The organism is Dorea sp., from assembly GCF_977044405.1.
Map to the genome: position 1 here is coordinate 57,672 of NZ_CDRRQK010000005.1, position 57,671 is coordinate 115,342.

Sequence of the window (57,671 nt, forward strand, 5' to 3'; positions counted from 1 at the left end):
ATTGAAGATAAGAGAAAGGAAGAAAATATATGTGGAGAATACGATATGCATTACAGGTATTAAAAGACGACAAAGGAATCGGTGTGGTAGAAGTGATACTGATTCTGGTGGTACTGATCGGTCTGGTCATCATATTCAAAGACCAGCTGACTTCACTGGTGAATTCCATATTCGAAAAGATCACAAGCGAAAGCTCCGGTATCTAAAAGGTGAAGTGACGGTATATCTGACACTGGTATTTGCGCTGATCATGTCACTTGTGACAGCATTGACGGAGAGTGCTTCGATACAGATGGCGAAGAATTACAGGCGGGCAGATATGAACCGGGCGATGGAATGTGTATTCGCAGAATATCAGAAAGAATTACTGGAGCAGTATGACTTATTCGGTCTGGAAGCAGGATATGAAACCGGCTCTTACAGTGAAGAGAATATTAAGAACCGGCTGGCCTATTATGGCGCAGACATGGATAACCAGATCAAACGGATCGAGCTTTTTACAGACAATCACGGACAGGCATTCATCCGGGAAGTAGGAAAATACATGAAGCACAGATATGGTGTGTCATGGGCAGACCAGTATCTGGGAAATACATCATTGTGGAAACACCAGGAAGAACAGGCGGGGACATTTGGCCGGGAAGAAACCCTTCAAAAAGAGACTTTGGAGTCATTATTAAAAGACCAGGAAGCGGAACTTCCCACAGAAGAAAACCCGATGGCACATGTCGGTGTATTAAAGAGCACACCGATATTAAACCTTGTCTTACCAAAAGACAAGCAGGTATCTGAAAAGAGAATCGCACTATCAGACATGCCGGAAAAGAGACAGAACCAGACCGGATATGGTTCATTCGAAGATGTGGAAAATGATGGGAATACTCTGTCATCTGTCCTGATGGGAGAATATGTGCTGGAACACTTTGGCGCATTTACTGAAGCAGCAACAGGCGGGGCACTTGACTATGAACTGGAATATATCCTGGGCGGAAAAGAAAGCGACCGGGAGAATCTGGAAGCGGTGGCGAACCGGCTGGTTATGCTGCGGTTTGTGCCAAATTACCTGTATCTGCAGTCAAGCAGTGCGAAGCAGGCAGAAGCAAGAGCGCTGGCCGGGACATTGTGTACGCTGCTGGCAGTTCCGGCGATTACGGAAGCTGCTGCGCAAGGGATCCTTCTGGCGTGGGCATATGGGGAATCCGTGATGGATGTACGCACACTCTTTAGCGGGAAAAAAGTGACAGCGACTAAGAATGATGCCAACTGGCAGTTGTCATTGGCAGGCTTTATGAAGCTTGGAACCGAAGAAGACGGTGGGGCATCGTCCGATATGGAAGGCGGCAATGGATATAAAGAATATCTCCGGATACTTTTATTCCTGGAAGGAAAAGAGACAATGGCGGTCCGGTCAATGGGAATGATTGAAAAAAATATGCAGACCCTGTACGGACAGCCGGGATTCCGGATGGATTACTGCGTAAGCAGGATGGAAGTGGAGACGGTATGCAGATTAAGAAGAAATGTACAGTATCAGTTTCAGACTTATTATGGATACCAGTAAGAAGAACAGAAAAAGAAAGGGATAATGCTGATGGAACAGCGTATTTTCTCAAAGATATAAGAGAAACATGTAACAGAAAAATTAATGGATCTGAGGTGGATACGGATGCCCTTTCAGGCATCAAAGTAATTCCCTGAGAAGTACTAAATATTAAGAAAGGAGAAGGATTCGCAAAGCATTATGAAAAAATCGATACTACCACCCTCACAACCTATCTACAAGTATCATCCAGAGTCTGGAAGGGTATCCTTATCCGCCTCAGAAAAGAAGTGTATTAAAGGCAGTATAACGGTAGAAGCATCCATTGCCGTACCGGTTTTCTTTCTGGCAGTGGTGACGGTGCTGTATCTGCTGGAGATGATGGCAGTACATACCGCGGTCAAAAACGGGCTTCAGTATGCAGGAAAAAAAGCAGCAACCGAAAGCTGTATGACCCAGATCCTTCTGCCGTCAAAGATTGAGCAGGATGTCACCGAAGCAATCGGGGCAGGACGGCTGAACCGGAGCATTATAGAAGGCGGAAGCGGAGGTATCCATTGTCACAAATCCAGAATGTCGGTCCGTACCGGGATTGGACAGCTTACCGCAGAATACCAGGTCCGGATTCCGGTACCGATGTTCGGAATCGCACCTGTGAAATGCAATGAGACGATGAAGATCAAGACGTGGAGCGGTTATGAAAAAGAAGGACTCACCGATCAAGGCGAGGAGACGGTATATATTACCGAGACCGGAACTGTATATCATAAGAATCTGAAGTGTCCGTATCTGGATCTGTCGGTCCGGATGGTAAGCGGAAGTTCAGTAACCGGACTTCGCAATGAAAGCGGTGGGAAATATTATCCATGTGAGCGGTGCGGAAAAAAGAACAGCACAGGAGTCTTCATAACCGGGTATGGAGACCGCTATCACAGTGAAAGAAACTGCAGTGGATTAAAAAGAACCGTACAGGCGGTACCATTGTCAGAAGCAGCCGGAAAGGGGGCATGTTCCAAATGTGGACAATAAGTAAATGTGTAGTCATGATTATCTTAAGTGTGTTATCGCTTATGGATTATAAGATACGGAAGGTACCAAGAGATGTGCTGGTTAGCTGTCTGGCAGGTGCTGTGATCTACCGGATTGTATTTGTAAGGATAGACTGGCGGCTGGCCCTTGCGGGGGCGCTGGTGGGCGGCATCTTTGTAGGGATCAGTAAGCTTACAAGAGAAGCAATCGGATATGGGGACAGTTTTGCTATTGTAATTCTTGGAATCTATCTTGGTCTATGGGGACTTCTGGAAGTGCTGGCAAGTGCATTTATTGTGCTTGGGATTGCCGGGCTATTTACGTTTGTAGTACAGAAGAAAAGAGGAAACTGGTCATTGCCATTTTTCCCGTTCCTTACGGCCGGGTATCTATTGAGTGTAGTAATTGGAAGATGGTAAATATATGCAAAAAACATATGACAGAAAAGTATATCTGAAAGGAAGTTTTACAGTAGAGATGTCTTTCCTGATGCCAATGATCTTATTCCTGATTATGGGCTGTATTCTGGCTGCTTTTTATTATCATGATAAGAATGTCATTGCTTCAGCAGCGTACGAAACAGCAGTAGTAGGAAGTACCAAAGCAAGGGAAAAAGATGGTGTCAGTGAAAGTGAATTAAACCGGCTATTCTCCGAAAGAGTCGGACGCAAATGCATCCTGTTTTCCGGGGCGAAGGCATCCTGTACCGTAACGGATGAGAAGATACAGATAGAGGCCACTGCGAGAAAAAAGCGAATGTCATTATCGGTAAAAAGCGAGGCTGCCATTACAAAGCCTGAGAAACATATCCGGGATATGAGAAGAATAAAAAAATTAGGGAAGAAAGTGAATGGAAGGGGCAGAGAAGATATGAAAAAGTTGGGGATTAAGACGAGAGGCGGAATATAATGGAACGGAAAATTACGATTGAAGAACACGTATTATATAAAGAGGATTATCAGATGAAGATGCTGAAAGCAAATTCACTGGAAAGATTCTTAAAAGTTGGCGGACGGGGCATGAATGGAAGTAGTTATTATGACTATGACGTCAGTGGAAAGCTGTCGTTAAAGGCGATGTATGCAAGAGCAAAGCTTCAGACGGAAGACATACGGCTTCTGCTGGCACAGCTTGGCAATGCAATCCGGGAGACGGAAAAATATCTGCTGGATAAAGACTGCATTCTGTTAGAACCGGAGTATATCTTTTTCGAAGAAGGAAGCTTTTATTTCTGTTATTATCCACCGGCACAGCAGGATATATGGGAAGCGTTTCATGTGCTGACAGAGTATCTGGTAAAGGTGGCAGATTATCAGGATCAGGAATGTGTACGTCTTGTATTCCTCCTGCATAAAGAAACGATGGAAGAAAACTACAGCCTGGAAAAACTGATCGAAGTATGTCAGGAAGAAGCAGAAGAAGAGGACAAAGGTAATCCGAAAAACAGACAAAAGAATATGTTTCCGGATATGCCTGTAGATAAGCAGGAAGATCTATTTGATGACAAAAAAGAAGAATCTACCGGCTTCCGCTACGATACAAAAGAGCATGACTGGATCTCAGAACAGGAGATGGGAAGCTCCATCATGCGGGAAACCGATAATCTGTGGTCGCCTGTAAAACGGTTCTTAAATAAACACAAAAAAGCAAAATGGGGCGAATGGGATGGCCTGCATATAGAGGAAGAGGAACTGTGATGAGGTATAGCAGGAATGTAGAAAATGCTACAACAAAATGTTGACAGAAACTATAAAATGGAATGGAAAACCGGGAAGAAATGTTGTGAGAAGTTCATTAACTTATGATATACTGAAAGAGACAGAAAAAAAGACAAAAAGAATATCTGGAAAGGTGACGACGCGCGTAATGAATAAGAATACGATCAAGGCACCATGTACCGTGATTCTGGCTGCAGCGAATATCATCGTGTTTCTGGGACTTTCGTTCTTTGGAATGACAGAGAATACCGGATTCATGCTGGAACATGGTGCAATGTATGTCCCATATATTGTGGGACGTGGGGAATATTACCGGTTATTCACCAGTATGTTCTTACACTTTGGTTACGATCACCTGTTCAATAATATGATTGTGCTTGGGACAATGGGATGGGTTCTGGAAAGCGAGATAGGAAAGATAAAATTCCTGATCATATATTTCGTAAGTGGATTAGCAGGGAACCTGTTATCCTTATGGATGCAGATACAAACCGGAGATCTGGCGGTATCTGCAGGTGCATCCGGAGCAATCTTTGGCGTGATCGGAGCACTTCTGTATGTGGCAATCCGTAACCGCGGACACATCGGAGATGTATCCGGGCGTGGACTGGTCTTCATGATCATATTGACGCTGTACTATGGATTCACAAGTGGAGGCGTCGATAACATGGCGCATATCGGTGGACTGGTGGCAGGATTCTTCTTAGGTATTCTCCTGTATTGGAAGCGTAATCGAAAACGTTGTACCGGTACCGGGAGTGGAATCTAACGTAATCGTACCATGATGGGCAAGGATGATACGTCTGGTGACAGCCAGACCAAGTCCTGTTCCGTCAGCCTTATGTGTAATAAAAGGTTCAAAGACAGAAGCCTGATCTTCCGGTTTGATACCACAACCGTTATCTGTGACCGTGATACACAGCATGGATGAATCCTGTGGATCCGGGGAGACAGATAAGGTGATCGCTGGTTTGGTGACAGCAATACATGCATCATGCGCATTACGCAGCAGATTCAGAAGAGCCTGACGCATCTTCAGTGAATCAACGGATATAGATGGCAGATCTTCTGTAATCAAAGAAGTGAATTCAATGTCTGTATCCACAATCGAAGAAGCAAAAGACAGAGCAATCCGGCGGAAGAAAAGACTAGTGTCAATTAAGTCCAGTTCTAATCGTTCGCTGTTATTGTAAGAAGATAATTCTTCTAATAATTGCTTCATGTATTCAATATCCTGATGGAGTTCCTGCCAGTGGGTAAATGTATGGACTTCCGGGTGTGTGGATTCAATGAGTTGAAGTGTGCTGTAGACAAGCGTCAAAGGATTCCGGATTTCATGACTGATTGCACTGACTTCCATACGGTGAGACTGTAAAAGTCTTGAAATCAGCGCTTCGTGCTCCGGACTTTCCTGCATGATCTGTTGTAATTTGTCATAGTCTGTCGAAGTTAACATAATAGATACCGCCCCTTTCTGAGGTATCAGTTTAGCATCGGCGGTTCAAATAATCAATCAAAAAATATATAGAAAGAAGGACAATTTTATGAAGGATGATAATTGTATTTTTTGCAAACTTGCAAATGGAGAAATCCCAACTGCGACATTGTATGAGGACGATGACTTCCGTGTCATTCTGGATGCAAATCCGGCAGCAAAAGGACATGCATTGATTCTTCCAAAAGAACACTATGCGAACCTGTATGAACTGGATGATGAGATCGCAGGAAAGTCTATGATCCTTGCTAAAAAGATGATCACAAAGATGACAAAGGTTCTGGATTGTGACGGTTATAACATCGTTCAGAATAACGGGGAAGCTGCAGGTCAGACAGTATTCCATTATCATGTACACATGATCCCAAGACACAAAGATGACAAAGTAGGTCTTGGATGGACGATGAATGAATTAACAGAAGAAGATAAAAATGATATTTTGTCAAAGATCTAATTGGCAGAAGACTGGAGAGTAAAGTGGGAAAAGAGTTCATAAATGATGCTGCCTTCATAGAAGCATATGAAGAATACTTCGAAGTAGTCTATGAGGAAGCTTATGATTACTCTGGAAACCATCACGTAGCAGAAGAAATTGCGCAAGAAGTATTTTTCATAATACTGACGCATACCAGAAGTGCAGACAAAAAGTATGTGCTTAAGTGGATGCTGATGACAGCAAGATGCAGGGCACTGAATTATTTAAGGGATAATGGCCGTCTGGTTCCGATGGAGCTTCTTTCGGTGGAAGACGATAAGTATCCGATAGAATTCTTAGAAGAAAGTTCAGAAGATACAACACTCGAAAAGATAAGAAATGAACGTTATCAGGAATTAGAGGCGCGTATCTTCCATGAGCTTAATGAGAAGAACCGGAGATGGTACGATGCAGTTACTATGACTTATTATCTGGGAATACCGCAGAAAGAAGTTGCGGAAGAGATGGGCATTACCCTGTATGCACTGGAAGGTATGTTAAAAAGAGCAAGAAAATGGCTGGTGAAAAATTATAAAGCCCAGTATGACCACTTACATGATCTGTAAAAAAACAGGTGGCTGTAATAATACCACCTGTTTTCTATACCAAAGTATGCAAGAGAAGCTGCCGGCGGCAGGTTCTTTGCAGCATTTATTTTCTGGCAACGGATTCAATCAGATCAATGATCGTATCGATGGAATTCTGCTGAGGAGAATTCTTCATTGCTGTAATGTATGTTTCGCGGTTCTCGTAGAGATCTGTGATTGCATTAAGAAGAACATCATGATTCAGTTCCTCTTCTTCAAGGACAACACTGTAGCCCTGACGCTCAAAAGAACGGGCATTTAAGATCTGGTCGCCACGGCTTGCATTAGCTGACAGCGGAATCAGAAGATTTGGCTTATGCAGAGCAAGGAGCTCGCAGATTGCATTGGCACCGGCTCTTGAGATTACAAGATCAGTCAGAGCAAACAGATCCTTCAATTCATCTTTGATGTATTCAAACTGTGCGTAACCTTTCAGATCTTTCAAAGATTCATCAATCTTGCCTTTACCGCAGAGATGAACAACCTGGAAAGACTGCAGAAGTTCCGGAAGCACACTTCGAACTGCATCATTGACAGCAACAGAACCAAGACTTCCGCCGACAACCATAATAACCGGTTTGTCGGAAGTAAAGTGCAGAAATTCCAAAGCTTTATACTTATCACCGGATAACAGCTCCTGACGAATCGGAGAGCCTGTCAGAACAGCTTTTCCGTCAGGAAGATGCTTCATGGTTTCCGGGAAGTTACAACAGATTTTCACTGCTGAAGGCATGGAAATCTTATTCGCAAGACCGGGTGTCATGTCGGATTCATGGATAATGGTTGGTACATGACGACTCTTACCGGCAAGGACAACAGGGACAGATACGAAGCCACCTTTTGAGAAGATAACGTCCGGATCAAGGACCTTAACAAGCTTCTTTGCTTCGCCAAGTCCTTTTAATACACGGAATGGATCGGTAAAGTTCTGAACGCTGAAGTAGCGGCGTAATTTACCAGATGAGATTCCGTGATACGGAATACCGAACTGTTCGATCAGTTCTTTCTCAATTCCGTTATAAGAACCTATATAATGAATATCATAGTTTAATTCTTTCAGGCGCGGCAAAAGAGCAATGTTAGGAGTAACATGACCGGCAGTGCCGCCACCGGTTAAGATAATACGTTTCATAATTACCTCCAAGACTTAAGTCGCATTGACAGTTCAATGCGTGTAGTTAGTTGTGATGCGATAGCGGTACTTACAGGGTATCCAAGCAGCGCATACTGACATCATGTTATACCTATATTATACTTTGTTGAAAAAATAGGTCAAGAGTTAACTGTTAATAGCAAAGCAGGTGAGAAAACGTAAGGTTATTATTTACGGACAGGAATTTTTCAAATCGAAAATTCCATACAATACGGTAATAACATAAGAAAAATGGTATAAAATCTCCGGGGAAGAATTGAGGGAAATAGAAATGAATGAAAAGAAAGACGAATTTAAAGAATGGGTAGTCAGTACGTTCGATAAAGAGGCCGAACAGGAACTCCGTCGTCTGCAGGAAAAAGAAGAAAAATTTGAAGTGCCCGAAGGCGTCAAAGAAGCCGTATTCGAAAGACTGCAGGAACAGTTAAGAGAACGTAATGAACGCAATGCCAGTCGTCAGGAAGTGGAAGAAGACGGGAATATCATCAGTCGTCAGCATACGGAAGAAAATGATGATAATGTCAATCGTTGGAATGCAGAAGAAGCTGATGATAGCATTAACCGTCAGAATGCAGAAAAAGCGGATGACATCATCAATTGCCAAGATGCGGAAGAAGCCGATGATATTATCAGCAAGTTGTCACCAGAAGACCGTGAAGCACTGGAGCTTGGTCGGAAGATGATGAAGGCAGAGATTGGCGCAACTGCGAATGATCGTAAGAAGTCCCGCGGCCGCAAGAGACCATTGAAAATCTATATGGCACTGGCAGCGGTCATCATATGCGTACTGGCAATGGGAATCACCAGCATCGGTGGCCCAGAGCGTGTTGTAAGGATGGTACGGCAGGTTGTTGGGGATAGAGATGTGGAACAGGTGGATTCTAGTGATGAGAATAAGATAATTGAGGGTGAAAAGGAGGAAAAAGCATATCAAGAAATTAAGGATACATTTGATATAGAAGCTGTAAAAATTTTATGGAAACCAGATAAAATGAAATTTACATATATGACCATTGATGATGAAAATCAAGTTGCAGAACTATATTATAAATATAAGAAAAAAATAATGGTATATTTCATTAACTTGTCATATAGTGATAACTCGTGGGGAGTAGACATAGAAGATGAAGTTTTAGAAGAATATGAAAAGCAAGTTAATGGGTGTTCTATTGATATTAAAGAATATAAAATAAAGGATAATAATGTAAATAAATATACAGCGAAATTTAGATACAAGAAGGTAGAATATTTTTTGGTAGCTACAATGGAAAAAGAAGAATTTGAAAAAATTTTAAATAATTTATTTTTTTCTTAAAAAAAGCGACAGTTTTTTGAAGGTTATGTGTTTATATATATGAGGGACAAAATAAATCAATGAATTGGAGGTGAAATATGAAGAAGAGAATAGTGTCGGTGTGTTTGGCTGCTTTATTAATAGGAGGTTTGTCTATGACAGCTACTAAAGAAGTTAGAGCCTCAGATGAAAAGATTATTGATGGTTCAAAGTTGACACACGATAGTGAAGCGGAAGGGTATGATACCAAAATGACTAGAGGCGTGGATTTATTAACTGGATACTCCAAAGTTACGAAACTAGGAAAAGGGAAAATCTATGCTGGAGGAACGACAGTAGCATCTCAGACAGTGGATAGCGTAAAAATAGCTGTAATTGTTGAAAGAGCGAAAGAGGAAGATGATGCATGGTATGTATATGATGTTTGGCAGAAAGAAAATTTGAATGCTGATAGAGTATCATCCAATAGAACCCTTTATGTTGAAGGTGATTATTACTATAGAGTTCGTTGTACTCATGCAGCAAATAGCGATGTAAGCAGTTCATTTACCAATGGCGTTTATGTTGAATAACCAACCCTCACAAGTATAAGAGAACACTATCACAGAAAAAAGAAGAACAAAAAGAATTACGAACAGAAAAAAGAGATCACATTTCTAAGATAAAGAGAAGAGTTTAGAAAACAACAAGAAAACAAAAAAACAAGAACAAACCAGAAAAATTAGGCGAAAGCCTTAATTGTTTGGGCAAACGAAGGACGTATACGGTGTATTAAAATTATAGAGATACAGATAGGAGATTTTCGTTAGGAAAATTTATAAATTTTTTAAGGCAATGTCAGAAAATTTTTGAGAAATTAATTAAATTAAAGAAACGTATATTAAATATCAAATTCCAAAATAAATGTAAGTGCATCAATTCCAGTAGACGTAATAAAATAATTAAATATGGAACTTATCAACAAGAAGATTAAAATTATTTAGTAACTACGTAAACTTGGAAAACATATTATCGAATGCTCAGACGCAGAGAGAAAGAAAATATAAAAAATTACCTAAAATTACCTAAATTACCAAAAAGGATGCGGTTCTCCATCAGGGGGACCGCATCCTTTCGTTTCAGCAATATTACAATTGTGATTATGCATTTCTAAGAAGCTGCCGATGGCAGGTTCTCTGCACTATTATTCTCCAAGTGCCTGTTTTAAAGCTTTGGATAACTGGTCTGGGCAGGATGTCGGTCTTGCGCCACATGTTGTGCCTTCCAGACGTTTGATTACTTCGTGAGCGTCCATTCCTTTTACAAGGCTGCTGATTCCAGATGTGTTACCTGCACATCCGCCTACGAATTCTACATTTGCAATTTTATCTCCGTCAAGTTCTACGTGGATAAGACGTGAACAGACTCCAGTTGGTTTATAATCCATGTTAAGTTCCTCCTGTTAATATTTCCGATTGTTTCCGATGGCTGCCGGAAACCGGAGCCATATGACTCTGATTATAGCAGAGAATCGGGGGATTTTCCACCTATTTCGCTGGTTGAAAAGCAATTTTCTATAAGATATAATGTAGTTATCGCTTACAGATGGAAGTTGTTAAGTGTCTGTAAGGAGATGGGATGACGTGTTTTCGATATGTGGAACATGAGGTGAATATTAACAGGCAGGAGGAAACGACGATGATAGGTATTATCGGAGCAATGGAAGAAGAAGTTGCAGAGCTTAAGAAAGATATGCAGATAGAAGAAACTACAGAACAGGCAGGTATGGTATTCTGCAAGGGAACACTTGGCGGAAAGGATGTTGTGATCGTAAGAAGTGGTATCGGTAAGGTCAATGCAGGAATCTGTGCACAGATCCTGGTGAATAAGTTTGACGTGGATACACTGATCAACACTGGTATCGCAGGTTCTCTGGATGCCCAGATCGACATCGGAGATATGGTAATCTCTACTGATGCAGTGCATCACGATATGGATGCAACTGTTTTTGGTGATCCGGCGGGACAGATTCCAAGAATGGACACACTGGCATTCCCGGCAGACGAAGAACTGGTGAAAAAAGCAGTGGCAGCAAATGAGAAAGCAAACCCGGATATCCACACATTTACGGGAAGAATCGCAAGTGGCGATCAGTTCATTTCCGATCAGAGTGTGAAAGAAAGAATTGTGTCATTATTCCATCCAATGTGTTGTGAGATGGAAGGTGCAGGTATCGCACAGGCTGCGTATCTGAACAAAGTTTCGTATGTCATCATCCGAGCTATTTCGGACAAAGCTGACAATAGTGCGACGATGGATTATCCAACCTTCGAAAAGAAGGCAATCGCCCACAGCGTAAGGCTTATGAGAGAATTACTTCCGATGATTTAGGAAATGCCGGAAGATTACAGGTTTTATAAGTTGACAGAATGTGCAGAAAACTGACAGGAACCGTCAGCGGCTGTGCGAAATATGGAGAACGAATATAGGAGCCCTCTCTTTTGATTTACAGTATAATGCAAATCAAAAGGAGGGCTTTTATTATGCTGGAAATGATAATGGACAAGAAGTTGTTGTTCGTGCTGATGGGAATCTTTGCGGGAATTGGAGTTGCGGACAAGTGCGTGGTAGGTATGACAATGAAACGGCTGGTGCAGGCGGCGGGAAATATGAATAAAAGTACGCATCCGCTGATGCGGCTGGTGCGGGCGAAGTTCGAGCATGCATGTATGATAAGTGACACGGTGGAAAATGTAGGAGTATTTGTGGATAAGTATCTGTATGAATATAAAATATGTGGATTACCATTACATACGGTGCGCCGGCTGGAAAAGATTTGTGCCGGACTCTGTGCATTGACGGGACTTGCAGGAGCATTCTTCTCTTACCAGCTGTATGGAATGGGGGATTCGGTGCTAAGAACAGGAGCCTGTGGCGTGGGCCTTGGAATTCTGGTATGGCTGTTCCATCTGACGACGGACGAAGAGTATTGCCTGCAGATGGCGAAGAATTATATGGTGGATTATCTGGAAAATGTATGCCTTCACAAGTATGAAAAGAATAACGGAAAAGAGCGCACCGGACGTCAGAGAATGGGAGCAAATGTGAGCGAAAACCGGATGAGAAATCAGGAAAGCGATTCAGAAATGGAAGAAGCATATGAGGATATTGAAAATATAGAAAACACAGAAAAACAACCAGTGTCGGAAAAGCCTGTAACCGGAAATGTAACTGCAATCGAAGCAATGACACCGGCATCTACGGAGAAACGGGGAAGCAGATCAAGACGCGGAAAAAGAAAGAATGAACCAACCAGGGAAACCGCCAGAAATCTTGAAAGAGCGACAGCAAAACTTGCCGAAGCAACCAAAAGTGGGAGGCAGTATGAGGAGGAATATGAGGCGGCAGAAAGTAGAAGAAGGGATGCAGAATATAACGCGGAAGAGGTTGCAGAAAGAGAAAAAAAATATGCAGAATATGAGAAGACTACAGACACTGGAAAAACTGGGAAGAATCATGCAGGATACACTGTGGCGGAAGCATTTGGAGATTCTGGTGAAAATACAGGACAATCAACTGTCAACAGTGATAACCAGTCCTCGGAGATCCCGCCAAGTATCGAAAAAGAATTACCAAAAGAAGAGATGATCCGGCAGATATTGCAGGAGTTTATGGCATAAATAATGATGATTTTGAAAATTGCGTAGAAATAGCAATTCCAAAAATCATAGTATCCAAAAAAGCTGTAATGCACATAAGATGCGTACAGCTTTTTTGTTTGCCGTGCGTTCGGAAGAAGCTGCCAGTGGCAGTTTAGAGGATACTCAGATAGGAGTTAAAAGCAGCAGTTTTTCTGTATCCCAGATATGTAAGAAAAGCTATAGACAGTAGTACTTTGGTATACTCAAATATACACCCCACGATTCCTGTTCAGACTTGATAATAGAAACTATATTTGTTAGAATAGAACATAATATTTTTTAGAAATGAGAGTAGCTTTAGATTGAAAGAAACGAAGAGAAAAAACACGAGTTTATTTGCAAAACTAAAGAATTACAGCGAGTCTGATTATTACGCATTTCACATGCCCGGACATAAGAGAAATCTGGATCTGATGCAGGGAACTTCGCCGTACCGGATCGACATTACAGAGATCGATGGATTTGATGATCTGCACCATGCGGAAGGAATTTTGAAGGATGCGCAGGAGAGGGCGGCCAGGGTCTATCATGCGGATGAGACGCATTTTCTTGTAAATGGAAGTACTGTGGGGATCTTAAGCGCGATCATGGGAACGACGAGAAAGGGAGATTCCATACTGGTTGCAAGGAACTGTCATAAGTCGGTGTATCATGCGATCTATCTGAATGAGCTGGATCCGGTCTATCTCTTCCCGAAGTTCGATACAGAGCTTGGGCTTAGTACGGAGATTGATGTGGAGGATGTTAAAGAGGCGCTGAGAGCGAATCCGAAGATCCGTGCGGTGATGATCGTGTCGCCGACGTATGATGGCGTGGTGTCGGATATAGAGACGATTGCTGCGGTTTGTCATGAAGCGGGGTGCCCGCTGATCGTGGATGAGGCGCACGGGGCACATTTTGGATTCCATCCGTATTTTCCAAAGAGTGCGAATCAGTACGGGGCGGATCTTGTGATCAACAGTCTTCATAAGACGCTGCCGGCACTGACGCAGACCGCACTGCTTCATGTGAATGGAAATCTGGTGAACAGGCGTAAGGTGAAGCGGTATCTGGATATGCTGCAGACGAGCAGTCCGTCGTATATATTGATGGCTAGTATTGATGCGTGTATCCATGCAGTGGAAAAGACACTGGAAAAACAGGAGACGGCAGGAATCGAAGAAAAGATACTGGAAAAACAGAAGACGTCAGGAATCGAAGAAAAATGTAACGATAGAGAATTCGAAAGACAGACATCAGGAATGGAAGATGGCAATTCTGGAAATGAATTGGCAGATACTCTCCTGTTTGAAACATATGTTAATCGTATTGACGCATTAAGAAATGATCTAAAGCAGCTACAACATTTAAAGATTATACAGACGGATAACATAGATCACTATGACCGTTCCAAGTTTGTAATCTCAGTAAAGGACGCACCGTTATCCAGCCATGAATTGTATGAGATTCTTCTAAAAAAATATCACTTGCAGATGGAGATGCTGGCAGGGACTTATGTGCTTGCGATGACGACGGTGGGGGATACCGAAGAAGGACTGAAGAGATTAAAAGAGGCGTTGTTTGAGATTGATACATTTATCTCAGAGAGTGACAGAGAAAGCAATAAGAACAACGCTTCCATGCCGGACTTCGTAGGAAAGCAGCCCGCGCTTAAAAAAGTCTGGACAATTGCAGAAGCTGTTAATATAAGAGATGAATATGAATTTGAAGATAACAGTGAAGAGATGTCACTTGCGAAAGGACATAAAGCTAAGGTCAGTTTCAGAAAATCCATAGGACACATTTCCCTGGAATATGCGTATCTGTATCCGCCGGGAAGTCCGCTGATCGTTCCGGGGGAGCGGATCTCGGAAGAAGCGGTTGAGATTCTTCAATGGTATCAGGAACATGATTTTTCGATTGAGGGGCTTCAGTCGGAAGATGGCATAGAGGTGTGGATCGATGGGTAAGATATATTACATGATGGGGAAAAGCTCATCTGGAAAAGATACAATATATAAAGAGATAAGGAAAGACCTTCCGAATCTGAAGACGCTGACATTGTACACGACCCGGCCCATGCGCGAGGGGGAGAAAAACGGAGTGGAATATTATTTTGTAACGGATGATGTCCTTGAGAAATACGACAAATCTGGAAAAATGATTGAACTTCGTACATATCAGACCGTGTACGGTGACTGGAAATATGCTACAATAGATGATGGTCAGATAAATCTGGCAAAAGACGACTATCTGATGATCGGAACATTGGAGTCTTATAAAAAGACCAGGAAATATTACGGAGAGGAGAACCTGATTCCGCTGTACATCGAAGTGGAAGATGGGGAACGCCTGAAGCGGGCGATCGCAAGAGAGCAGCAGCAGGAGCATCCGGGATACGAAGAGGTCTGTAGAAGATTTCTGGCGGATCAGAAGGATTTCTCAGAGGAGAATCTTTTGGAAGCCGGGATCACAAGAAGGTACCACAATGACGACAAAGTACGATGTAAGGAAGAAATAATAGAGGTAATACAAGATGGGAAGCTTTAAAGATGTGGTTGGCCACAAAGACATATTAAAATATATCAGCAACGCAGTGGAAAATAACAGAGTGTCTCATGCATACATTCTGAATGGAGAGAGAGGTTCTGGCAAGAGAATGCTGGCGAACTTATTCGCCATGACGCTTCTGTGTGAGAGCGGTGAGAATGAGCCATGTGGAAAGTGCCATTCCTGCAAGCAGGCAGAGAGTGGGAACCACCCGGACATCATCCGTGTTACTCATGAGAAGCCGAACAGCATCAGTGTAGAAGATATCCGTACACAGGTTAATAATACCGTAGATATCAAACCTTACCAGGGACCATATAAAGTATATATCATTCCACAGGCAGACCTGATGACACCGCAGGCGCAGAACGCAATTCTTAAGACGATCGAGGAACCACCGTCATATGCAGTATTCTTACTGTTGACAGAGAATGCGGAGACATTACTGCCAACAATTAATTCAAGATGTGTCATGTTAAAACTACGTAACATCAAAGACACACTGATCAAAAAATATCTGATGGAGAATCTGGAGATTCCGGATTATAAGGCAGATATGTGTACAGCATTTGCACAGGGCAATATGGGACGTGCGATCATGCTGGCGAATTCAGAGCATTTTAATGAGATCCGTGAAGAGGCGGTACAGCTTCTGAAGCACATCCATGAGATGGAGTTAAGTGAGATTGTTGCAGCGATAAAGAACATTTCCGTATATAAGTTAGAAATTACAGATTATCTGGATATCATTATGATCTGGTATCGTGATGTGTTGTTATACAAAGCAACAAAAGAGATTGACAAGGTCGTATTCAAAGACCAGTTACAGTATATTAAAGAACAGGCAAGAAAGAGCTCTTATGAAGGTATCGAGCTGATCCTTGAGAGCCTTGAGAAAGCGAAAGCCAGACTGAAAGCGAATGTTAACTTCGATCTGGTTATGGAGCTTTTGTTCCTGACCATAAAGGAGAACTAATCATATGACGAAGGTAATAGGCGTTAGATTCAGAACCGCGGGAAAGATTTATTTTTTCTCACCGGGAAAGCTGGATATTAAGACGGGTGATAAAGTAATCGTTGAGACTGCAAGAGGTGTGGAGTTTGGTTCTGTCGTGACAGGACCAAAGGAGGTTGAAGATGACAAGATCACACAGCCTTTAAAATCCGTAATCCGTCTTGCAACAGAGGACGATAAGAAAAAAGAAGAAAAGAATAAAGAAAAAGAAAAGGAAGCATTCAAGATCTGCCTTGATAAGATCCATAAGCATGGACTTGAGATGAAGCTGATTGATGCGGAGTATACATTTGACAATAATAAAGTGCTGTTCTATTTTACGGCGGATGGACGAATTGATTTCCGTGAGCTGGTAAAGGATCTGGCGAGTGTGTTCCGTACCAGAATTGAGCTTAGACAGATCGGTGTCCGTGACGAGACGAAGATCCGCGGCGGTATCGGTATCTGTGGAAGACCACTGTGCTGTCACACATATCTGTCAGAGTTCGCACCGGTGTCCATTAAGATGGCAAAGGAGCAGAACCTGTCACTGAATCCGACTAAGATCTCAGGTGTCTGCGGAAGACTGATGTGCTGTCTTACGAATGAAGAAGAGACATACGAAGAACTGAACAGTCATCTTCCGGGAACTGGTGATCATGTAACGACACCGGAAGGATTAAGAGGTGACGTACAGTCTGTCAATGTGCTGCGTCAGCTGGTCAAAGTTGTGGTAACTCTGGACAATGATGAAAAAGAGATCCGTGAGTACCCGGCGGCAGAACTGAAGTTCAAGCCAAGACGCAGGAAGAAAGACATGAAGATCTCAAAAGAAGAGATGAGGGAACTGAAGGCGCTAGAAGAAAAGAACGGAGCATCGAAATTAAATGATGACTAATTTACTTCCGAATGAACGACTGGATGATCTGCAGATCAAAGGATATGAGATCATCCAGAGTCCGGGGCGGTTCTGCTTTGGAATGGATGCAGTGTTATTGTCCGCATTTGCAAATGTTAAGAAACACGAAAAAGCACTGGATCTTGGAACCGGCACCGGAATCCTGCCAATCCTTCTTGAGGCAAAGTATCCGGGCCTTCATTATACAGGGCTTGAGATACAGGAGGAAAGTGCAGACATGGCAAGGCGCAGCGTCCGGCATAACGGACTGGATGAGCGGATTGACATCGTAACGGGAGATATCAAGGAGGCAGCTTCTATATTCGGAGCCGCCTCTTTTGGAGTTATAACCACTAATCCACCGTATATGATCGGAGATCACGGGCTTAAGAACCAGAACGAAGCGCTGTATATTGCAAGACATGAAGCACTGTGTACGCTGGATGATATCCTGCGGGAGAGTGCGAAGATATTGAAGGTAAAGGGACGGTTCTATATGGTACACCGTCCGTTCCGTCTGCCGGAGATCATGACGAAGATGTGTGCATACGGGATCGAGCCGAAGAGAATGCGGCTGGTCTATCCGCATATCGACAAAGAACCGAACATGGTGCTGATCGAAGGAATGAAGGGCGGCAATCCAAGGATGCAGGTGGAGCCGCCGCTGATTGTGTATAATAAGGATGGAAGCTATACGGAAGAGCTGCTAGCGCTGTACGGGATGCATGACGGGGAGAAAAAGTAAGCAACAGATGACAGACAGGGAAAGCATGAATACTAAATGTTTGTGTAGCGGAGAATGGATATATGGAGGAAATAAGATGGCAGGAACATTGTACTTATGTGCAACACCGATAGGAAATCTGGAAGACATGACCTTCCGGGCAGTGCGGATTTTAAAAGAAGTAGATCTGATCGCAGCAGAAGATACCAGAAACAGTATCAAGCTTCTGAATCATTTTGAAATTAAGACACCGATGACCAGCTATCATGAATACAATAAGATAGAAAAAGGACAGAAGCTGGTAGAACGTCTGCAGGGCGGCGAAGATATCGCGGTCATTACAGATGCCGGGATGCCGGGAATCTCTGATCCGGGAGAAGAGCTGGTGAAAATGTGTCAGGAAGCCGGAATTACGGTAACTGCGGTTCCGGGAGCCTGTGCATGTGTAACGGCACTTACGATATCCGGGCTTGGAACGAGAAGATTCGCTTTTGAAGCATTTCTCCCATCGGACAAAAAGGAGAGACAGGCGATTCTTGAAGAGTTAAAAGATGAGACCAGAACGATGGTAATCTATGAAGCACCGCACAGACTGGTGCGTACGCTTAAGACGCTTCAGGAGACACTTGGCAACAGACGGATCAGCATCTGCCGTGAGCTTACGAAGAAGCATGAGACGGTATTTGCCACGACGATAGAGGATGCGCTTGCTTACTATGACGTGCAGGAACCAAAGGGAGAATGCGTCATGGTGATTGAGGGTAAGAGCCGCGAAGAGATCCGTAATGAAGAGAAGGCCAGATGGGAAGAGATGAGTATCGAGGAGCATATGGATTATTATCTGAACCAGGGCATCGATAAGAAGACTGCAATGAAACAGGTGGCAAAAGACAGAGGAGTCGGGAAAAGAGAGATTTATCAGGCGCTTTTGTAGGCATTGGTCAAAAGGGGACGGGGGATTTTAAAAAAAACCCCGTCCCTAATTGCATTTACCCCCGTCCCCTTTAAAAAAAACTCCGTCCCCATCGGTCACATTGGTCAACTTGTATAGAAAAAGCCAAAAAGATTGTTCAACTTGGGCATTACCCAGGTTGAACTTTTTTTATATACTTTTTAACAGAACGACACAGGAATAAAACAGACAAAATAAAAATCAAATGTATATAAATCAGGAGGATTAAACCAATGGCAAGTTTATCATTAAAGCACATTAACAAAACATATCCAAACGGATTCGAAGCAGTTAAAGACTTCAACCTTGAAATCGAAGACAAAGAATTCATTATCTTCGTAGGACCATCTGGATGTGGAAAATCTACAACACTTCGTATGGTTGCAGGTCTGGAAGACATCACTTCCGGAGAACTGAAGATCGGAGATAAAGTTGTAAATGACGTAGAACCAAAAGACAGAGATATCGCAATGGTATTCCAGAACTACGCTCTGTATCCACATATGACAGTATACGATAACATGGCATTTGGTCTGAAATTAAGAAAAGTACCAAAAGACCAGATCGACAAGATGGTTCGTGAAGCAGCTAAGATCCTTGACCTGGAAGCTTTGCTTGACCGTAAACCAAAGGCTCTTTCAGGTGGACAGAGACAGCGTGTTGCTATGGGACGTGCGATCGTTCGTAATCCTAAGGTATTCCTTATGGATGAGCCTCTTTCAAACCTGGATGCAAAACTCCGTGGACAGATGCGTATCGAGATCTCTAAATTACACCAGAGATTAGGTACAACTATCATCTACGTAACACATGACCAGACAGAAGCTATGACATTGGGAACCAGAATCGTAGTTATGAACGCAGGTGTTGTTCAGCAGGTAGATACACCACAGACACTGTATGATTATCCATGCAACCAGTTCGTAGCTGGATTCATCGGATCACCACAGATGAACTTTGTAGATGCTACATGTAAAGTAGTTGGAGACAACGTATATCTGGTAGCCGGACCTTCAGAGATCGAGCTTCCACCATCAAAAGCTAAGAAGCTGATCGACGGCGGATACGCTGGAAAGACAGTTGTTCTTGGAATCCGTCCAGAAGATGTACATGATGAGCAGATGTTCATCGAAGCTTCTCCAAACACAGTTATCGAAGCTAAGATCCGTGTATACGAGATGCTCGGTGCAGAAGTATTCTTATACTTCGATTATGAAGGATCAAGCATGACAGCAAGAGTTGATCCTAGAACAACAGCTAGAACAGGTGACACTGTTAAATTTGCTCTGGATGCTGAGAAGATCCACGTATTTGACAAAGAGACACAGGTTACAATCACAAACTAGTATAGAGTGTTTTAAAATAACCAGTATGCAATCCGCAGGAGCTTGCGGAAAAGATATAAAGGAAGAGGACCGGGCGGTAAAAATTTCGTCAGGTCCTTTTTCATGTCAGAGTGAGTCTTGAAAATGCTTTCTACAAGATATATGTCATGATTTGTGGGAAATGTAGATTGTAGGAATGATTTTTTAGCCCCCTTTTTGTTGACAGAATTTTAAAAATATAAAAAAATGGAACTATAAAAAAAGGAAAGTTGCATGGAATTACATATATTTTTGAAAAATATACTTGCTGTAGCGGAATTATCTGCTATAATGAATTCGTAATGCAACTCATTAGCGTACTAAATTGTATACAAGTATGCAAAGAGACAAAACCGAAATGGAGGATACCCAGTGTTATCGAATCAGATATTACATAAGACAGTACAGGATATTGCTGAGATTACAGGATTCGACTGTGCGATATGGGATATGCAGGGACTCTGCATGGTAAGAACCAGTGAGAATCTGACAGAATACGAAAGTCAGATTCAGGATTTCCGCGAAGACACTTCAGAGCCGGAAGAGATGATCGAAGATGGGATCGGAATGTTCCGTGTCTATGAAGACGGAGACCAGGTCTATATATTAATGTTAAAAGGCGATACCGAAGGGATGCAGATGGCGGGCCGTATGGGAGCAAGCCAGATCCGTAACCTGCTCTATGCCTACAAAGAACGGATGGATAAGAACCGCTTCGTTCAGAATCTTCTGTTAGACAATCTGCTGTTAGTAGATATTTATAACCAGGCGAAGAAGATGAAGATCCCGGCGGAGCTAAGAAGAGTTGTATTCGTAATTGAACCAAAGAATGAAGGAGATATCCTCGTTCAGGAGACTTTGAAAGGACTATATGCAACGGGCACGAAAGATTTCGTAACTGCAATAGATGAAAAACATATCATCCTGGTGAAATCCCTACAGTCGACCGACGACTATCCGCAGGTAGAACAGATTGCAAAGGAATTGGTTACCACGCTGAATATGGAAGCAATGGTCAGTGTAAGAGCAGCATACGGAACGATCGTGGAAGAATTAAAGGATGTGTCCAAATCTTACAAAGAAGCGGACATGGCTCTGGAAGTAGGAAGGGTGTTCTATACAGAGCGTAAGATCCTGGCATATAATGAACTTGGAATCGGACGGCTGATCCATCAGCTTCCGGTATCTCTGTGTGAGATGTTCTTACATGAAGTCTTTAAAGACGGGGCGGTTGATGTATTTGAAGAAGAAGAACTGACAACCGTGTATACATTCTTTGATAACAATCTGAATATCTCGGAGACGGCGAGACGTCTGTATGTACACCGTAATACACTGGTGTACCGCTTAGAGAAGATTCAGAAGAAGACGGGACTGGATGTCCGTGTATTCGAAGATGCACTGACATTTAAGATTGCCATGATGGTGGCAGATCATATGAAATACATGAAGGTATAATCCTGTTCAAACAATTTATAACACGATAGTAGGAGGATCAGAACATGCTGAAATTATATGACAAGGGAGTCTATTTACTGAATGGAACAGAAATTGTAGAAGAAAAAGAAGCAGTTGCTGCAAAGACAGGAAAAGAAGTAACTCCACAGGAAGCTGCAAAGAATACGATGGCTTATAACATTCTTGCAGCACACAATACATCTGGAAATATGGAACGTCTGCAGATCAAGTTTGATAAGCTGACATCCCATGATATTACATTTGTCGGAATCATTCAGACGGCCAGAGCTTCAGGCCTTGAAAAATTCCCGATTCCATACGTACTGACAAACTGTCATAACTCACTTTGTGCGGTTGGAGGAACCATCAACGAAGATGACCACATGTTTGGTCTTACCTGTGCAAAAAAATACGGTGGAGTCTATGTACCGCCTCATCAGGCAGTTATCCATCAGTTCGCCCGTGAGATGTTAGCAGGCGGCGGCAAGATGATCTTAGGATCAGACAGCCATACACGTTACGGAGCACTTGGAACCATGGCTATGGGAGAAGGTGGACCGGAGCTTGTAAAACAGCTTTTAAATAAGACTTACGATATCAAGATGCCGGGCGTAGTCGGAATCTACTTAGATGGCGAGCCAATGAAAGGTGTCGGACCACAGGACGTAGCACTTGCGATCATTGGAGCTACATTTGGCAATGGCTATGTCAACAATAAGGTTATGGAATTCGTGGGACCTGGTGTCAGCAAGTTAAGCGCAGACTTCCGTATCGGTATCGATGTTATGACAACAGAGACAACCTGTCTTTCTTCCATCTGGAAGACAGATGATAAGATCAAAGAATTCTACGACATCCACGGAAGAAGCGAAGATTATAAAGAGCTGAATCCTGGAGATGTTGCTTACTATGACGGTATGGTATATGTGAACTTAAGCGAGATCAAGCCAATGATCGCAATGCCGTTCCATCCGTCTAATGTATACACGATCGATGAAGTAAGAACGAATTTAAAAGACATCCTTCACGATGTAGAGCAGAAAGCGCTCGTAAGCCTTGATGGAGCAGTGAACTACTCATTACAGGATAAGATCGTGAACGGACAGTTATACGTAGATCAGGGAATCATCGCAGGATGTGCCGGTGGTGGATTTGAAAATATCTGTGCTGCAGCAGACATCATCAAAGGACACTATATCGGTTCCGATGAATTTACATTCAGCGTATATCCTGCAAGTACACCGATCTATATGGAACTTGTTAAGAACGGTGCGGTTGCTGACCTTATGGAAGCAGGAACGATCGTTAAGACAGCATTCTGCGGACCATGCTTTGGTGCCGGAGATACACCTGCGAACAACGCATTCTCTATCCGCCACTCAACCAGAAACTTCCCGAACCGTGAAGGTTCCAAGCTTCAGAGTGGACAGATCGCATCTGTTGCACTTATGGATGCACGTTCCATCGCAGCAACAGCAGCCAATAAGGGATTCCTTACACCTGCAACTGATATGGATGTGGAATATAAAGGACAGACTTATCACTTTGACAAGAACATTTACGCAAACCGTGTATTTGACAGCCACGGCGTAGCTGACCCATCTGTAGAGATCAAATTCGGACCAAACATCAAAGACTGGCCTGCAATGGCAGCACTTCCGGAGAACTTACTCCTGAAAGTGGTATCTGAGATCCACGATCCGGTAACAACAACAGATGAGCTGATCCCATCCGGAGAGACATCTTCTTACAGATCAAATCCTCTGGGACTTGCAGAATTTGCTTTATCAAGAAAAGATCCTGCATATGTAGGCCGTGCAAAAGAAGTACAGAAAGCTGAGAAAGCAATTGAAGCAGGACAGTGTCCGTTAGAAGTATTAGACGAACTGAAACCTGTTATGGATAAGATCCACGAGACATATCCGGAGACAGGAAAAGGTAATCTCGGAATCGGAAGTACGATCTTTGCAGTAAAACCGGGAGATGGTTCTGCAAGAGAGCAGGCAGCATCCTGTCAGAAGGTACTCGGCGGCTGGGCAAATATTGCGAACGAATATGCAACCAAGAGATATCGTTCGAACCTGATCAACTGGGGTATGCTTCCATTTATCACAGAGGAAGATCATGAGAACTTAAGCTTCAAGAACGGCGACTACATCTTCGTACCGGAGATCAGAAAAGCGGTAGAAGATAAGAACGCTGAGATCAAGGCTTATGTAGTTGGAGATACTTTGAAAGAGATCACTCTGAAGCTTGGCGATATGACCGATGCAGAAAGAGAGATTATCCTGAAGGGATGCCTGATCAACTACTATAGAGGATAGTGGCTGCGTGCCATGGGGGACGTGAAAAGATGGATTTTTTAGTGTCCCGGGTGGCTGCCCTGGTGAGTTAAATCAGGGAAAATCATATAGAGATATTAAGATTTATAGAAGTAAATAAATCATAAATAGAGAAAACACTCCGGGATGGCTGACTGGCCTGAAGGAGTGTTTTTTGTTATCACCATACATTTGGAAGAAACTGTTGATGTAAGTTCTGTAGATATAGTTAAATGTATAAGAGAACCTGTCAGACACACTTTGATATCTGCATATAATAAAATTAAATTTACTATATACAATTTCTGCGCTTTATGCTAGAATATATCCAAGCATTATATTTCGAGATTTCTAAAACAGAAAAAACTGTTTCTATATTCAAGGTAAATACATATCAGAAATTTTCAATGCTTAAGATCCACGACACATCAAAACAGGCGGAGGGTTTCTGAAGAGTATAGATCCTCCGAAAATAGAATTGGAGGATATTGGATGAAAGAAAACAAAAGAAAGAGATGGGAAAAAGCCGTATTGCCAGAGGGAGAAGCGAAGATGGGATTTTATCTTAACAGCAGAGCACCATATGTTTTGTATGAAGGAGAGACAAAGTCGAGGTATTTTGTTGATAAGACTTTGATGTTAGAAAAGATATTTGGATTTATCCATACGAAGAATACGCATGTGTGTATAACCAGACCGCGAAGATTTGGAAAAACCGTTATGGCAAATATGTTGGGCGCATTTCTGGGTAAAAGATCGGATGCGAAAGAACTGTTTGATGGTCTGAAGATTGCCGGAACGGAAGAATATCTGGAGCACCTGAACCGGTATAATGTTATTTTCATTGATTTTAGTAAGATGGATGTGTTTTGCAAAAACTATGAAGAATATATAGAATCGATCCGGGAATTGTTCGAAGAGGATATGCAGGAATATTACCCACAGATCCAGTTCAGGGAAAATGAATCTATACAGGGAATGTTGTTACGTGTATTCCAAAAGACAGGAGAGCGTTTCGTATTTATTATGGACGAATGGGACAGTATATTCCATAAGAGTTTCATGTCTGAAGATGATCAGAAAAAGCATATCTGGTTCTTAAGTAATCTGCTAAAGGATCAGCCGTATGTGATTTTGTCGTATATGACTGGAATTTTGCCGATTTCAAAATATTCGGAAGGCTCGGAACTAAATATGTTCAGGGAATATACATTGGTTACAGAAGAGACATTTAGCGAAGAGTTTGGATTTGTAGAAGATGAAGTTGACAGGGTGTATGCGAAGTATCTTACGAGTACTGTGAATCCGAAAATTACCAGAGATGATCTGAGACGATGGTATGACGGATATTACACAAAATCCGGCGAACGTATCTACAATCCACGTTCGGTAGTGCTGGCATTATCGAATAATAATCTTGGAAATTATTGGACGAATTCAGGACCGTATGATGAGATCTATTATTATGTAAAACATGATATAGACGGAGTGCGGGATGATCTGGCTTTAATGGCAGCGGGAGAGTCAGTTCCGGCAAATGTGCAGGAATATTCTGCGACATCTATGAATCTGACGAATAAAGATGAGATATTTTCCGCTATGGTTGTGTATGGACTGCTGAGTTATTATGAGGGAGAAGTATGCATCCCCAATAAAGAATTGTTAGATAAATATAATATCATGCTGGCAAAAGAGCCGGGAATGGGATATGTGTACCGCCTGGCAAAGGAATCAAGAAAAATGTTGAATGCTACTTTACATGGAGATACAAAGACGATGTCAGACATTTTGGAGTATGTTCATAATACAGAGATTCCGATATTATCTTATAATCATGAAACGGAGTTAGCAGCAATCGTGAATCTGGTATTTCTTGCAGCCAGGGACTGGTACCAGGTAGAGAGAGAAGATAAGGCTGGGAAAGGATTCGTTGATTTCATATGCTATCCATATAATAGAAATGCAACGTGCCTGATATTGGAATTAAAGGTTGATGACACTGCGGAATCCGCATTGCGTCAGATTAAAGAAAAGGGATATGCATTGCGATTTCAAGGAAAACTGGGAGAAGAAAAAGTATATACAGGCGATATTCTGGCGGTTGGAATTGGATACTGGAAGGATTCTAAGAAACATGAATGCAAGATAGAAAAACTTTCGACAGATTTTGGATAGAAAGAAAAAGTTGACGAAGATGAATCGATAGATATAAAAAACAAACATTAAAAACTCTTTGAATTTTGACATATGAAAATATGTGTCGGGATTTCGAAGAGTTTTTGATATTAATAGCTTTTGCCCCAGATATTATAAAAATATGATAAGATACATGCAACAATATGAGTAACAAAAGACTCTTATTTATAGATACTGGATTGTGAGCGCAGCACACCTGCCGGGCAATCCGCAGCATCAAGTCGGAAAAAGCTCATATCTGAGGGAGGGCATGATATGAAATGCAGTGTAAAGAAATTCTCAGAGATGTACGAAATGGTTTATCGGGATCTGTACCGTTATGCGCTGTGTCTGATGAAGAACCCACATGAAGCGGAGGATACGGTCAGTGAGGCGGTTGTTACAGCCTATGAGAATATACATAAATTAAAAAAAGAAGAAGCATTCAGAAGCTGGATATTCACAATCCTTACGAATAAATGTAAGAAGAGATTAAAGAAAGCATCAAAAGAAGCACCGGGAACAGAGGAAACACTTCCGGAGCAGTCTATAGCACCAGATTATGATCTTGTGCTGGATGTAAGGAAAGCATTCTTTGTGTTGTCGGAAGAAGAACAGATATTGGTTGGTCTGTCGGTATTTGGAGGATATGGCAGTCAGGAGATCGGTGAGATGATGCAACTGAATCCGAATACAGTCCGGTCAAAACGAAGCCGGGCACTTCGGAAGATGGAGTGTGTGCTTGGTGGATATAGAGAGGATAGAACGCAGCAGAAGGGAGTGAGGAATATATGAAGTGGGATGAAGAATACGGAAAAATCGAGAAGACAGAAGCTGAAAATAATCAGAAAAATGAAATAAGAGAAACGGCAACGGGCTCATCAGAAAACAAAGCGAAAAAAGAAGGGGAAAATGAGAAAGAAGAGAAAAAGGCGATAAAAACAGAAAATGAATTTATGAAAAAAGACGACTATGATGAACAGGATATCATAGATCAGATTTCAAAAATATCAGAAAAAGTGAATATCCCTGACAGTCTGCATCCAGAAAACATAGAAAAGCTGTTAGAAGGAAAGAAGCAAAAGAAAAGATTCAGTCCATACCAGATTGGTCTTGTGGCAGCTGCCTGTGTTGTCGTGGCAGCAGGAATTGGCATGTGGCAATATGGAAAAGGAAATGCCGGTCAGACGGATTCTTCTAAGGTGGCGGCAGCGGGGACGCAGGCGGACAGCGGAGCTTCTAATGGCGGTCAGAATAAAGAAACGAAGATCAGTAACAGCAAGAAGATCAAGACAGCCAAAAGCTACGATGAGATCTATAAATATATCAAACGTGCGGAAGAAAACTCCGGCATAGCGATGTATGCAAGAGGCAGTAATGAAATAGCCGCTGTACAGGAATCTGCATCAACGGCAAAAGCAACCACTTCTTCAGGCACGGAGACTGCTTCCATGGCAGATACAGGTGCCACAACAGCTGTAGCGGATGGCAGTTACTCACAGACCAATGTCCGCCAGGCAGGAGTGGACGAAGGTGACATCGCAAAAACGGATGGAACATATCTGTATGTAAGAGAAGATAACGGCAGGACAATCGATGTAGTTGACGTAGGACAGACTCAGACAAATACGCCGGAGAATGCAAAACAGACAGAAAATGCCAATGCTGCAGATGGTGCAAAAACAGATGCAGGACAGCTAAAAAAATACAGCGAGATTACATTAGGTGAAGAATACACAATCCAGGAATTTTATGTAAATGCTGATCAGAAAAAATTAGTTATCGTCTGCCAGAAAGAATGCAGCGACAAAGAGAATAAGAAGACAAACACGGATACCTGGAATCAGTCCAAGACAGCAGCCGTTACTTATGATATCCGGGATATTAAGAAACCGGTAAAAGAAGGCGAAGTAACCCAGAGCGGTACATACAATTCCTCCCGTATGGCAGATGGCTATCTCTATCTGTTCAGTGAATACTATACGAACGGAAATATAGTAAAAGGTAAGCCAGTCACATATGTACCGCTCATCAATGAAAAAGAGATGAGCCAGAGCAGCATCTGCCTGCCACCGGTAAACTGCGGAACGATGTATGAAGTCATAAGCTCCATAGACATTACAAAGCCAGATGAAACGGCTGATAATAAGGCGGTCCTTTCGCAAGGCGGTCAGATGTATGTAAGCAACAGGAACATTTATTATTATGAATCTGAATGGCAGCAGAACAATCAGACTGTGACAACGCTTCGTAAGATTTCATATAAGAAGGGAAAATTAAAAGCAGTTGCCCAGGGAAAGGTAAAAGGCTATCTGAACGATACATTTTCACTGGATGAATACAAAGGCAACTTAAGACTCTTTACAACCAATGATGATGAAAATATGGTGACAATCTTAGATAAGAAGCTGGATAAAATCAGTTCCATTGAGAATCTGGCAAAAGGGGAGTCAATCTATTCTGCAAGATTTTTAGGGGAGGCAGGATATTTTGTGACCTATGAGCAGGTTGATCCGTTGTTCAGCGTGGATTTATCCAATCCAGAGAAGCCGAAAATTCTTGGTAAATTAAAGATACCGGGATTCTCCGAATATCTGCATTTCTATGGAGAGAACCAGCTTCTTGGAATCGGAATGTCAACGGATGAAGAATCCGGTATGTCAGAAGGTGTAAAAGTTACGATGTTCGACATTTCCGACCGGGCAGATGTGAAGGAAGAAGCGACACTTGTACTTGATGATCTGTATGGAACGAATGTAGGATACGATTACAAATCTGTACTGGCAGATGCCGGGAAGAACCGCATCGGATTTTCCGGTTACAGTCAGAATGGAGAGACATATTGTCTTCTGACTTATAATGAAAATGATAAAAAGTTCGAGACTATTTTAAAAGAAGAGGTAAATGGAAATACCTCACAGGGAATCCGTGGAATCTATATACAGGATACGTTGTATGTGATCAGTGGAAATATTATAGAGGCTTATGATATGAACAGCGGGGAAAAAACAGGGGATATTATTTTATGATATCCGAGGTTTGAGAAAATGTGCAGCAATGGAGGAATCCGGGTGCGTTGGATGGCACCCGGATTCCTCCATTGCTTACTGCATCTTGCTTAAGCGGCTGCGAAGTGCAGGTCCGACGATAATTGCAATGATGATTTTTACTGCATCACCGGCCAGGTAAGGAATAACTCCAACAGAAAGTGCGGCAACAAATGTCATCTTAAGCTGGATGGCAAGCCATTCTGTACCAAAGATGTATGTAATCGCCATTCCGATGACCATACCGACAACGGCAAGAACTCTGTTATGTGGGAATTTTTCAACAAACAGTCCTGCGATCAGAGTCAGGAAGATGAATCCGACCAGATATCCACCGGTAGGGCCTGCGATTTTTCCAATTCCGCCGGTAAATCCAGAGAAGACCGGAAGACCTACAAGTCCGAGAAGGAGATATACAACGTAGCTGATGGTCGCATCTTTAAAGCCAAGTACGTAGATACTGATCATGATCACGAGGTTAGTAAGACTGATCGGTACCGGACTGATCGGAATCGGGATGGCAAGTGGTGCGAAGATACAGGTGATTGCTGTTATCAGTGCGATGAGCACTAGTCTGCGAGTGGAGAATTTGTTTGTTGTTGTGCTGTTAGCTATGTCTTTCATAAGTTTATGTGTCTGCCGCCGGAGTGTATCTGAAAAGATATTGTTGGCAGAACTCCTTTCTTTGTATAGTACATATTGCGGGCTGTATTGAACCCGGGGTGTAAAGATGTCGGGATTAAAAGGTTAAATGCTGTTTGTGATATTCGTATCTGTATATGCAGCGTAACTTCGTATCAATCCCTGGAGTGTGGCAGAAAACATTTTTCAGACGCACTCTAGCATCATATAAAGGCAGTATAAAATGAAAAAAGAAAAATGTCAACCTGAAATGCAGATAAGTTAACAATTAGCACTTAGTTATGATAGAACACTTAACATTTTGCTGTGTAAGAAAGTGTATAGTATTGTGCAAACAATAAAATAAATATATTAAAATCAGACAATTTAAAAGAAAATAAAAAATAATGAAAAATAATAGAAAATATATTTAAAAAGTATTGACAAATAAGGGTGCGGATGGTATGATGTAATCAATCCAAAGGAAATCCAAAATAAACAAAAAAGACTTCCTGACGAGAAAGGGAATCTTGAAAATTCAATATCGTATATTCCATAAGAAGAATGTTTTATTATAATTCTCAGTTCATTAAAAATCAATGATACGAGATATAGATATCAAATGTTTGGTAAGGCATCGGACACCTGATATTGTAAAGTAAATCGTAGAAGTGAAAAGAGAATGGATGGTTTAAAGATTATAAAATGGATATCACGGCGATATGTTTTAGAATCTGATAGAGAGATGAAATAATAAATATCAACTTATATAATATATAGATAGAGAATAGAAAAACGTTTGTAGAGGATGAAAAACTAAATATTTCATATGTCGGTGAGGTATTAAGTTGTCAAAGAATCTGTAAGAAACCAAACTAAAAGGTTCTACAGAAAATTGGAAATTTACGAAAAGGAGGCTTAATCCAATGGACACAGTTGAATCATCGAATCAGTATGTTAGTGGTATGGCAGTAAAAAATTCCCATAGAGTAAGCCTTTATAATATAAGATAAAAGGCCGGTAGAGGAGATTCAGTATAAAATAAAAATCGGAGAAATATAAACCGGATAAACATATAAAACTGCAGACATATTGAACAGAATACCACATATTTAAAGATATTATAAAATGTGTAAAGAAACATTAGATAATAAATTTAAATAATATTCTAAGTCTAAGAAGATTAAATATTAATAACTGAAAAGTTATAATTGATAAACCTATTAAATAACAAAATTACGAAGTTATAATTGTTATCTAAATAGAAAATTATAGCATTACAATTATCAGGTAATGCAGATTACGGAATAATTGATATGATATAATTAAAAAATTACAGATAAAAATTATTGAGTGATGTAATTATAAATAATAGAAGTATCAAGTAACTGAAAGGTTATATCACATATTATCGAATTAGCAACAGGCTACGAGGGAATAGGAAAATAAAGATAAAATCTTCGATTATAAATTAAAAAGAATATGATAAAATTGAATATATAACAGCCATCATAGTTAAAGAAAATTATGATGGCTGTTTTTTGGTAAAATTCTGTAACTTTTGTAATATTTTTTTAACATATTTAACCGGATATTTTGACATTGGGTAGGTCATATGATAAACTTATATAAGTAAAATTGTAGGACAATACGCTGTTTTCAAATAAATATTTGAGGTGAGAGATATTGGATAAATATGAATATAGGGCGAAAACCGAGCAGATGTTGAGACATCTGGAGAAAAAGCAGTACAAAGATGCAATGGAAATTGCTGACAGTATAGACTGGCGGAGGGTAAAGAACGCATCTATGCTGAATACTGTAAGTGAAATTTATGAATATAACGGAGAGTTCCAGAAGGGAAGAGAAGTATTACTTCAGGCTTTTGACAGGGCACCTGCAAGCCGGAAGGTCGTATACCGTCTGGGAACACTGGCATTGAAGATCAATGATGTAAAAGAAGCAACGGCATGTTATGAAGAATTCATAAGCATGGCGCCAAAGGATCCGAACCAGTATATTTTAAGATATAAGATTCTGAGAACGCAGGGAGCACCGGTCTCAGAACAGATCGCAGCTTTGGAAGAATTTAAGAAAGCAGAATATATTGAAAAATGGGCGTATGAGTTAGCAAAGCTGTATGACGAAGCTGAAATGACAGCAGAATGTCTGGAAGAATGTGACGATCTGATCCTTTGGTTCAGTGAGGGTAAATACGTATATCTTGCAATGGAACTGAAAATGAAATACAAACCGCTGACACCGCTTCAGCAGGAGAAGTATGACAGCCGTCCGGGAGCAGTTAAGAAACGTCCGGCAGCAGTGACAGAACCTCCAAAGTCAACACTGGAAGAGGTGGATGATGATAATGAGGTTGAAGAAGAGGAAGAAGTAGTACAGGAAGTTCAGCCGGAAGTAGTGGAGACGCAAGAGACTCCGGAAGCAGAAGTTGTAGAAACTGAAGCTGTGGAAGCTGAGACTGTCAGTCCGGTACAGGAAGCAGAGATTGTGGAAGAAAAGCCGGTTGCAGCACCTGTAGCAGAAGAGAAAACACCTGTTGCAGCGAAGGCAGCAGCATCCGTTGCAAAGAGCATTAATATAGAAGAAAAGGCCATGAAGAAAAAGGAAGATGACATCCTTGCAGCAGGTCAGATGATGATTGATGATATCCTGATGAAGTGGGAAGCAAAGCAGAAGGTGAATGAAGAAGCCATTGCAAAGCAGAAAGCGGAAGATGAGGAACGTCTGCAGAAAGAAAGAGAGCAGGCAAGAATCAAACAGGAAGAAGAAAGAAAAGCAGCTGAAGAGGCAGCGAAGAAAGCCGCTGAGGAAGAGGCAGCAAGAAAAGCGGCCGAGGAAGCAGCGAAAAAGGCAGCCGAAGAAGAGGCGGCAAGAAAAGCAGCTGAGGAAGCAGCAAAGAAGGCAGCCGAAGAAGAGGCAGCAAGAAAAGCAGCTGAGGAAGCAGAAAAGAAAGCAGCTGAAGAAGAGGCGGCAAGAAAGGCAGCTGAGGAAGCAGCAAAGAAGGCAGCCGAAGAAGAGGCAGCAAGAAAAGCGACCGAAGAAGAAGCAGCAAAGAAGGTAGCTGAAGAAGTTGCTAAGATAGCAGAACAGAATCAGGAAGCAACTGGAAAGACACAGCGTATCCCGGATGATATTGTCCGCCTGATGGAACAGATGGGAAGTGAAAATGAGGAATCGGAAGAAGATTTCTTCGAAGATGATTTTGAAGAGATGACCGATATGGAAGCAGATTTCATTGATGGAATCGAAGAAGAACTTGCCGATATGGATCAGAATACTGGAAATTTTCCAGTGGGGGAGCTGAAAGAGGATACTGGAGAGGATGATTTCGACGAGGCGGATTTTGAAGAAGCCGAGTTTGATGAAGAAGACTTTGAAGAAGCGGATTTTGAAGAAGCTGACTTTGAAGAGGCTGATTTCCAGGAAGCCGGGGAAGCAGACTCCCAGGAAGAAAGTTTCCAGGAAACAGATGAAGCAGATTCCCCGGAAGCAAAAGAAGTTGATTTTGAAGAAAGTGAACTCGAAGAAGCTGAGTTTGGTGAAGAAGACTTCGAAGAAGCAGATTTTGACGAGGCAGATTTTGACGAAGCCGAGTTTGATGAAGAAGACTTCGAAGAAGCAGATTTTGACGAGGCCGACTTCGAAGAGACAGCTGAGGAGATAGAGCTTGAGACTGAAGAAGCTCCTGAGATGGAAGCTGACTTTGAAGAAGCTGAAGTTCCGGAAGTAGAAGCTGATGTCACTGAAGTTGAAACTCCGGAAGTAGACGAAGCTGATTTTGAAGAAGATTTCCAGGATGTAGATGACGCAGAGACAGATTTCGAAGATGGTTTTGAAGCCGGTGATTTTGAAGAAGTAACTGCTGATGAGAATGACTTCGAAGAAGATTTTGAAGAAGAAGACTTTGACGAGGCAGATTTTGATGAGGCCGACTTCGAAGAAGACAGCATTGAAGAAGAGCCTGAAGAAGAGGAAGAACTTGTAATCGAAGAGCCATCCGAAGAAGAGATTCAGGAAAGAATCAGAAAGTCAAAGGGAATGGGAGTTCCGTTTGATACAGGATTTGTTGTAACAGGAAGATATGACTTAAGTGCTACAAGTGAGATTGGTCTGAAAGCCGGACTTACAGAAGAGCAGAAGAAGTTATTCTCATATTTCGTTCCGGTAAGAGGAATGAGTGAACAGATCGTAGAGGTTCTGGACAATGACAGAAGAGCCCAGAGAGAGGGAACTTCAAAGACCGGTAACCTTCTGGTAATTGGTAGAAAAGGATCTGGAAAGACGGTTCTTGCAGTGGATATCGTAAAAGCGATCCAGAAACAGAGAAATCTGAAACAAGGAAAAGTAGCAATCGTTACAGGCGAGTCGCTGAATAAGAAAGAGCTTACTAATATCATTCAGAAACTTCGTGGTGGAGCAATCATCATTGAAGGAGCTGGCAAGCTGAATTCAAGAACTGTAAAAGAACTGAACTACCTGATGGAGAAGAAGACAGGCGAGCTGCTCTTCGTTCTGGAAGATCAGAGAAAACCACTGGAGCGTCTGATGACAGCTAATCCGGACTTCAAGAAGAAATTCAGTTCAAGACTGGAGCTTCCGGTATTCATCAATGATGAGCTGGTAACATTCGGTCAGACATATGCGAAGGAAAATGGATACAAGCTGGATGAGATGGGAATCCTTGCACTGTACAGCCGTATCGATGTTATGCAGAGAGAAGACCATGCAGTATCTGTTGCAGAAGTAAAAGAAATCATGGATGCAGCAATTTCTCATTCCCAGAGAGCGAATGTAAAACACCTTGCAAGACGTGTATTTGGTAAGGGAACAGATTCTTCCGACAGAATTATTTTGAAAGAAGAAGATTTTAGATTTTAAGTCGAATTTTGATAGGGTTTTGGCAAACTAAAATGCCAAAACCCTTTCTTTTTGTTATTTACTAAAGTATAATAAGTTTATAAAATGCGACAGAAATGCGAGGGGTAATTATGGCTGAAAAAAAGAAGAAACCATATGAAATAGGCGAGCTGGATCAATACCTTCTGGGACAGGGCAATCATTACGAAGTGTATAAAAAGCTTGGTGCGCACCTGGTACAGAACGGAAGAAGAAAAGGTGCATATTTTGCGGTGTGGGCACCACATGCAAAGTCAGTATCTGTAGTCGGTGAGTTTAATGACTGGGATACAGAAGCAAACCCGATGACAAGGGAAGAACCACTTGGAATCCATACCTGCTTTGTTCCGGGAGCAAAGAAGCTGGATATGTATAAATACTGTATCGAGACTTACAGTGGAGAGCAGATCTTTAAAGCAGATCCATATGCGAATTATGCGGAATTAAGACCGGGCACGGCATCCAGAATTACTGACATCGAGAATCTGAAATGGACAGATGCGGACTGGATGGAAAAGAGAAAGACATGGGATCATCATCATGAGCCGATGTCCGTGTATGAAGTACATATCGGATCATGGATGCGCCATCCGGGAAGAGATGATGAAGGATTCTATACATACCGGGAATTTGCCAGAGCCATTACAAAATATGTGAAGAAGATGGGTTATACACACGTAGAGCTGATGGGAATTGCGGAGCATCCGTTTGACGGATCCTGGGGATATCAGGTGACAGGGTATTATGCACCGACATCCAGATATGGAACACCGGAAGATTTTGCATGGATGATCAATTACCTGCATAAGAATAAGATTGGAGTAATCCTTGACTGGGTACCGGCACATTTTCCAAAGGATGCACATGGACTGGCTGATTTTGACGGAACACCGACTTATGAGTATGCCGACCCAAGACTTGGAGAGCACCCGGACTGGGGTACCAAAGTATTTGACTTTGGAAAGAATGAAGTGCGGAATTTCCTGATCTCGAATGCATTGTTCTGGGTTGAGAAGTTCCACGTAGACGGACTTCGTGTGGATGCGGTTGCATCGATGCTGTATCTGGACTATGGCCGGAAAGACGGTGAATGGGTTGCAAATAAATATGGCGAGAATAAGAACCTGGAGGCAATCGATTTCTTCAAGCATCTGAATTCGGTGGTGCTTGGACGTAATCCGGGAGCGCTTATGATTGCGGAAGAGTCTACTGCATGGCCGAAGGTTACGGGTGATGTGGAAGATGACGGACTGGGATTCAGTTTGAAGTGGAACATGGGATGGATGCATGACTTTACAGAATATATGAAGCTGGATCCATATTTCCGTAAGGATAATCATCATCTGATGACATTTGCCATGAGCTACGCGTACAGTGAGAATTATATCCTGGTACTGTCGCATGATGAGGTGGTACATCTGAAGTGCTCGATGATCAATAAGATGCCGGGGCTTGGATTTGATAAATATGCGAACTTAAAGGCAGCTTATGCATTTATGATGGGACACGCAGGAAAGAAACTGCTTTTCATGGGTCAGGAATTCGCACAGCTTCGTGAGTGGAGTGAGGAAAGAGAACTTGACTGGTTCCTGCTTGGAGAGCCGGAGCATGTACAGATGCAGACGTGGGTGAAAGACCTGTTACATATGTATAAGAGACATAAGGCTCTGTATGAGATGGATCAGAGCTGGGAAGGATTCGAATGGATCAATGCGGATGATGCATACAGAAGTATCTATAGCTTTATGAGACACTCCAAAGATTCCAAGCGTAATCTGTTGTTTGTATGCAACTTTACTCCTATGGAGAGAGAGGATTACAGAGTTGGCGTACCGAGAAAGAAACAGTACAAACTGATCCTGAACAGTGACGATGAGAAATACGGCGGAACGGGTGAGACACGTCCGAAGACGTATAAAGCAGAAGCGAAAGAATGCGATGGAAGACCATATTCATTTGCATATAAACTGCCGCCTTATGGGGTTGCGGTATTTGAATTTTAAAATATAAAAAAGACTACAGGCATGATAAAAATTTCCTTTAGTGATGAGTGGGAAAAGAATGTTGTGCCGGTAGTCTTTTTTTGTGTTTTGAATCGCCGTGCGTTCGAAAGGAGCTGCCATTTGTCAAAGAATCTGTAAGGTGGTGTCAGCGGCAGGTTCGGTAGGTGACAGCTCATGTAGATGATCCATAGATAAACATAAAGAACTGCCAGTCAATGGCAGTCCTTTATGAATCATTATGCGTTCAGAAGAAGCACTAATTTGCAGTAGTACTGTCAGTGTTCTCAGACGAATTGCTATCTGTGTTTGAAGAACCGGATGTGCTGTTATCTTCGGATGTACTCTGGTCGGAACCTGAGGATTCGGAAGATGCATCATTCTGATCCTGGTATGTTTCAGATGTAGTATCTTCTGTAGCAGAAGCATCTCCGTTCAGAGTCTGGTCTTCTGTATTTGCAGTATCGGAAGATTCTGTTGTATCGGAAGCGTTGGAATCTTCTGTATCTGCATCATCGTTTTTTGAATTGCTGTCAGCATTTTCTGTTGAATCATCTTTGGAGCTTCCTCCGAAGAGATCCTGGAAGAACTTCTTAATCTTTCCAAAGAAACCTGTATCGTCACTGTTGTCGCTGCTGTCAGAAGCGCTACTATCTGAGCTGTTGTCTGAACTGTTATCAGAATCCAGTGTGCTGTTAGAAACTACATTATCTCCGAGTGCACTGTCGTCTGTGTCGTTGATGATACCGCCGTCGGAAGAATCACTTCCGCCAAAGACACCCTTGATGGAATTCCAGAGGTTTGAGAAGAATCCGCCGCTCTTACCATCAATGTTATCCAGTGTGGATTTTAATGCTTTGACATCATAGTCATACTGGGAGATGCTTTCCATCAGCTGTGTGATCTTTGCGAGCTGTTCGTCTGTAAGTGTGACGTTATTATTCTTTGCTGCGTCTTCGACTGCATTCTGGATGTCGTCGGAATCTGTTAATTTGTCTTTGATGACGCTCTGCTTTGCATCGTTCATGACGTCAGTTGCTTTTTCCTGACCGACAGAGTCTGCAAGGTCACTGGTTGTAACCAGTTCCTGGTTGGCAGTTTCTTTCTGGTCTTCGCTTAACTTGGTTCCGCTGGCTTTTTCGTATGCCATCATGATACCTGTAAGTGCTCCGGTACCGGATACTTCGATTGGTGAAGCGGCAACAACATTACAGTTCTCAACACCAGATGTCAGAAGTGTACTGGAAATCATGGAACTTGTTACATAGGTCAGATTGGATACTTTAACCTGGATACCTCCGCTTGTCGTAGGTTCTACATAAGAACAGCTGTAGGTGCGGGTTCCGATCTGCGAATCCGGTGCAACGCCTTCGAGATATTTTCGTTCATCCGCATTGGTAACTTCGATGTTCTCTACCTTATCGGAAGAAGTTCCGAAATATTCGTACATGGACTGCTTCTGTGAATCTGACAGGTTCGCTCCGATCGTTACAACTTTGGAAGTGTCTGCCTTTACGACCAGTGGTGCTGCAGTAGAACCAAGTACGACTGCCATAGCAACTGGTAATGCTCTTTTTAAATTTTTCATAATGCGTGGTGTGTACACCATGCCCCCTTTTTTGAATATTGTGGTTACTGTAGGAACAGTAACGGTCTGTGTTATTTGGCACGAAAGGAAGTGATATGATTTCCCAGACATGCCGGTTACCGTTTTAATATATCATAAATAAAGATATTTTCAAGGAAATATAAATTAACTATTTCTAAAGATTTTCTGTAGGTGGTGTCCGCAGGAAGAAATTTTCTGAACTGAAAATTCTGTATGACATATCATGTATTCAGAATGAGCTGTAAAAGCCGCTTTTCAAATGCATCCGCAGGAATGACACCCTGCATAGCCGCGACGACTTCCTGATCCCGGAATATGAGAAATGCCGGGATCAGGTCGATCTGGTATTGAACGGCGAGAAGCTCGGATTCGGAAGTATCTACTTCAAAGAAGCGTATCATTGGAGCATTGGGATATTTGCGGAGGTATCTGGCTTCCAGATCTTCTATGACAGGGCGCATCATGGCACATTTTCCGCACCAGATGGCATAGAACATAACAACAGCAGGAGCAGGGCTTTTCTGAAGTTCGGATTTAAAACTTTGTGTTGTCAGATGTAACATAAGCTCCAGTCCTTTCGGGATTCATAAAATATGCTCTCTATTAATATATGATAGAAAACGTAAAACAGTTCCCAAGTATATACCGGATGAGAAATTAAAATCCCCGTCTTCTATATTATATAAAAGACGGGGATGAGGATGCCGGAATGAAATTACCGGCGCTTTGCGATCAGCTTGCAGATCGGATTGCCCATAGAAGAAAATTTTGCTTCGTATTCTGTCATAATATTACCCTGATTCATCGTACTATCATTATGAAGATCATATGACAGCTGATCTAAGGCGAAAAGTTCGGAAGTTTCCAGTTCTTCCACGGAGAAGTCAAAAAGCGGACGGTTGTCTGTCTTGAACTCTACGGTTCCGTCTGCGGTAAGTACTTTGTCATAGAGCTTGAAGAATTCCTGGGATGTCAGTCTTCTTCTTGCGTGACGTGCCTTTGGCCATGGATCTGAGAAGTTCAGGTAGATGCGGGATACTTCTGCCGGATCGAATACAGCCGGAAGGTCGTGTGCATCCATACAGATGAAGCGGATGTTCTCCGGAGCTCCTTCTTCTGTGGCTTCGAGTTCCTGATATTTTTCAACGGCACGTAATAAGACGCTTGAGTATCTTTCGATACCGATGTAGTTAATCTGTGGGTTGCGTGTGGCAAGTGTCAGTAAGAACTGTCCCTTTCCCATTCCGATCTCAATGTGCAGTGGCTGGTCATTTCCAAACTCCTGATTCCAGCTTCCGTGTAAGTCCTGTGGATTCTTAACAACTTCTTTGCAGGCTTCCAGGACGCCTTCTGCACGTGGTATATTTCTAAGACGCATATATAGGTTCCTCCTTGTAATCATTGGATTAGAGTGTATTTTCAACATTTGCAAATCTTTTTTAGTTTAGCGTCTGTTCATGAAAAAGTCAATGGAAGTAAAAATTGTCAGAAGAATTCGGAATTAGATGAGAAAATAATACAATTTAAACAAAATATAACTGGAAAATTATGAAAATAGGTGTATTATTATAACATAAATAAAAAAGTAACAAAGAATCACTGTTAAATATGTGAAAAAGGAGGTGCTTTATGAACTCTGTAATGGAAAAATTAGCTGAAGTAGAAGAGACGGCAGAGGCAATTGTAGAGCATGCCAGACTGCAAAAAGGAGAAATTGAAAGAAGAATACAGGATGAACGAGATCAGTTCGATAAAGAACTGGAAGAAGAGACGACGAGGAAGATTAATAAGATCCGGGCAGAATCGGAAGAATCTGTAGAGAAGGTTCTGGACCGGGAGAGAAAGAAGAACCAGTCGGCGATCGGGAATCTGAAGAAAGAGTATGAGGAAAATCATGAAGCTTATGCGGAAGAGATCCTGAGACATATGATCGAGGTGTAGCGTATGGGAAATGTGATGGCTTACAGTGGAATCACGACTAAGGTACGTGCGATGTCGGCAAAGCTTCTGACGGAGAAAGATTTTGATACGATAGCGGGGATCCGCAGTGTCCCGGAAGCGATAGAATATCTGAAAGGCAAAGGTTCTTATGCACCGTATGTGAATAAGATGGACATTTCCCTGTATCACAGGGGCAATGTGGAGAAGATATTATACCAGTCGCTGTTCGATGACTATTCCAGAATCTTCCGGTTCGCCGGAATGGAGCAGAAGACATTTCTGAAATTATACTGGAAACGGTATGAGGTGGATCTGATCAATTACTGCTTAAGGATCGTATTCAATCATTATGATAAACCATTTGACCTGGAATATAAGAAAGAGTTTTTCGACAGATATTCACAGATATCCATAGACCGGTTGATAACTTCTAAAAATATCGATGAGCTTGTGGATAACTTAAAAGATACCGAATATTATGATGCGCTTGGAAGAATCCGGGATTCCGGGGCGGGGACACTTTTTGATTATGATCTGGCGCTTGATGTATATTACTTTTCTACGATGTGGAAGAAAAGCAAAAGAATTCTAAAAGGAAGAGAGCAGAAGATTTTTTTAAAGGACTATGGAACGAAGATTGACCTTTTGAATCTTCAGTGGATTTACAGGGCAAAGAAGTATTATCATATGCTGCCGCCGGATATCTACTCGATGACGATACCGATCCACTACCGGATCAGTCTGGAGGAATTTAAGACGCTGGTGGAGACGCCGACACTGGAGCAGTTTGAAGCCGAAGTGGAAAAAACGTACTATGCAAGAAAATATAATTATATGCAGACCGATAAGACATTGGAACAGATGTATAAAGATTGTCTGCGGAAGTTATATCTGACAGATAAGAGAAATGATCCATATTCGATTGCGATCATTAATACGTATCTGTTCTTAAAAGAAGAAGAAATCAATAAACTAACGACAGCCCTTGAGTGTATCCGTTACGGTTTGACGAAGGGAGAGACATTAGGATACTTAGGAGGTGTGAATCAATGATTGTTAAGATGAAGTTCTTAAGCATCAGCGGACCGAAAAATGACATCGACCGTGTCTGCGAGGTGTATCTGTCAAAATATGAGATGCAGCTTGAAAATGCGGCGGCAGAGCTTAAGACAACGGATAACCTGCAGCCGTTTGTGGAGGTGAATCCTTACAAAGAGCCGCTGGCGAAGGCGGAGCAGTTTGCCGCTCTTTTATCGGATGAGAACCAAAGAATCGACGTGTCGCTGAGTCAGGAAGAGATGCTGGATCTGATCCGTGATGTGAACCACGATTATCTGGAACTTCTGGAGAAGAAGGAACTGACGAAGAAGCAGGTAGAGGAATACCAGGAGAAGCTTTTGCTTCTGGAACCGTTCAGGACACTGGATCTGGATATGCAAAAGGCTATGAAATACAGATATATGAAAGTACGGTTCGGGCGTGTAGATGTGAATTATTACAAACGTCTGGAGAAGTACCTGTTCGATGATCTGAATGCGGTATTCATTGAAGGCATCAGAAATGAAAATTATGTATATGGATGTTATTTTGTATCGAATGCAGATTCCAGTAAAGTAGATTCCGTATTCAATTCCCTGCATTTTGAAAGAATCACGATTCCGACAGAATATATCGGAACGCCGGAACAGGCATGTGAGGAACTGGAAAAAAGCATTGATGACAAACAAAAAGAGATTGAAGAGATCGATCAGCAGATCTCAGGTCTGATGGAAGGCAATGCAGCGAAGCTGCGGGGCGCAAGAAAACGTTTGGAAGAGCTGGCGACTAACTTTGACGTCCGTAAACTGGCAGCGAGAATTGAAGAAGGAGATAATAAAGAAGATTATTATATCCTGTGCGGCTGGATGGGCGAAGATGATGTGAATCAGTTCCTGGCGGAATCAAAGAATGATGATAAGGTATTCGTTGTTGTAGAAGAAGATAAAGAAAAATTCTTCGGTGAACCGCCGACGAAGCTTAAAAATCCAAAGTTCTTTAAGCCATTTGAGATGTTCATAAGAATGTATGGCTTACCGGCCAATGATGAGATGGATCCGACGATGTTCGTGGCGCTGACGTATACATTTATCTTTGGTGCGATGTTCGGGGATGTCGGCCAGGGACTGTGTCTGTTCGTATTTGGCGGACTGTTGTATCTGACAAAGAAGATCAATCTGGCAGGAATTATCTCGATCGCGGGATTGTTCTCGACATTTTTTGGATTCATGTTCGGAAGTATATTTGGATTTGAAGATATCATACAGGCACACTGGCTAAGGCCGGTGGATGCGATGACGAATCTGCCGTTTATCGGACAGCTGAATACGGTGTTCGTGGTTGCGATTGCATTTGGTATGGGACTGAATATCCTGGTTATGATCTTTAACGTGATCAATTCGGTCAAGAGTCATGATCTGGAAAATATGTTATTTTCCCATAATGGTATCGCAGGACTGGTGTTCTATGGATTCCTGGTGCTGACGATCGTATTGTACATGACGGGACATAAGGTTCCTGGCAATATCCTGATGGTGATCTTCCTTGGAGTTCCGGTGATTCTTTTTGTATTCAAAGAGCCTCTGGGAAAGCTGGTGACAAAGCAGCATAAGAAGATGGAAGAAGGAAAGGTTATGTTCTTTGTGCAGGCGTTCTTCGAATTATTCGAGACGATGCTGAGTTACTTTTCGAATACCATTTCTTATGTGCGAATCGGTGCATTTGCCGTCAGCCACGCAGCGATGATGGAGGTTGTGCTGATGTTATCCGGTGCGAGTGCCGGTCATACGAACTGGATCGTGTTTGTGCTTGGAAATGTTCTGGTGTGCGGACTGGAAGGTCTGGTTGTCGGAATCCAGGTACTGCGTCTGGAATATTATGAGATGTTCAGCAGATTCTATAAAGGTACCGGACGGGAGTTTAAGCCATTTCATAGTCAGAGTGATGAAAAGTAAAAGAACGGTTGAAAGGATTTTGTAATTCGAAGAATTTCAGAATCTGGATGAAGGAAAATGAACTGGCAATTCAGAGAACTTCACGATTAAGGGAAAAGGTAATAAGACAGAATTTAAAGATATGTTTACAGGAGGACGAAGGTATGAGCCTGACAGTTAGATTATTATTTGTTGCAACGTTGTTACTTAGTATTGTAATTCCATTTGGATATTTTCTGATCGGACAGAGGACGAAGAAACGTTATAAGAGAGCCATTGGTACGAATGTATTTTTCTTCTTCAGTACGGTTCTGATCGCGGGTATTATGCTCTTTGCAGGTGATCCGGTACAGGCGGCAGAGGCGGCCGGAAATACGGCGTCGAATGCAACTGGATTCGGATACCTGGCAGCAGCACTTTCAACCGGTCTTTCCTGCGTCGGCGGTGGTATCGCCGTTGCAAGTGCAGCAAGTGCGGCTCTTGGAGCAATCAGCGAAGATTCCAGTGCGCTTGGTAAGTCACTGATCTTTGTAGGTCTTGCAGAAGGTGTGTGTCTGTACGGACTGATCATCTCCTTCATGATCTTAGGTAAATTGTAAGATGAAGATGTATCTGATCAGTGATAATGTCGATACTCTGACAGGAATGCGTCTGGCAGGTGTGGATGGAATCGTAGTGCATGAGCGCGGTGAGCTGCGTAGTGCGATCGAGCATGCCATGGAAGATAAGGAAGTTGGTGTGATTCTGCTGACGGAAAAATTCGGCAGGGAATTTCCAGACCTGATCGACGAGATTAAACTGGAGCGGACGATGCCGCTTCTGATTGAAATTCCTGACAGACACGGGACCGGACGTAAGAAGGACTTTATCACGTCGTATGTAAATGAAGCGATAGGGCTGAAACTATAAAAATGTAGAAAAAAGTAGTGATAAAGCTGCAAAGGTGAAAATAAAAAAGCAGCGGGAAAATGAAGATCACAGGACTAGGAAGAAGGTGGCACATTTGACAAACGAAGAGAAGATCACGCATATCCGCACGGCGGCGATGGAAGAAGCAAGAGCTGAGGCGAATGCGATCATAAAGCAGCATGAAGATGCACTGATGAGTGTCTTTGAGCAGCACAAGATCGAAGCCAGACGGCAGTCGGAGACAAGAGTGCGTGCGGAGAGTGTGACTGCAAAGCAGCAGCTTAACATGGCAATGTCAAAGGCGCAGCTTGAATTAAAACGGGAAATGGGAAAGGTTCAGACGGAATTAAAGACAGAGCTTTTTGAAGAAGTGCAGTTGAAGCTTCTGGAGTTCATGAGAAGTGAAAAGTACAAAGAGGTTCTGATCCGTTATATAGAAAAAGCAGCACAATATGCATCCGGGATGGCGATGACAATCTATATTAATCCATCGGATGCGGATAAAAAGACATATCTGGAAGAACGCACGGGGATGACACTTACGATCAGCAAAGTGGATTTTATCGGAGGTGTACGTGCGGTTGTTCCCGAGAAGAATGTTCTGGTGGACTATGCATTTAAGGGGGCACTGGAAAATGAATATCAGAAGTTCCTGTTCCGGGGAGGTGTGAAGGGTGAATAACGTAAGGACAGAAAAAATATATGGCATCAATGGCCCGGTTATCTACCTGAAAGGGAAGACGATGTTTAAGATGTCGGAGATGGTCCATGTGGGAGAGGAGAAGCTGGTTGGCGAAGTCATTTCCCTTGATAAGGACCGGACGACTGTACAGGTGTATGAGGAGACTTCCGGACTGCGTCCGGGAGAGCTTGTGGAAGGAACCGGGGCAGCGGTATCGGTGACACTGGCGCCGGGAATCCTCAATAACATTTTCGATGGTATAGAGCGGCCGCTGGAGCGGATTGCGGACCAGGGGGGTGCATTTATCACCCGTGGTGTCAGCGTGGATGCACTGGACCGGCAGAAGCTCTGGGAGACGCATATTACGGTGGCAGAAGGAGATCTGGTACAGGGTGGCACGATCATTGCTGAAGTGCCGGAGACGAGAGCTATTGTGCACAAATGTATGGTTCCTCCGGGAGTGGAAGGAACGGTTGTATCGGTTGTACCGGATGGAGATTATACGATTGATGATACACTGGTGACGATTGAGTTATTTAACGGCGAAAAGAAAGAGCTTAGCATGACGCAGCACTGGCCGATCCGTGTACCAAGACCGGTGAGCAGAAGATATCCGGCAAGCGTACCGCTTGTGACCGGACAGAGAATTCTGGATACGATGTTTCCGATCGCCAAAGGTGGTACCGCAGCGATCCCTGGGGGATTTGGTACGGGAAAAACGATGACACAGCATCAGATCGCAAAATGGTCGGATGCGGATATTATCATATATATCGGATGCGGTGAGCGTGGCAATGAGATGACACAGGTTCTGGAAGAGTTCTCGGAACTGGTCGATCCAAAGTCTGGGAATCCACTGATGGACAGAACGACGCTGATTGCCAATACTTCGAATATGCCGGTAGCTGCCCGTGAGGCATCAATCTATACGGGACTTACGCTGGCAGAATATTACCGTGATATGGGATATGATGTGGCGATCATGGCGGATTCTACGTCGAGATGGGCAGAGGCACTCAGGGAGCTGTCCGGACGTCTGGAGGAGATGCCGGCAGAAGAAGGATTCCCGGCGTATCTGGCATCGAGACTGTCGGCGTTCTATGAAAGAGCGGGTATGATGCAGACATTAAACGGCGCAACCGGATCGGTGTCGATTATCGGTGCGGTATCTCCGCAGGGCGGTGATTTCTCTGAACCGGTAACGCAGAATACCAAGCGTTTTGTGCGGTGTTTCTGGGGGCTTGATAAATCACTTGCGTATGCGAGACATTTTCCCGCAATCCACTGGCTGAGCAGTTACAGCGAATATCTGACGGACTTAAGCGGATGGTATGCAGACAATGTATCGCCGAAGTTTGTAGATTACAGAAACCGTCTGATGGCACTTCTGAATCAGGAGAGCAGTCTGATGGAGATTGTAAAACTGATCGGAGGGGATGTGCTTCCGGATGATCAGAAGCTGATTCTGGAGATTGCGAAGGTGATCCGTCTGGGATTCCTGCAGCAGAATGCATTTCACAAGGATGATACGTGCGTATCGCTTGAGAAGCAGTTTAAGATGATGGATGTGATCCTGTATCTGTATAAGACGAGCCGGAAACTTGTGGCAATGGGCATGCCGATGTCGGTGTTGAAGGCAGAGGGTATATTTGAAAAGGTCATTGCGGTCAAGTATGATGTGCCGAATGATAATCTGCAGCTTCTGGATCTGTATAAACGGGATATCGATGACTTTTATAACCGTGTCATCGAGAAAAATGCGTAAAGGGAGGGACGTAAGATGGCAATAGAATATCTTGGACTTAGTAGTATCAACGGTCCTCTCGTCGTGTTAGAAGGCGTGGAGAATGCATTTTATGATGAGATTGTGGAATTTATCGTAGATCATAATACAAGAAAAATGGGACGTATCGTGGAGCTTGATGAAGACAAAGCTGTGATACAGGTATTCGAAGGGACGGAAAATATGTCTCTTGATAATACACACACAAGACTTACGGGTCACCCGATGGAAGTAACCGTGTCTGAGGAAATGCTTGGGCGTACATTTAACGGAATCGGGGAGCCGATCGACGGGCTTGGACCGATCACGGATGCGCAGAGACGTGACGTGAACGGGCTTCCGCTGAATCCGGTAAGACGTGAGTATCCGAGGAACTATATCCGTACCGGAATCTCGGCAATTGATGGACTGACGACGCTGATCCGTGGACAGAAGCTTCCGATATTCTCCGGAAATGGTCTGCCGCATGACCAGCTTGCGGCGCAGATTGTAAAACAGGCATCACTTGGTGATAATTCGGATGAGCAGTTCGCGGTTGTATTTGGCGCTATGGGTGTTAAACATGATGTGGCGGAATTCTTCCGTAAGACATTCGAAGAAAGTGGAGTTGCAGACCATGTGTGCATGTTCCTTAATCTGGCAAATGATCCGGTTGTGGAGCGTCTGATCACGCCGAAGGTTGCGCTGACGGTGGCTGAGTATCTGGCATTTGAAAAAAATATGCATATACTGGTTATCTTAACGGACATGACTTCATTTGCAGAAGCGATGCGTGAGGTGTCTTCTTCTCGTGGTGAGATTCCGTCGAGAAAAGGATATCCGGGATATTTATACAGTGAGCTTGCAACGATCTATGAACGTGCAGGTATTGTAGATGGGGCCAATGGTTCGGTGACCCAGCTTCCAATCCTTACGATGCCAAATGATGATATCACGCATCCGATTCCGGACCTGACAGGATACATTACAGAAGGGCAGATCGTACTGGACCGTAACCTTCACGGGCAGGCGGTCTATCCGCCGATCAGTATCCTGCCGTCGCTGTCCAGACTTATGAAGGATGGTATCGGAAAAGGCTACACAAGAGAAGATCATCAGGATCTGGCGAACCAGCTATTCTCGGCTTATGCCAAGGTTGGAGAAGCGAGAAACCTGGCATCTGTCATTGGTGAGGATGAGTTGTCGCCGATTGATAAGCAGTATCTGAAGTTCGGCCAGGAGTTCGAGAAACGTTATATCGGACAGGGACCGGCGGAGAACCGTACGATGATGGAGACACTGGATCTTGGATGGGAGCTGCTTGGATTGCTGCCAAAAGAAGAGCTGGACCGTATCGATACGAAGCTGATTGATAAGTACTGGAAGGACACACGGGAGACGCTGGATGAGGATGAAAAAGAGTAGACAGTGTCTGAAGGAGGGATGCATATATGGATCCGAGAGAATTTCCTACCAAGGGTAATCTGATGCTTGCGAAGAATTCTTTGCTGCTTGCGCGTCAGGGGTATGACTTGATGGATAAAAAGCGGAATATTCTTCTGAAAGAACTGATGGGACTGATCGATGAGGCAAAGGATATTCAGGAAGAGATCGATGTAACATTTACAAAAGCATACGCCTGCCTGCAGCGTGCCAATATCGAGCACGGGATCAGTAAAGTACAGGAGCTTGCATTTACCGTTCCGATTGAAGACAGTCTGAAGATGCAGACGAGAAGTATCATGGGAACGGAGATTCCGCATATCAAATACGATGCGAAGCAAAATGACCTGACTTATTCCTTCAGTACAACGCATGAGTCGGTTGATATTGCACGAGAGGCATTCCGGGAAGTGAAGGAATTGACGATCAAACTTGCAGAAGTGGAAAACTCGGCATACCGGCTGGCAGCCAATATCAAGAAGACACAGAAGCGGGCAAATGCGCTTAAGAATATAACGATTCCGATGTATACGAATCTGGTGCATACAATCAGTAATGCGCTGGAGGAAAAAGAAAGGGAAGAGTTCACGAGGTTGAAAGTGATCAAAAGGATGAAAATGTAGAAAGAAGGGGCCGGGGGATTTTTAAAAATCCCCCGGCCCCTTCTTTCTGCATGTTTTTTTGAAGTAATCCCACTTATCCACCATAAAAGTGGAGTTATCCCCGGGAAACTGTGGATAACTCCTTTTTTGTCTGATAATTAGTGGATAATTATCGACATAGAATGACAATGATTATAAGGAGCGGGACTTTTCTGTACTTACATTGATGCATTCGATGACAGCACCACGCATACCTGCCTTTTCGAGAGCCTCACAACCTTCGATTGTGGTACCGCCAGGTGAAGTTACCATGTCTTTTAACTCACCAGGATGGATGCCCTTTTCAAGAATCATTTTTGCAGTACCAAGACAGGTCTGGGCTGCAAGACGGTAAGCAGTTGCCCGTGGAAGTCCCTGTTTGACTCCACCGTCTGCCATAGCTTCGATAAACATTGCCACATAAGCCGGTCCGCCACCGCTGAGTCCGCATGCTGCATCAAGCAGATGTTCCGGGATCATCTCTACAACACCGATGGCGCTGTAAATGGATTTTGCAACTTCAAGTTCTTCTTCTGTCAAATCGTTGTCGGAACAAAGGGCAAATGCGCCTTCGAATACCATGGCCGGTGTGTTCGGAAGAAGTCTTAAAATTCTAGGTGTACCGTCGATCATATTCTGAAGTCTTTCGACTGTGACTCCGGCAACGATGGACATTAAGGCTTTGCCATCCAGTGCTTTTTTACACTGGGAAAGTGCTTCGGCAGCATTTTGTGGTTTTACTGCGAGAAGGATGATATCACTTTTTTCGCAGACATCTTCGTCATTGTCTGCGAGATTGACACCCCATCCGTCTGCTTTTTCCATCATAGCTGGATTGATGTCATAGACATAGACATTTTCTTTGTTCAATACGCCGCTTTCGAGTGCACCGTAGAGGATGGCGCCACCCATATTACCACAGCCGATAATTCCGATTTTTTTTGTGATCATGCTTTTCTCTCCTTTTTGTGGATATGTATTATATTTAATTAGGGACAGGTCTTTTTTAATTAGGGACGGGGTTTTTTTTAAAATTCCCCGGCCCTAATAGGATTTTACGGGGTCTGTTTGTGAAGCTCCCATGCTTTTTCGATCGTTCCAGGGGTCTCAAGCAGAAGTTTCGTTCCTTCCGCCATACATCTTGCAACATAGAACATACCTTTCTGTCCGATGCTCATGCCCGCCTGTTTTGCAGCGGCCCAATGGTGCAGAGGGGTACCTTTGCACATAGTAGCAGCGCTGAGGGTAATGAGTGGAACGGTGTGGCTTACCTGGGAAGCATCGGTTCCGATTGCGATCGGTACCGGCTCGTCTTCCAGTGGCTCCAGACCAGAGAAGTAAGTACCGTCATTGACAAGACCAGCTTCTTCGGTGATCTCTTTTGCAAAATCCAGTTCTTCCTGTGTATAAGTTGGTGTAGGGACCTTCGTCATTGCTTCATAATATAATTCTGTCAGAACACGGTTTACCTTCATCTCGCTGCAGCTTGCAACCAGCTCAATATCGACGGTGGTATCAGTCATAAGTGCGGCCCCTCTTGCGCAGTTGTCTACGCGTTCGCTTGCGTCTTCGGTACGTGAGCGTAAGTAGGAGCGGATGAAATAGTTGGTCTTGGCGATATCTGGAACGACATTGGCCGGAAGTCCGTTATCGATGTAGGCATAATGCATTCTTACATCTCCGGGAACGTGTTCGCGCAGGTAATTGACACCAACATTCATAAGTTCGGCAGCATCAAGTGCACTCCGGCCTTTTTCCGGAGCCTTGGCAGCGTGGGAGCTGAGACCATGGAACGTATAGTTCTTGATATCCTGTGCCTGCCAGATATCGTTGCTGACACGGTTGCGGTCAAATGGATGCCAGGTAACTGCAACGTCCAGATCGTCAAAGACACCCTGGTCATTCATAACGATCTTTCCGGACATAATCTCTTCGGCAGGGCATCCGAAGACGCGGATGGTTCCGGAAGTATGAGTAGCTTCCATGTCGGCCTTTAAAGCGCATGCGGCAGCGGCAACAGCAGTTCCAAGAAGGTTGTGTCCGCAGGCGTGACCGACACCGGCCAGCGCATCGTATTCCGCAAGGAAGCCAAGTACCGGTTTGCCGCTTCCCCAAGTCGCTGTAAATGCAGTCTCGATTCCGGCAGTTTTCCATACGACTTCGAAGCCCTGACTTTCAAGATAGTCAGCCAGGCACTTAGAAGAAAGTATTTCCTTATAAGCAAGTTCCGGATGCTGGAAGATGTAGTTGGCGGTATCCACCAGCTCATCCTGGTGTGTGTCTAACCATGTGGCAATAATATTATCTGATGTATGTTCGGTTGTTAATTTATTCAAATATAAATACCTCCTGTTTCGTAATCTTGTAGTTCTCATTTTAGCACAGAAAAGCAGGATGTAAATAGATTTCCTAGTTTTCTTGTAGGAATAATATAAAATCTTTCGTAAATTTTGAATTACTATGCGTTTGAAAGAATCTGGTCAGCTGACAGATTCTGTATATATTATTGAGTTGAAGAAACAGGATAGAGTCCGGATAATACATCCAGATATTCCTGACCAAAAGTATTTACATAATCAGCAAGTGCAAGCTTTACCGCTTCTTCGCCTTTTTCACCAAGTGCATCGATCAGTGCCTGACTGACGGTATATTTCAAATGTGCAGTATGGAAGTTAAAGTCTTTCATGCAGGATGAGCCAAGCGCTGCCTTTTTCTTAGCCAGTTCTTCGACTTCTTCCGGTGAGAGTGGATGACCCCAGTCAAATTCGCAACGGTCACCGCCCCAGCTCATAGAAGTGGCGGTCGGGGTACAGACGAAGTCCGGACGGAAGCCCTGATAGACGGCGTTATCTACATTTACACAATAATATTTTCCATATTCGGTGATATTATGTTTCTGCCATGCCTCGCACCAGGCACATTTGGAAATGTAGGTCTGAAGGGTCGGTTCGGTGCGCAGTGTGCCGAATTCCATCTGGCCCGGATAGTCAGGCTTCCATTCGCCGTAGGCCTGATTGGTCATGGTGGTGAGTTCATCACCGTGGGCTTTTGCGTTGGCAGCCATTCTGGCGCCGCGTTCATTGCCGTAGGTTGTCATTCCGGCAAGAATGGCTTCTTTGCCGGCATCGCCGCATAATTCAATGGCGTGTTTTGCAAGATATGCGAACATCATGGCGTGATGTTCGATGGTACAGGCGGTTGTCTGAGGTTTCATAATGAAAACTCCTTTCGTGTTATGATTAAGTTGTATATTCAATTACTGTTTTTAAATAATGTAAACAGCAGTGTGAAGATAGCAGCTATATTTTTACTATACAACATTTGTGTGGGAAAAGAGGAAAAATATTTGATTTTCGCCGCAGTTTCCGTATGAAAAATCTTCGGGACTGAAAATTCTGTGTGATTTGGCCAAGTTTTTTGAATAAAACAGGAAAGAACCGGGAAATGCTTGCATAAATTAGAAAATGGGTTATGATAAAGGAGAAACAAGTGTTGTCTTGTGTATCAGAAGTAAGATATCTGCCATTTTGGGGCAGTGTGAAACATGTAAGGACATTCTTGAAAAAAGGGAGAGAAGTTTATGAGTCGAAGAAGAAGGAAAAGCCGGGTTAAAAGAAGACGAAGAAGGTTAAATATATTAGTTGGAATCATATGTATCGGGGTAGTTGCATTTGCCGGAGTGACGGCAGTGCGTATGATGCAGAAGAATAATGCGAAGCAGACAGCAAGCACCGATACAACAACTACAACGGATAAAAAAGAATCAGCGGATCAATCAACGCAAAAAGGGAAGGATCTTACAAAGGCACTTACAATAGAAACGGAAGATACATCCGATGAAGCAGCACAAGCAGAAGAACTGGACAGAAGTGATTTTGCGGTGCAGCCGGGAAGAACGGTTGGTACTACGGAAGAGTCGGATGAAAAGGTTGTATACCTGACACTGGATGATGGTCCGTCACAGAATACGCAGAAGGTTCTGGATATTCTGGATAAATATAATGCAAAAGCAACATTCTTCGTAACGGGTGCGATGCCGGAGTACAAAGACATGATTAAGGTGGCGTATGATAAGGGACATACTATCGGAATGCATACATATTCTCATGATTATGCGAAGGTGTATGCGTCTGTAGATTCTTATTTTCAGGATCTGGATCAGGTGGCGCAGATTGTAAAGGAAGAGATTGGATATGTGCCATGCTTTATCCGTTTCCCGGGCGGATCATCGAATACGATATCTGCAAGCTATACGAGGGGAATTATGTCTACACTGACAAAAGAGGTACAGGCAAGAGGCTACCAGTACTACGACTGGAACGGAAGTTCCGGTGACGGAGCTGTCAGAACGACAGAACAGCTGGTTGCACAGGCGACAAGCTTCCATGATAATAATATCGTATTACTGTCGCATGATTCGGCGGCGAAGGATACGACGGTAGAAGCACTGCCGCAGATTATAGAGTATTATCAGTCGCAGGGATATGTTTTCAAGGCATTGGATCTGAATAGTTATGTGGCACATCATGGGGTAAATAATTAAGGAAGATCAGAAAGATAACAGGAAATCGGAGGATAGTAGATTTTCTGTTATCTTTTTATACTTAAGTATGCAATAGAAGCTGCCGGTTCTCTATGTGTATCTAGCGAGAAACTATGGAGAATAAAATAACGGAATATCCGGTGGAAAACAGGTAAATACAAAGAAGAACAATGCCGTTACAGCCCAGAGCGTAATAATATATGTCCGGTCCGATGCCCGCATGGACCGGTTCTGTAAGTAAAAATGATTCGCGGAAACAAAAGCAATCAACACGCTTGAGAAGAAAAGCAGGATATCAATCAGCAGGAAATTCCGCCCGATGATTCCGCTGTAAGTATAAAAGAAAGCTACGGTAAAAATCATACCAGATACGACACCGATATATCTGCTGTAAAAGAACCGGAGAGGTGATCTGCGGTAGCAGGTATATTCCAGCGCAGAGACGAATAAGAATGGAAAGAATAAAAGCTTCAGATGTTCCCACACGGATTCATTGACCGGACAGAACAATGCGATAAAGGCGGAATTTCCAGAGAACGAATAGAAAAAATGATTCCAGGTCCCCAAGGCGGCGGTCAGAAGGAATGGCCAGAGGAGTATGTGTTCCGAACGGGTAGAATGTGCAAGTGAAGATGTCAGAGTATGCAGGCGGGTGATCATAGAGTTTTTTATAGAATGAATAAAATGTTGCATGGTAGTGGCTCCTTGTATAAGACATAAGATAACGGATAATCCGGGTAACATATATATATGAAGAAAAACAATAACTTATGTTTCCGATGTCTGCAAAAGGAGATTATGCTAACTGATTTAGGAAGAATAATAGAGGGTGTGATGAACAAATATAGCCGAATTTTTAAAACAATTAAAATTTTTTGAAGATTTTCAAAAAAAGTTGTAAAAAACACTTGCATTTCTAAAACACCTGCTATATAATATATCTTGTCGTTACGGAGAACGTAACACAGACAATTAAAGATGCGCGATTAGCTCAGTTGGTAGAGCACCTGACTCTTAATCAGGGTGTCCAGGGTTCGAACCCCTGATCGCGCACTACTAAATCACTGTTTTTGCAGACTGCGAGCTGCGGGGATGGTGATTTTTTTGTGCCTGAAAATCCAACTTTATTAAAAAATACCCTATTCCCAAATTCTCCTGTGCTATAATAGTCTAAAATATTGATTGACTATGAGGAAATACAGATGGAGCAAATACTAATCCTGGAAGACGATACAGCCTTAAATCAAGGCCTGTGCAAGGCATTAAAGACAGAGAGCCGAAAGCTGGTCTCTTGTGAGACTATAAAAGCTGCAAGAGACCAGTTCCTGTGCAGCTGTCCGTCTCTCATATTACTTGACATAAATCTGCCGGATGGAAGCGGGCTTGATTTTTTACAGGAACTAAAGAGAAACTATCCAACTATACCGGTTATTCTTCTGACCGCAAACGATACCGACATGGATATAGTAAAGGGACTTGAGCTTGGCGCAGATGACTACATCACAAAGCCTTTTTCCCTGTCAGTATTAAGAGCAAGGGTAAATACCCAGCTTAGAAAGGCGGAAAGCTTACAGGCACATACTACTGCCAGTGTATACAAGAAGGGCTGCTATGAATTTGATTTTGAGAGAATGATATTTTTAGTAGATGGACAGGAAATCGAGCTTAGTAAGACCGAGCAGCGCCTTTTAAGGCTTCTGGTTCAAAATGAGGGCATAAACCTCCGCAGAGATTTTCTTCTGGACAGAGTATGGAATGACAGTGCGGAATTTGTGGATGCCAATGCCCTCTCTGTCTCTATCAAGAGGCTCAGGGACAAGCTTGGTACCCCGGGCTGCATTAAAACAGTATATGGAATAGGGTATAGGTTTGAATGAATAACTATAATACAACCATCTGTATCGTGGGCATATGCCTTGTAATTACAGCACTTGTAATTTTAATTAACCATCTGCGCACGAAGAAAACCATTGATACAATAGAAAATATGTTAAATCAGGCAGTCAAAGGAGATTTTTCTGAAAAAAGTTTTGACGAGACACGTTTGTCCTCGCTTGAGACCAAGTTTGCCAATTATCTGAGTGCTTCTGTGGTCTCTGCCAGAAATGTGGAACTGGAAAAGGACAAGATTAAGTCGTTAATTGCGGATATTTCCCACCAGACCAAGACTCCCATAGCTAATCTGCTCTTATACAGCGAACTATTGCTTGAGGATGATACTGACAATTTATCAGCCCAGATGCGTGAAAATATTGTCCAGCTTCATGTCCAGTCGGAAAAATTACAGTTTTTAATCGACTCTCTGGTGAAGCTGTCAAGGCTTGAAAACGGCATATTGCAGCTCTCCCCACAGGAAGAAGCTCTTAAGCCCATGCTGACACTGGCTGTAAAAGAGACAGAGTCCAAAGCCAGGGCTAAGGGGCTTGAGCTTATACTCCTTGACACTGATGAAAAAGCTTATTTTGACAGCAAGTGGACTTTGGAAGCAATCTGCAATATCCTCGATAATGCTGTAAAATACACAAATGAGGGTACTATAAGCCTATTTGTCACTGCATATGAAATGTTTGTAAGAATTGATATAAAAGACAGCGGAATCGGTATAAAAGAGGAGGAGCTTCCTAAGATCTTTTCAAGATTTTACCGCTCAGAAGATACCAAAAATATGGAAGGCGTGGGCATAGGACTGTATCTAAGCCGGCAGATTCTAAGCGGAGAGGGCGGCTACATAAAGGTGTCCTCGGTATACAGACAGGGCAGTACTTTTTCTGTTTTTCTGCCAAAATCGGCTTAAATCTTTCAAAACTGTAATAATTTAATTATTTCCGGAAAGAATCTGGAAAGAATATTGTGTAATAATCTGTATGTAGCGAGAAATGCGGCATACAGTTTTTTTTATGGAGGATATATGGACATTTTACAAGCATATGATTTGAAGAAAACCTATGGAACGGGTGAGGCATGTGTACATGCCTTAGATGGCGTGAGCCTCAATGTAGAAAAAGGAGAGTTTGTGGCTATTGTTGGTACAAGCGGCAGTGGCAAATCCACCCTCTTACATATGCTGGGAGGTCTGGACAGACCAAGCTCCGGCAAGGTATTCGTGGATGGCAAAGACATCTTTTCTCTAAAGGATGAGGAACTTACCATTTTCAGGCGCAGAAAAATAGGCTTTGTATTTCAGACCTACAATCTGGTACCGGTACTAAATGTGTACGAAAATATCGTGCTTCCAATCGAACTGGATGGCGGTAAAGCCGATAAGGACTTTGTTGAAGAAATAACAAAAGTGCTGGGACTTGACCAGAGGTTTGACGCCCTCCCAAACCAGCTCTCAGGAGGACAACAGCAGCGGGTTGCCATAGCCAGAGCATTGGCGGCAGAGCCTGCCATAATTCTTGCAGATGAGCCCACAGGAAACTTAGACGGACGTACAAGTCAGGACGTATTAAGTCTCCTGAAGGTGACAAGCCAGAAGTTCTCGCAGACGATTGTGATGATTACCCACAACGAGGAAATCGCCCAGCTTGCAGACCGCATAATAAGAATTGAGGATGGACATATTCAGGAGAGAGCAGTATGAGAGTAAAGAACAGAAAATGTATCCGCAGACTTAGCTTCAAGTCTCTGTGGGCATCCAGAAAAAGAAATATTATTGCAATTTGTGCTATAGCACTCACAACTTTGATGTTTACATCATTATTTACTATTATGCTGTCTGTAAACTCAAGCTATGAAACCTACAATTTCAGACAGGCAGGCGGCTATAGTGATGGTATTTTTAAAGATTTATCCAGAGAACAGGCAGATAAAATAGCTGCCCACAAGGGAATCAAGGCATCCGGTGAGCGTATCGTGTGCGGCTTCAGTTCCTCTGACGTATTCAGCAAGGTAGCGGCAGAAGTGAGCTACATGGATAAAAACTGTACCAGGTGGAGCTACGCCGCCCCAAGCACGGGAAAGGAGCCTCAAAAAGAAAATGAAATAGCCATGGACACTGCGGCCTTAAGACTCCTTGGCGTAGAACCTGAGCTGGGAGCAAATGTGACTATTACTTATCAGGCTGGTAATGGAACAAACACCGGGATACCACAGACCGACAGCTTTATCCTCGTGGGCTACTGGGAGTATGATGATTTGATGCCTGTACACTATATCAACGTATCAAAAGCCTATGTAGATAAAATTAACGAAAAGTGCA

At 42.9% G+C, this 57,671-nt stretch carries 53 protein-coding genes and 1 tRNA gene (2 of these 54 cut by a window edge); 43 read left to right on the top strand and 11 right to left on the bottom strand.

What is annotated here, in order from left to right; all coding sequences use genetic code 11:
• From ACWJAF_RS03735 to ACWJAF_RS03770, 8 genes are all read left to right on the top strand, one after another.
• Position 1, top strand: a 1-nt sliver of a protein-coding gene (locus ACWJAF_RS03735; RefSeq protein ID WP_448862300.1) for a hypothetical protein. 1,235 nt of this gene lie to the left of the window's left edge; just 1 of its 1,236 coding nucleotides falls inside the window; its start codon lies beyond the left edge, outside the window; the stop codon is cut by the window's left edge — 1 of its three bases falls inside, at position 1.
• Between the two features lie 28 nt (positions 2-29).
• Positions 30-206, top strand: a complete 177-nt coding sequence (locus ACWJAF_RS03740; protein ID WP_296030416.1) for a Flp1 family type IVb pilin — start codon at positions 30-32, stop codon at positions 204-206.
• An 8-nt stretch (positions 207-214) separates the two neighbouring features.
• Positions 215-1,561, top strand: a complete 1,347-nt coding sequence (locus ACWJAF_RS03745; protein WP_448862302.1) for a DUF5702 domain-containing protein — start codon at positions 215-217, stop codon at positions 1,559-1,561.
• 180 nt (positions 1,562-1,741) lie between these two features.
• Positions 1,742-2,569: a pilus assembly protein gene (locus tag ACWJAF_RS03750; RefSeq protein ID WP_448862304.1), complete on the top strand. Its 828-nt coding sequence runs from the start codon at positions 1,742-1,744 to the stop codon at positions 2,567-2,569.
• Positions 2,557-2,988, top strand: coding sequence for a prepilin peptidase (locus ACWJAF_RS03755; protein WP_448862306.1), 432 nt, complete (start codon positions 2,557-2,559; stop codon positions 2,986-2,988). Before ACWJAF_RS03750 ends, ACWJAF_RS03755 begins: the two co-directional genes overlap by 13 nt.
• A 4-nt stretch (positions 2,989-2,992) precedes the next feature.
• Positions 2,993-3,478 (top strand): TadE family protein, encoded by a 486-nt coding sequence (locus ACWJAF_RS03760; protein ID WP_448862308.1) that lies wholly within the window; start codon positions 2,993-2,995, stop codon positions 3,476-3,478.
• Positions 3,478-4,266 (top strand): DUF6382 domain-containing protein, encoded by a 789-nt coding sequence (locus tag ACWJAF_RS03765; protein WP_448862310.1) that lies wholly within the window; start codon positions 3,478-3,480, stop codon positions 4,264-4,266. Before ACWJAF_RS03760 ends, ACWJAF_RS03765 begins: the two co-directional genes overlap by 1 nt.
• A gap of 169 nt (positions 4,267-4,435) precedes the next feature.
• Positions 4,436-5,056 (top strand): rhomboid family intramembrane serine protease, encoded by a 621-nt coding sequence (locus tag ACWJAF_RS03770; protein ID WP_448862392.1) that lies wholly within the window; start codon positions 4,436-4,438, stop codon positions 5,054-5,056.
• Here ACWJAF_RS03770 and ACWJAF_RS03775 read toward each other — a convergent pair.
• Positions 4,991-5,743, bottom strand: coding sequence for a sensor histidine kinase (locus ACWJAF_RS03775; protein WP_448862311.1), 753 nt, complete (start codon positions 5,741-5,743; stop codon positions 4,991-4,993). The genes ACWJAF_RS03770 and ACWJAF_RS03775 overlap by 66 nt on opposite strands.
• Before the next feature lie 88 nt (positions 5,744-5,831).
• Here ACWJAF_RS03775 and ACWJAF_RS03780 point away from each other — a divergent pair, with 88 nt between their 5' ends.
• Positions 5,832-6,236: an HIT family protein gene (locus ACWJAF_RS03780; RefSeq protein WP_296091917.1), complete on the top strand. Its 405-nt coding sequence runs from the start codon at positions 5,832-5,834 to the stop codon at positions 6,234-6,236.
• A gap of 23 nt (positions 6,237-6,259) precedes the next feature.
• A complete protein-coding gene (locus tag ACWJAF_RS03785; protein WP_448862313.1) occupies positions 6,260-6,823 on the top strand; it encodes a sigma-70 family RNA polymerase sigma factor in 564 nt (187 codons plus the stop codon).
• An 85-nt stretch (positions 6,824-6,908) separates the two neighbouring features.
• Here the strand turns inward: ACWJAF_RS03785 and ACWJAF_RS03790 are convergent, their stop codons facing one another.
• Positions 6,909-7,976 (bottom strand): undecaprenyldiphospho-muramoylpentapeptide beta-N-acetylglucosaminyltransferase, encoded by a 1,068-nt coding sequence (locus ACWJAF_RS03790; RefSeq protein ID WP_448862315.1) that lies wholly within the window; start codon positions 7,974-7,976, stop codon positions 6,909-6,911.
• An 856-nt stretch (positions 7,977-8,832) separates the two neighbouring features.
• Between ACWJAF_RS03790 and ACWJAF_RS03795 the strand changes: the two genes are divergently transcribed.
• Entirely contained in the window at positions 8,833-9,312 is a 480-nt protein-coding gene (locus ACWJAF_RS03795) for a DUF4367 domain-containing protein (protein WP_448862394.1), read from the top strand.
• A gap of 134 nt (positions 9,313-9,446) precedes the next feature.
• On the top strand, positions 9,447-9,863 hold the full coding sequence (locus tag ACWJAF_RS03800) for a hypothetical protein (protein ID WP_448862316.1): 417 nt from the start codon (positions 9,447-9,449) through the stop codon (positions 9,861-9,863).
• A gap of 611 nt (positions 9,864-10,474) precedes the next feature.
• Here the strand turns inward: ACWJAF_RS03800 and ACWJAF_RS03805 are convergent.
• A complete protein-coding gene (locus tag ACWJAF_RS03805) occupies positions 10,475-10,717 on the bottom strand; it encodes a TIGR03905 family TSCPD domain-containing protein (protein WP_296030391.1) in 243 nt (80 codons plus the stop codon).
• Between the two features lie 251 nt (positions 10,718-10,968).
• Between ACWJAF_RS03805 and ACWJAF_RS03810 the strand changes: the two genes are divergently transcribed.
• The 14 genes from ACWJAF_RS03810 (at position 10,969) to ACWJAF_RS03875 (ending at position 29,415) form a co-directional block, all read left to right on the top strand.
• Positions 10,969-11,661, top strand: coding sequence for a 5'-methylthioadenosine/adenosylhomocysteine nucleosidase (locus ACWJAF_RS03810; RefSeq protein ID WP_296030388.1), 693 nt, complete (start codon positions 10,969-10,971; stop codon positions 11,659-11,661).
• A 152-nt stretch (positions 11,662-11,813) separates the two neighbouring features.
• On the top strand, positions 11,814-12,950 hold the full coding sequence (locus ACWJAF_RS03815; RefSeq protein ID WP_448862318.1) for a hypothetical protein: 1,137 nt from the start codon (positions 11,814-11,816) through the stop codon (positions 12,948-12,950).
• A gap of 323 nt (positions 12,951-13,273) precedes the next feature.
• On the top strand, positions 13,274-14,920 hold the full coding sequence (locus tag ACWJAF_RS03820; protein WP_448862320.1) for an aminotransferase class I/II-fold pyridoxal phosphate-dependent enzyme: 1,647 nt from the start codon (positions 13,274-13,276) through the stop codon (positions 14,918-14,920).
• Entirely contained in the window at positions 14,913-15,500 is a 588-nt protein-coding gene (locus ACWJAF_RS03825; RefSeq protein ID WP_448862321.1) for a guanylate kinase, read from the top strand. The genes ACWJAF_RS03820 and ACWJAF_RS03825 overlap by 8 nt, the downstream gene beginning before the upstream one ends.
• Entirely contained in the window at positions 15,487-16,476 is a 990-nt protein-coding gene (holB, locus tag ACWJAF_RS03830; RefSeq protein ID WP_448862323.1) for a DNA polymerase III subunit delta', read from the top strand. The genes ACWJAF_RS03825 and holB overlap by 14 nt, the downstream gene beginning before the upstream one ends.
• A gap of 4 nt (positions 16,477-16,480) precedes the next feature.
• Positions 16,481-17,392 (top strand): PSP1 domain-containing protein, encoded by a 912-nt coding sequence (locus tag ACWJAF_RS03835; RefSeq protein ID WP_296030378.1) that lies wholly within the window; start codon positions 16,481-16,483, stop codon positions 17,390-17,392.
• A complete protein-coding gene (locus tag ACWJAF_RS03840; protein ID WP_448862325.1) occupies positions 17,382-18,137 on the top strand; it encodes a tRNA1(Val) (adenine(37)-N6)-methyltransferase in 756 nt (251 codons plus the stop codon). The genes ACWJAF_RS03835 and ACWJAF_RS03840 overlap by 11 nt, the downstream gene beginning before the upstream one ends.
• A 76-nt stretch (positions 18,138-18,213) precedes the next feature.
• Entirely contained in the window at positions 18,214-19,050 is an 837-nt protein-coding gene (gene rsmI / locus ACWJAF_RS03845) for a 16S rRNA (cytidine(1402)-2'-O)-methyltransferase (RefSeq protein WP_296030375.1), read from the top strand.
• Between the two features lie 251 nt (positions 19,051-19,301).
• Positions 19,302-20,414, top strand: a complete 1,113-nt coding sequence (locus tag ACWJAF_RS03850; RefSeq protein WP_296030373.1) for an ABC transporter ATP-binding protein — start codon at positions 19,302-19,304, stop codon at positions 20,412-20,414.
• Positions 20,415-20,804: 390 nt separating this feature from the next.
• Positions 20,805-21,890, top strand: coding sequence for a PucR family transcriptional regulator (locus ACWJAF_RS03855; protein ID WP_448862329.1), 1,086 nt, complete (start codon positions 20,805-20,807; stop codon positions 21,888-21,890).
• A gap of 44 nt (positions 21,891-21,934) precedes the next feature.
• Positions 21,935-24,214, top strand: a complete 2,280-nt coding sequence (locus ACWJAF_RS03860) for a hydratase (protein ID WP_448862331.1) — start codon at positions 21,935-21,937, stop codon at positions 24,212-24,214.
• A 489-nt stretch (positions 24,215-24,703) separates the two neighbouring features.
• Positions 24,704-26,386: an AAA family ATPase gene (locus tag ACWJAF_RS03865; protein ID WP_448862333.1), complete on the top strand. Its 1,683-nt coding sequence runs from the start codon at positions 24,704-24,706 to the stop codon at positions 26,384-26,386.
• 276 nt (positions 26,387-26,662) lie between these two features.
• Positions 26,663-27,181 carry an RNA polymerase sigma factor gene (locus ACWJAF_RS03870; RefSeq protein WP_448862335.1) on the top strand — a complete coding sequence of 173 codons (519 nt, stop codon included), beginning with the start codon at positions 26,663-26,665 and terminating at the stop codon, positions 27,179-27,181.
• On the top strand, positions 27,178-29,415 hold the full coding sequence (locus ACWJAF_RS03875; RefSeq protein ID WP_448862337.1) for a beta-propeller domain-containing protein: 2,238 nt from the start codon (positions 27,178-27,180) through the stop codon (positions 29,413-29,415). The genes ACWJAF_RS03870 and ACWJAF_RS03875 overlap by 4 nt, the downstream gene beginning before the upstream one ends.
• Before the next feature lie 75 nt (positions 29,416-29,490).
• On the opposite strand, the gene ACWJAF_RS03880 is transcribed toward ACWJAF_RS03875, so the two are convergent.
• On the bottom strand, positions 29,491-30,057 hold the full coding sequence (locus ACWJAF_RS03880) for a biotin transporter BioY (protein WP_448862339.1): 567 nt from the start codon (positions 30,055-30,057) through the stop codon (positions 29,491-29,493).
• Positions 30,058-31,776: 1,719 nt separating this feature from the next.
• Between ACWJAF_RS03880 and ACWJAF_RS03885 the strand changes: the two genes are divergently transcribed.
• Complete coding sequence (locus tag ACWJAF_RS03885) at positions 31,777-34,953, top strand: pentapeptide repeat-containing protein (RefSeq protein ID WP_448862396.1); 3,177 nt, start codon at positions 31,777-31,779, stop codon at positions 34,951-34,953.
• A gap of 110 nt (positions 34,954-35,063) precedes the next feature.
• Complete coding sequence (glgB, locus tag ACWJAF_RS03890; RefSeq protein WP_448862341.1) at positions 35,064-36,974, top strand: 1,4-alpha-glucan branching protein GlgB; 1,911 nt, start codon at positions 35,064-35,066, stop codon at positions 36,972-36,974.
• A gap of 256 nt (positions 36,975-37,230) precedes the next feature.
• Here glgB and ACWJAF_RS03895 read toward each other — a convergent pair whose 3' ends face one another.
• The 3 genes from ACWJAF_RS03895 to trmB all read right to left on the bottom strand — a co-directional run bounded on the left by ACWJAF_RS03895 (position 37,231) and on the right by trmB (position 39,958).
• Positions 37,231-38,559, bottom strand: a complete 1,329-nt coding sequence (locus ACWJAF_RS03895; protein ID WP_448862343.1) for a DUF1002 domain-containing protein — start codon at positions 38,557-38,559, stop codon at positions 37,231-37,233.
• Between the two features lie 242 nt (positions 38,560-38,801).
• A complete protein-coding gene (locus ACWJAF_RS03900; protein ID WP_296030328.1) occupies positions 38,802-39,143 on the bottom strand; it encodes a thioredoxin family protein in 342 nt (113 codons plus the stop codon).
• Positions 39,144-39,295: 152 nt separating this feature from the next.
• Positions 39,296-39,958, bottom strand: coding sequence for a tRNA (guanosine(46)-N7)-methyltransferase TrmB (gene trmB / locus ACWJAF_RS03905; protein WP_296091870.1), 663 nt, complete (start codon positions 39,956-39,958; stop codon positions 39,296-39,298).
• Positions 39,959-40,209: 251 nt separating this feature from the next.
• Here trmB and ACWJAF_RS03910 point away from each other — a divergent pair, with 251 nt between their 5' ends.
• The 9 genes from ACWJAF_RS03910 (at position 40,210) to ACWJAF_RS03950 (ending at position 48,909) form a co-directional block, all read left to right on the top strand.
• Entirely contained in the window at positions 40,210-40,521 is a 312-nt protein-coding gene (locus ACWJAF_RS03910) for a hypothetical protein (protein WP_448862346.1), read from the top strand.
• A 3-nt stretch (positions 40,522-40,524) separates the two neighbouring features.
• Positions 40,525-41,574: a V0D/AC39 family V-type ATPase subunit gene (locus ACWJAF_RS03915; RefSeq protein WP_448862348.1), complete on the top strand. Its 1,050-nt coding sequence runs from the start codon at positions 40,525-40,527 to the stop codon at positions 41,572-41,574.
• Positions 41,571-43,511: a V-type ATP synthase subunit I gene (locus tag ACWJAF_RS03920; RefSeq protein WP_448862350.1), complete on the top strand. Its 1,941-nt coding sequence runs from the start codon at positions 41,571-41,573 to the stop codon at positions 43,509-43,511. The genes ACWJAF_RS03915 and ACWJAF_RS03920 overlap by 4 nt, the downstream gene beginning before the upstream one ends.
• Positions 43,512-43,654: 143 nt before the next feature.
• Positions 43,655-44,089, top strand: a complete 435-nt coding sequence (locus tag ACWJAF_RS03925) for an ATP synthase subunit C (protein WP_296030317.1) — start codon at positions 43,655-43,657, stop codon at positions 44,087-44,089.
• Position 44,090: 1 nt separating this feature from the next.
• On the top strand, positions 44,091-44,399 hold the full coding sequence (locus ACWJAF_RS03930) for a V-type ATP synthase subunit F (protein ID WP_296030316.1): 309 nt from the start codon (positions 44,091-44,093) through the stop codon (positions 44,397-44,399).
• A 94-nt stretch (positions 44,400-44,493) separates the two neighbouring features.
• Complete coding sequence (locus ACWJAF_RS03935) at positions 44,494-45,081, top strand: V-type ATP synthase subunit E (protein WP_296030314.1); 588 nt, start codon at positions 44,494-44,496, stop codon at positions 45,079-45,081.
• Complete coding sequence (locus ACWJAF_RS03940; protein WP_448862352.1) at positions 45,074-46,846, top strand: V-type ATP synthase subunit A; 1,773 nt, start codon at positions 45,074-45,076, stop codon at positions 46,844-46,846. The genes ACWJAF_RS03935 and ACWJAF_RS03940 overlap by 8 nt, the downstream gene beginning before the upstream one ends.
• A 15-nt stretch (positions 46,847-46,861) precedes the next feature.
• Entirely contained in the window at positions 46,862-48,268 is a 1,407-nt protein-coding gene (locus ACWJAF_RS03945) for a V-type ATP synthase subunit B (RefSeq protein WP_296030310.1), read from the top strand.
• A 26-nt stretch (positions 48,269-48,294) separates the two neighbouring features.
• Positions 48,295-48,909, top strand: a complete 615-nt coding sequence (locus ACWJAF_RS03950) for a V-type ATP synthase subunit D (RefSeq protein ID WP_448862354.1) — start codon at positions 48,295-48,297, stop codon at positions 48,907-48,909.
• 171 nt (positions 48,910-49,080) lie between these two features.
• Here ACWJAF_RS03950 and proC read toward each other — a convergent pair whose 3' ends face one another.
• The 3 genes from proC to ACWJAF_RS03965 all read right to left on the bottom strand — a co-directional run bounded on the left by proC (position 49,081) and on the right by ACWJAF_RS03965 (position 52,141).
• Entirely contained in the window at positions 49,081-49,878 is a 798-nt protein-coding gene (gene proC, locus ACWJAF_RS03955; protein ID WP_448862356.1) for a pyrroline-5-carboxylate reductase, read from the bottom strand.
• A 104-nt stretch (positions 49,879-49,982) separates the two neighbouring features.
• Positions 49,983-51,263: an amidohydrolase gene (locus tag ACWJAF_RS03960; protein WP_448862357.1), complete on the bottom strand. Its 1,281-nt coding sequence runs from the start codon at positions 51,261-51,263 to the stop codon at positions 49,983-49,985.
• Between the two features lie 167 nt (positions 51,264-51,430).
• Entirely contained in the window at positions 51,431-52,141 is a 711-nt protein-coding gene (locus tag ACWJAF_RS03965; protein WP_448862359.1) for an L-2-amino-thiazoline-4-carboxylic acid hydrolase, read from the bottom strand.
• A gap of 366 nt (positions 52,142-52,507) precedes the next feature.
• Here ACWJAF_RS03965 and ACWJAF_RS03970 point away from each other — a divergent pair, with 366 nt between their 5' ends.
• Positions 52,508-53,470: a polysaccharide deacetylase family protein gene (locus tag ACWJAF_RS03970; RefSeq protein ID WP_448862361.1), complete on the top strand. Its 963-nt coding sequence runs from the start codon at positions 52,508-52,510 to the stop codon at positions 53,468-53,470.
• Positions 53,471-53,581: 111 nt separating this feature from the next.
• Here the strand turns inward: ACWJAF_RS03970 and ACWJAF_RS03975 are convergent, their stop codons facing one another.
• Positions 53,582-54,163 carry a DUF6512 family protein gene (locus ACWJAF_RS03975; protein WP_448862362.1) on the bottom strand — a complete coding sequence of 194 codons (582 nt, stop codon included), beginning with the start codon at positions 54,161-54,163 and terminating at the stop codon, positions 53,582-53,584.
• Between the two features lie 287 nt (positions 54,164-54,450).
• Here ACWJAF_RS03975 and ACWJAF_RS03980 point away from each other — a divergent pair.
• From ACWJAF_RS03980 to ACWJAF_RS04000, 5 genes are all read left to right on the top strand, one after another.
• Positions 54,451-54,523: transfer RNA gene (locus ACWJAF_RS03980), tRNA-Lys, on the top strand.
• Positions 54,524-54,672: 149 nt separating this feature from the next.
• On the top strand, positions 54,673-55,347 hold the full coding sequence (locus ACWJAF_RS03985; RefSeq protein ID WP_448862364.1) for a response regulator transcription factor: 675 nt from the start codon (positions 54,673-54,675) through the stop codon (positions 55,345-55,347).
• Positions 55,344-56,264, top strand: a complete 921-nt coding sequence (locus ACWJAF_RS03990; RefSeq protein ID WP_448862365.1) for a sensor histidine kinase — start codon at positions 55,344-55,346, stop codon at positions 56,262-56,264. The genes ACWJAF_RS03985 and ACWJAF_RS03990 overlap by 4 nt, the downstream gene beginning before the upstream one ends.
• 114 nt (positions 56,265-56,378) lie before the next feature.
• On the top strand, positions 56,379-57,053 hold the full coding sequence (locus ACWJAF_RS03995; protein WP_448862367.1) for an ABC transporter ATP-binding protein: 675 nt from the start codon (positions 56,379-56,381) through the stop codon (positions 57,051-57,053).
• A protein-coding gene (locus ACWJAF_RS04000) for an ABC transporter permease (protein WP_448862368.1) crosses the window boundary here: on the top strand, positions 57,050-57,671 show its 5' end (the start). The gene runs 2,024 nt beyond the window's last position; the window shows 622 of its 2,646 coding nt (coding positions 1-622); it begins with the start codon at positions 57,050-57,052; its stop codon lies off the right edge, out of view. The genes ACWJAF_RS03995 and ACWJAF_RS04000 overlap by 4 nt, the downstream gene beginning before the upstream one ends.

What these genes read in the sequence shown, in the direction of transcription:
- ACWJAF_RS03755 (WP_448862306.1), top strand. Translation starts at nt 2,557, where the DNA reads ATGTGGACAATAAGTAAATGTGTAGTCATGATTATCTTAAGTGTGTTA.
- ACWJAF_RS03865 (WP_448862333.1), top strand. Translation starts at nt 24,704, where the DNA reads ATGAAAGAAAACAAAAGAAAGAGATGGGAAAAAGCCGTATTGCCAGAG.
- ACWJAF_RS03900 (WP_296030328.1), bottom strand. Translation starts at nt 39,143, where the DNA reads ATGTTACATCTGACAACACAAAGTTTTAAATCCGAACTTCAGAAAAGC.
- ACWJAF_RS03875 (WP_448862337.1), top strand. Translation starts at nt 27,178, where the DNA reads ATGAAGTGGGATGAAGAATACGGAAAAATCGAGAAGACAGAAGCTGAA.
- ACWJAF_RS03945 (WP_296030310.1), top strand. Translation starts at nt 46,862, where the DNA reads ATGGCAATAGAATATCTTGGACTTAGTAGTATCAACGGTCCTCTCGTC.
- ACWJAF_RS03930 (WP_296030316.1), top strand. Translation starts at nt 44,091, where the DNA reads ATGAAGATGTATCTGATCAGTGATAATGTCGATACTCTGACAGGAATG.
- ACWJAF_RS03840 (WP_448862325.1), top strand. Translation starts at nt 17,382, where the DNA reads ATGATGACTAATTTACTTCCGAATGAACGACTGGATGATCTGCAGATC.
- ACWJAF_RS03995 (WP_448862367.1), top strand. Translation starts at nt 56,379, where the DNA reads ATGGACATTTTACAAGCATATGATTTGAAGAAAACCTATGGAACGGGT.
- rsmI (WP_296030375.1), top strand. Translation starts at nt 18,214, where the DNA reads ATGGCAGGAACATTGTACTTATGTGCAACACCGATAGGAAATCTGGAA.
- ACWJAF_RS03925 (WP_296030317.1), top strand. Translation starts at nt 43,655, where the DNA reads ATGAGCCTGACAGTTAGATTATTATTTGTTGCAACGTTGTTACTTAGT.
- ACWJAF_RS03775 (WP_448862311.1), bottom strand. Translation starts at nt 5,743, where the DNA reads ATGTTAACTTCGACAGACTATGACAAATTACAACAGATCATGCAGGAA.
- ACWJAF_RS03850 (WP_296030373.1), top strand. Translation starts at nt 19,302, where the DNA reads ATGGCAAGTTTATCATTAAAGCACATTAACAAAACATATCCAAACGGA.
- ACWJAF_RS03860 (WP_448862331.1), top strand. Translation starts at nt 21,935, where the DNA reads ATGCTGAAATTATATGACAAGGGAGTCTATTTACTGAATGGAACAGAA.
- trmB (WP_296091870.1), bottom strand. Translation starts at nt 39,958, where the DNA reads ATGCGTCTTAGAAATATACCACGTGCAGAAGGCGTCCTGGAAGCCTGC.
- ACWJAF_RS03910 (WP_448862346.1), top strand. Translation starts at nt 40,210, where the DNA reads ATGAACTCTGTAATGGAAAAATTAGCTGAAGTAGAAGAGACGGCAGAG.
- ACWJAF_RS03965 (WP_448862359.1), bottom strand. Translation starts at nt 52,141, where the DNA reads ATGAAACCTCAGACAACCGCCTGTACCATCGAACATCACGCCATGATG.
- ACWJAF_RS03795 (WP_448862394.1), top strand. Translation starts at nt 8,833, where the DNA reads ATGGTACGGCAGGTTGTTGGGGATAGAGATGTGGAACAGGTGGATTCT.
- ACWJAF_RS03750 (WP_448862304.1), top strand. Translation starts at nt 1,742, where the DNA reads ATGAAAAAATCGATACTACCACCCTCACAACCTATCTACAAGTATCAT.
- ACWJAF_RS03790 (WP_448862315.1), bottom strand. Translation starts at nt 7,976, where the DNA reads ATGAAACGTATTATCTTAACCGGTGGCGGCACTGCCGGTCATGTTACT.
- ACWJAF_RS03810 (WP_296030388.1), top strand. Translation starts at nt 10,969, where the DNA reads ATGATAGGTATTATCGGAGCAATGGAAGAAGAAGTTGCAGAGCTTAAG.
- ACWJAF_RS03800 (WP_448862316.1), top strand. Translation starts at nt 9,447, where the DNA reads ATGACAGCTACTAAAGAAGTTAGAGCCTCAGATGAAAAGATTATTGAT.
- ACWJAF_RS03805 (WP_296030391.1), bottom strand. Translation starts at nt 10,717, where the DNA reads ATGGATTATAAACCAACTGGAGTCTGTTCACGTCTTATCCACGTAGAA.
- ACWJAF_RS03770 (WP_448862392.1), top strand. Translation starts at nt 4,436, where the DNA reads ATGAATAAGAATACGATCAAGGCACCATGTACCGTGATTCTGGCTGCA.
- ACWJAF_RS03870 (WP_448862335.1), top strand. Translation starts at nt 26,663, where the DNA reads ATGAAATGCAGTGTAAAGAAATTCTCAGAGATGTACGAAATGGTTTAT.
- ACWJAF_RS03950 (WP_448862354.1), top strand. Translation starts at nt 48,295, where the DNA reads ATGGATCCGAGAGAATTTCCTACCAAGGGTAATCTGATGCTTGCGAAG.
- holB (WP_448862323.1), top strand. Translation starts at nt 15,487, where the DNA reads ATGGGAAGCTTTAAAGATGTGGTTGGCCACAAAGACATATTAAAATAT.
- ACWJAF_RS03970 (WP_448862361.1), top strand. Translation starts at nt 52,508, where the DNA reads ATGAGTCGAAGAAGAAGGAAAAGCCGGGTTAAAAGAAGACGAAGAAGG.
- ACWJAF_RS03835 (WP_296030378.1), top strand. Translation starts at nt 16,481, where the DNA reads ATGACGAAGGTAATAGGCGTTAGATTCAGAACCGCGGGAAAGATTTAT.
- ACWJAF_RS03740 (WP_296030416.1), top strand. Translation starts at nt 30, where the DNA reads ATGTGGAGAATACGATATGCATTACAGGTATTAAAAGACGACAAAGGA.
- ACWJAF_RS03760 (WP_448862308.1), top strand. Translation starts at nt 2,993, where the DNA reads ATGCAAAAAACATATGACAGAAAAGTATATCTGAAAGGAAGTTTTACA.
- ACWJAF_RS03880 (WP_448862339.1), bottom strand. Translation starts at nt 30,057, where the DNA reads ATGAAAGACATAGCTAACAGCACAACAACAAACAAATTCTCCACTCGC.
- ACWJAF_RS03975 (WP_448862362.1), bottom strand. Translation starts at nt 54,163, where the DNA reads ATGCAACATTTTATTCATTCTATAAAAAACTCTATGATCACCCGCCTG.
- ACWJAF_RS03825 (WP_448862321.1), top strand. Translation starts at nt 14,913, where the DNA reads ATGGGTAAGATATATTACATGATGGGGAAAAGCTCATCTGGAAAAGAT.
- ACWJAF_RS03885 (WP_448862396.1), top strand. Translation starts at nt 31,777, where the DNA reads ATGTTGAGACATCTGGAGAAAAAGCAGTACAAAGATGCAATGGAAATT.
- ACWJAF_RS03895 (WP_448862343.1), bottom strand. Translation starts at nt 38,559, where the DNA reads ATGAAAAATTTAAAAAGAGCATTACCAGTTGCTATGGCAGTCGTACTT.
- ACWJAF_RS03815 (WP_448862318.1), top strand. Translation starts at nt 11,814, where the DNA reads ATGCTGGAAATGATAATGGACAAGAAGTTGTTGTTCGTGCTGATGGGA.
- ACWJAF_RS03915 (WP_448862348.1), top strand. Translation starts at nt 40,525, where the DNA reads ATGGGAAATGTGATGGCTTACAGTGGAATCACGACTAAGGTACGTGCG.
- glgB (WP_448862341.1), top strand. Translation starts at nt 35,064, where the DNA reads ATGGCTGAAAAAAAGAAGAAACCATATGAAATAGGCGAGCTGGATCAA.
- ACWJAF_RS03920 (WP_448862350.1), top strand. Translation starts at nt 41,571, where the DNA reads ATGATTGTTAAGATGAAGTTCTTAAGCATCAGCGGACCGAAAAATGAC.
- proC (WP_448862356.1), bottom strand. Translation starts at nt 49,878, where the DNA reads ATGATCACAAAAAAAATCGGAATTATCGGCTGTGGTAATATGGGTGGC.
- ACWJAF_RS03780 (WP_296091917.1), top strand. Translation starts at nt 5,832, where the DNA reads ATGAAGGATGATAATTGTATTTTTTGCAAACTTGCAAATGGAGAAATC.
- ACWJAF_RS03990 (WP_448862365.1), top strand. Translation starts at nt 55,344, where the DNA reads ATGAATAACTATAATACAACCATCTGTATCGTGGGCATATGCCTTGTA.
- ACWJAF_RS03765 (WP_448862310.1), top strand. Translation starts at nt 3,478, where the DNA reads ATGGAACGGAAAATTACGATTGAAGAACACGTATTATATAAAGAGGAT.
- ACWJAF_RS03985 (WP_448862364.1), top strand. Translation starts at nt 54,673, where the DNA reads ATGGAGCAAATACTAATCCTGGAAGACGATACAGCCTTAAATCAAGGC.